This window comes from Streptomyces sp. NPDC001450, assembly GCF_053597295.1.
The window spans coordinates 1-55930 of sequence record NZ_JBSFHY010000049.1; the positions used below are offsets into that span (position 1 = coordinate 1).

The window sequence follows — 55930 nt, forward strand, 5'->3', positions numbered from 1 at the left end:
CATCAGGCAGTTCAGGAGAGCAGGAAGTCGGCCTCCCCCGCCTTGGCGCCCTCGATGAACGCGGTCATCTCGTCCGTGGTGTAGATCAGCGCCGCGGCTGACGGGACACCGGGTGAGGTGCGGGGTCAGTGCGCCGGAGCGTCGGTGACCACGACCTCCTCGATGCTGCGCTCGATCGCCTCGGGCTTCGACGCGGTGGCCTTGGCCCAGTAGTAGATGACCAGGGAGAACACCGCGACCACCGCGATGTCCCAGTACAGCGGGATGGTGCCGTTGCCGCCGAAGGTGCTCAGGTAGGAGATCACACCGAGGCCGGCCAGGTATCCGGGCAGCCACTGCGCGGCCTTGAAGTCCAGCCGGGGCGCGTCGGGCAGGTTCTTGCGGATCGCGTACCAGGCGTAGGAGCCGAGCAGCACGTAGCCGATCAGGATCGCAGCGCCGAGCCGCCACAGGGTGTCCCAGCCGGACCAGAAGATGATCAGGTTGGCGACCACGAAGGACAGCGGCGAGACGAACTTGCCGAAGGGCAGGCGGTACGGACGCTCGTGGTGCGGCAGGCGGTCGGCGAAGACGCCGTAGGCCAGCGGCGCGCCCGCGTACATCAGGACGCTCGCCGAGGTGATGAAGCTGACCAGCTCCTGCCAGCTGGGGAACGGCAGGAAGCAGATCACACCGGTGATGAACGAGACCACGAGGCCGAACCACGGCACGCCGCGCTTGTCCGTCTTGGCGAACACCTTCGGCGCGTAGCCGTTCTTGGCCAGGCCGTAGGAGATGCGGGAGGTGGCGGTGGTGTAGATCAGGCCGGTGCCGCCGGGGGAGATGATCGCGTCGGCGTACAGGACGAAGCTCAGCCAGCCGAGGCCCACCAGCGTGGCCAGACCCGCCCAGGGACCGCTGATGCCGGGGAAGTCGAGCTTCGCCCAGCCGTGCGCGAAGGAGCTGTGCGGCAGCGCGACGATGAACACGACCTGGAGCAGGATGTAGATCACCGAGCCGATCGCGACCGAACCGAGGGTCGCGCGGGGCAGGTCACGCTTCGGGTTGCGGCTCTCGCCCGCCAGCTGGATCGCCTGCTCGAAACCGAGCAGCGCGAAGATGATGCCGCTGGAGCTGATCGCACCGAGGACACCCTTGGCGCCGAACGGCGCGAAGCCCTCGGAGGTGAAGTTCGCCGGGTGGAAGTTGCCGATGGCGATGACGAAGATCGCGGCGAGCGGGACGGCGATCTTCCACCAGGTGGCGGCGCTGTTGGTGTGGGCGAGGACACGGACGCCCAGGAAGTTGACCGCGACGAAGACCGCCATGAGGACGACCGCGGTGACGATGCCGCTGGAGGTCAGCGTTCCGTCCGCGCGCTGCAGCCCCTCGGCCCAGCTCCAGTGCTTGGCGTAGCCGATCATGGCCTCGACCTCGATCGGCGCCACGGTGGCCGCCTGGAGCCAGGAGAACCAGCCGAACGACATGCCGGCCAGGCCGCCGAAGGCGTAGTGCGGGTAGCGGGCCGTGCCGCCGGCCACCGGGAACATGCCGCCGAGCTCGGCGTGCACCAGCGCCAGCAGCACGATGGCCACCGCGCCGATCACCCACGAGATGATCGCCGCGGGGCCGGCGACCACGACCGCCTTCTCGGCGCCGAACAGCCAGCCGGAGCCGATGATGGACCCCACGGAGGCCCACATCAGACCGATCAGGCCGACGTCACGGCGCAGACCGCCCTGGTCCTTCGTGGTTATGGGCGCTGCATGGTCGACTTTCACCATGTCAAGTGGCCTCTCAGATCGTTTAACGCATGCTTAACGAACAACAGCGCCACACAGTAGGGAGACTTTCTGCGTCGACAAAAGACTCTTGGTGAAGTCTTGACCTCGGATCTTGCCCCTCTTGGTCTCGGTATTCGCACAGGTCAGAGGGCGACTCGAATGTCAATATTCAGCCGTGAATTGTGAGAAGAAGGTGAGACAGGTCACCCCAGAAGGGGAATTTCGATCGCGGGGCAACGGTCCATGACCATGTCAAGTCCGGCCGCCCGGGCCCGCTCGTGGGCCGCCTCGTCCACGACGCCGAGCTGGAACCAGACCGCCTTCGCGCCCTTGGCGACGGCCTCGTCGGCGACCGCCCCGGCCAGCGCGCTGTTGACGAAGACGTCGACGACGTCGACCTCGAAGGGGATGTCCGCGAGGGAGGCGTAGCCCTGCTCGCCGTGCACCGTCTCCGCCTTCGGGTGCACCGGCACGATCCGCTTGCCGTAGCGCTGCAGCACCTGCGCCACGCCGTACGCGGCCCGCCGCCGGTTGGCGGACAGGCCGACCACCGCCCAGGTGTCGCCCAGCTCGGTCAGAATCCTGCGGATCGTCGCTTCGTCGCCGTACACGGCCGCCTCCTCGGGCTGCGGTAATTGTCGTCGGGGGAACAGCGCCCACCAGGTGCAGATTCCCCCCGGAACCCCGCCACGGTGACCGGAATCGGCGCAAGGTGCCTGCGTACGGCCCTCCGCACGCCTACGCTCGGGCCGTGCTGCGCATCCTCGACGCCCGAACCGGTGAGCCCGTCGCCGCCGCGCCCGCCCGGCGTGGCCTGACCCGCATCGAGGCCTACGCCTCCGGCCTCGACCTGACGGCCCTGCGGGTACTGCTCACCGCCGACGTCCTGGTCCGCGCCCTGGAACTCGGCGGCACCCCCGTCTGGACGATCCTCACCGCACCCCACCGGCACGCCGAACTCCGCACGGCCGCGACGGCCCTCGCCATCCGCCCCTTCGAGGACGGCCGCGACCTCGCGTCCGGGCTGGGAGAGGCACAGGTGATCCACGTGGTGGCCGAGGACACCGGGACCATGCCGAGCGAGGGCCCCCTGCTGACGGTCGCCCCCGCGGTGTGGACGGCGGCGGAACCGGGGGGCGAGGAGCGGCTCGGCGGGCCGGGGAGGGCGCAGCGCGGTGGTGCGGGTACGGGCGGCGACGGCTCGGACACGGCTTCGGAGGCGCCACCCCGCACCGCCCCGGCCACAGCCGCGACCCCGGCTCCGGGCCCCGGACCGCGCGACATCACCGCACCTGGCGCCCGCACGGCCGACATCCCCGCTGCCGGAGAGGCCCCCGCACCCCGCTCACCGGGCGAGCAGCCCCCTCTCGATCTTCCCGTCCTCCTCTCCGATCCCACCGCCCTGCGCCTCGCCCTTCTCTCCGTCCCCCGGAACACGGCGGTACGGCTGGATGCCGATGGGCTCGGAGAGGCGGCGCGGATCCTCGCCCGCTGGCGGCGGGCCGTCGCCGGGTGGGCGCGGCAGCCCTCGCGGCCGGTGCCCGACGCGGTGCGGGTACGGCTACGGGCGGCGTGGGAGGACGATCTCGACCTGCCCGGGGTGCTGGCTGTGCTGCGGGACGTGGCGAGCGAGCCGGGGCTGCCCGACGGGGCGCGGTTCGAGACGTACGTGTACGCGGACCGCCTGCTCGCCCTCGATCTCGCCCGTGACCTCGGGAGCCTCGCATGATCGAGCGCGCGGGCGCGGGCCCGCTGCGCCGGCTGGTCGTCCTGCGGCACGCCAAGTCCGCCTGGCCCGAGGGCGTCGCGGACCACCGGCGTCCGCTCGCCCCGCGCGGCCTGCGGGACGCCCCGGCCGCCGGGCGCGCCCTCGCCGAGGCCGACTGCCTGCCCGACCTCGCCCTGTGCTCCACCGCCGTACGCGCACGCCGCACCTGGGAGCTGGCCTCCGCCCAGTGGGGCACGCCGCCCCCGGTGCGCTACGACCGCAGGCTGTACGGCGCGGACGTACCGGAGCTGCTGGAGGTCGTGCGCGAGGCGCCGCGCGAGGTGGAGACGCTGCTGTTGGTCGGGCACAACCCCGGGTTGGAGGAGCTGGTCCTCGAGCTGGCCGGGGACGGTCTGGAGGACACGCTCGAGCAGGTGCGCGTGAAGTTCCCGACCTCCGCGATCGCGGTGCTGACCTGGCGCGCCACCGGCTGGCCGGCCCTGGCCCCGGGTGCCGCCCTGCTGACCTCGTTCATCGTGCCGCGGGGCAGGAAGGGGAAGGAGTAGCCCGGCCCGGCCGACGCGCACCGCGATCAAGGACGGCCCGGCGCTCGCATAGGCTGACGGGATGCAGGACGAGTACCGCACCGTAGCCCGCGCCGGCGTGCACGAGACCGAGATCAACCGTTCCCGTTTCCTGTGCGCCCTCGCCCCGGCGGCCACCGAGCAGGAGGCCCAGGAGTTCATCGCGGCCGTCCGCAAGGAGCACGCCGACGCCACGCACAACTGCTGGGCGTACGTCATCGGTGCCGACGCGTCCGTGCAGAAGGCCAGCGACGACGGCGAACCGGGCGGCACCGCCGGCGTCCCCATGCTGCAGATGCTGCTGCGCCGCGAGATGCGGTACGTCGTCGCGGTCGTCACCCGGTACTACGGCGGTGTGAAGCTCGGCGCGGGCGGGCTCATCCGGGCCTACGGCGGAGCGGTCGGCGAGGCCCTGGACGAGGTCGGCACGCTCACCCGGCGCCGCTTCCGGCTGGCCACGGTGACCGTCGACCACCAGCGCGCCGGCAAGATCCAGAACGACCTGCGGGCCACCGGGCGCGAGGTCCGGGACGTCCGCTACGGCGAGGCCGTCACCATCGAGATCGGCCTGCCGGACGCCGACGTGGACGCCTTCCGCGCGTGGCTCGCCGACGCGACGGCGGGCTCGGCCGGGTTCGAGCTGGGCGGAGAGGCCTACGGAGACGCGTGAGGCCCGGCGCCCGCACGGGGGCGGCCGGACCTCACGCGTCTCAGACGTCCACGCCTCCTCGGACGCCGTGCCCGGCGGGCGCGGAATGCGCAGGGCGCACAGGGCGCCGACGAGGACCACGGCGACGCCGACCCACACCGCGGGGTGCAGGCCGTCGACGAAGTCCTGGGGGCTGCGGGTGCTGCCGTGCGCCACGAACACCGTGCTGAGGACGGCGATGCCGAGCGCTTCGCCGGTCTCGCGGACCGTGGTGTTCGCGCCGGAGGCCTTGCCCGCGTGCTCCTCGGCGACCGAGGCGAGCACGACGCGGCCGTGGGCGCGAAGACGAAGCCCATGCCGATGCCCGCGACGATCATCGGGCCGACCATGGCCGAGTGCGCGGTGTCGGTGTCCGCGACCACGTTGATCCAGCCGAGGCCCACCCCCGCGGGAACAGTCCGAGCGCCATCAGACGGCCGCCGCCGACCTTGTTCGTGAGCACACCGGCGACGGGGGGCGACGAACATCGGCATCAGCGTCCAGGCCAGGGTGCGCTCACGTCGAGGCGATTTCCGGTCATATGGGGCGGAGTTGTCGGTCGCGCATCGAGGTCCGTGGCGGATCTGGTGCGCCGAGGCATTAGCGTGGTGGGTGCTGTGCGCGAGCCTGTCCAGGTTCGTGCGGGTCCTCGATGCGTGGATGGGGTAGTCGTGCGGGCCGGAGCGGTTTCTTGAGAGTGCTGCACACGTCCGACTGGCATCTCGGCCGGGCCTTCCACCGGGTGAGCATGCTCGGAGCCCAGGCCGACTTCATCGGTCACCTCGTCACGACCGTGCGCGAGCACGCGGTGGACGCGGTGGTCGTGTCCGGGGACGTGTACGACCGCGCGGTACCCCCGCTCGCCGCGGTCGAATTGTTCGACGACGCCCTGCACCGCCTCGCCGCCCTCGGCGTGCCCGCGGTGATGATCTCCGGCAACCACGACTCGGCCCGCCGCCTCGGCGTCGGCGCCGGACTCATCGACCGCGCCGGCATCCATCTGCGCACCGAGCCGTCCGCCGCGGGCACTCCGGTCGTGCTGACCGACGCCCACGGCGACGTGGCCTTCTACGGGCTGCCGTACCTCGAACCGGCGCTGGTGAAGGACGAGTTCGCGGTGGACCGGGCCGGCCACGAGGCCGTGCTCGGTGCCGCCATGGACCGTGTCCGCGCCGACCTCGCCACCCGCGCGCCGAGCACCCGTTCGGTCGTCCTCGCCCACGCCTTCGTCACGGGCGGCGAGGCCAGCGACAGCGAGCGGGACATCACCGTCGGCGGAGTGGCCGCCGTACCCGCCGGGGTCTTCGACGGCGTCGACTACGTGGCGCTCGGCCACCTGCACGGCTGCCAGACGATCACCGAGCGCGTGCGCTACTCCGGCTCCCCGCTCGCGTACTCCTTCTCCGAGGCCGGCCACCGCAAGAGCATGTGGCTCGTCGACCTGGACGCCGACGGCTCGGTCACCGCCGAGCGCGTCGACTGCCCGGTGCCGCGCCCGCTGGCCCGCATCCGGGGCACCCTGGACGACCTCCTCGCCGACCCCGCTCTCGCCCGCCACGAGGACGCCTGGACCGAGGCCACCCTCACCGACCCGGTCCGCCCCGCCGACCCCATGGCCCGGCTCACCGAGCGCTTCCCGCACACCCTCAGCCTGGTCTTCGACCCGGAACGGGCCCCGGACGACCCCGAGGTGTCGTACGCCCGGCGCCTGGCCGGCCGCAGCGACCGGCAGATCGCCCAGGACTTCGTGGCCCATGTGCGCGGCGCCGGGCCCGACGAGCAGGAGGCGGCCGTGCTCGGCGAGGCCTTCGACGCGGTGCGCGCCGACGACGCGGTCCGGGAGGTGGCCCGGTGAGGCTGCACCGGCTCGACATCACCGCCTTCGGACCCTTCGGCGGTTCCCAGTCCGTCGACTTCGACGCGCTGTCCGCCGCCGGGCTCTTCCTGCTGCACGGCCCCACCGGCGCGGGCAAGACCTCCGTCCTGGACGCCGTCTGCTACGCGCTCTACGGCTCCGTGCCCGGCGCCCGGCAGAGCGGCCAGGGCATGCACCTGCGCAGCGACCACGCCGAGCCGGGCAACCGCACCGAGATCCGCCTCGAACTCACCGCCGCCGGACGCCGGTTGGAGATCACCCGGCAGCCGCCGTGGGAGCGGAAGAAGCTGCGCGGCACCGGCACGACCGTCGACAAGGCCCAGACCTGGCTGCGCGAGTACGACGCCACAGCCCGCGCCTGGAAGGACCTCAGCCGTTCCCACCAGGAGATCGGCGAGGAGATCACCCAGCTGCTCGGGATGAGCCGCGAGCAGTTCTGCCAGGTCGTCCTGCTGCCCCAGGGCGACTTCGCCCGCTTCCTGCGCGCCGACGCCGAGGCCCGCGGCCGCCTCCTGGGCCGCCTCTTCGACACCCGGCGCTTCGCCGACGTCGAGAAGCGGCTGGCGGAGCGCCGGCGCACGACCGAGGCCCGGGTACGGGAGGGCGACGCCGCTCTCCTCGCCGACGCGCACCGCATGCAGCAGGAGGCGGGCGACGCGATGGAGCTGCCCGAGCTGAGCCCCGGCGAGCCCGGCCTGGCCGAGGCCGTCCTCGGCGCCGCGGCCGTGGCCCGCAGCACCGCGCGGGAGCGCCTCACCGTCGCCCACAGCCGCCTGGCCGCCGCCGAGTCCGGCCGGGCCGCGGCGCAGCGCACCCTGGACGACGTACGCGAACTCGCCCGGCTGCAGGGCCGGTTCGCCGAGGCCCGGCAGCGGGCCGAGCGCCTCCAGGAGCGGGCCGGCGCGCACCGGGAGGCTCAGGAGCGCATGGCACGCGCCCGCAAGGCGGAGGCGGTGGCGCCCGCGCTGGAGCTGCGGGAGGCTGCCGAGACCGAGCACCGCGGGGCCGCCGCGGCCGAGGCGCGAGCACGCCGTACGCTTCCCGACTCCTACGCCGACGCCGGCCCCGCGGGCCTCGCGGCCGCCGCCCGCCGCGCCGCCGAGGAGCTGGGCGGCCTCGAGTCGGCCCGGCGCGCCGAGCGACGGCTCGCCGAACTGGTCGACGAGCGGGCCGGGTTGGGTCGGCAGGAGCGTGCCGACGAGGACGTCCTGCGCGAGGCCGACGCATGGCTCGCCGAGTGGGACGCCACGCGCGCGGCCCTGCAGTCCCGCACCGAGTCCGCCCAGGAGGCGGCCACCCGCGCCGAACAGCTCGCCGTCCAGCGCGAACCCGCACGACGGCGCCTGCACGCGGCCCGCACCCGGGACGAGCTGGCCGCCGACCTGGAGGAGGTGCGGCGCCGGGCCCTCGCCTCCGGACAGCGCGCCCTGGGCGCCCGCGCCCACTGGCTGGACCTCAAGGAACAGCGCCTGAGCGGCATCGCCGCCGAGCTGGCCGCCCGCCTCACCGACGGCGAACCCTGCGCCGTCTGCGGAGCGACCGAACACCCCGCCCCGGCCCGCAAGGTCGCCGGACACGTCGACCGCGAGACCGAGGAGCGCGCCCAGGCCGCCCACCAGCGCGCCGAGGAACAGCACACCGAGGACGAACGGCGCCTCGGCGTCGTACGCGAGGCCCTGGCCGCCGCCACCGCCGAGGCCGGCGACACCCCCACCGCGCGGCTCGCCGCCGAGGCCGACCAACTGGAGCAGGACTACGCGCGCGCACGCCGCGACGCCTCCGCCCTGCACGCCGCCCAGGAGGAGCTGCGCAAGGCCGAGCGCGAGCGCGAGCAGCGCCTTCAGGCCCGCCAGGAGGCCGCCGTACGGGCCGCTTCCCGGCTCACCCGGCGCGAGACCCTGGAGCGTGAACAGGCCCTCCTGGAGCAGGAGTTGACGCAGGCACGCGGAGCCGCGGCCAGCGTGGCCGCCCGCGCCGCACAGCTGGAGCGGCAGGCGGCGCTGCTCACCGAGGCCGCCGACACCGCGCGCGCCGCACAGGACGCCGCGCAGCGGCTCAAGGACGCCGACGCCCGCCTCGCCGACGCCGCCTACCGCGCCGGCTTCGACACCCCGCAGGCCGCGGCCGCCGCCCTGCTGGACGACGCGGCCCACCGCGACCTCCAACACCGCCTGGACGCCTGGCAGTCGGAGGAGGCGGCCGTACGCACCGTGCTGGCCGAGGCCGACACCGCGGCCGCCGCGCAGCAGCCGCCCGCCGACCTCGCCGCGGCGGAGCGGGCGGCGGCCGAGGCGGAACGACGCCTCCGCGCGGCCGCCTCCGCACGCGACGCGGCCGCCCGCTGCCGCACCGAGCTGGACCGCCTCTCCACGCGTGCCACCGCAGGAGTACGCGCACTCGCGCCGCTGCGTGCCGAGTACGACCGGGTGGCCCGCCTGGCCGCGCTCACGGCGGGCACCTCCGCGGACAACGAACGCAAGATGCGCCTGGAGTCGTACGTCCTGGCGGCCCGCCTGGAGCAGGTCGCGGCCGCCGCGACCGTACGGCTGCAGCGCATGTCGTCGGGCCGCTACACCCTCGTCCACTCCGACGACCGCACCGGACGCGGCCGCAGCGGCCTCGGGCTGCATGTCGTGGACGCCTGGACCGGCCGCGAGCGGGACACCGCCACCCTGTCCGGCGGCGAGACCTTCTTCGCCTCCCTCGCCCTCGCCCTGGGCCTCGCCGACGTCGTCACCGACGAGGCCGGAGGCGTCCGGCTGGACACCCTCTTCATCGACGAGGGCTTCGGCAGCCTCGACGACCAGACCCTCGACGAGGTCCTGGACGTCCTCGACTCCCTGCGCGAACGCGACCGCAGCGTCGGCATCGTCAGCCATGTCGCCGACCTGCGCCGCCGGATCCACGCCCAGCTGGAGGTCGTCAAGGACAGGTCGGGGTCGTCGCTGCGGCAGCGGGGCGTGTGACGGTCAGCGGCCGAGCGGACGCCGGGGCAGAGGTGAGGAGTACACCACGCTCGTGGTCACCGATCCCAGCGCGCCGATCCGGCCGGAGATCTCCTCCAGATGCGGCATCGACCGCGCGGCGACCTTGATGACGAAGCAGTCGTCACCGGTCACGTGGTGGGCCTCGAGCATCTCCGGGGTCGCCGCCACCAGGTCGTGGAAGGGCTTGTAGTTGCCGTTCGGGTAGCGGAGCCGCACGAACGCGAGGATCGGGAGGCCGAGACGCTCGGGGTCCACGACCGCCGCGTACCCCTGGATGACACCGGCGTCCTCCAGCCGGCGCACCCGTTCGGTGACCGCGCTCGGCGACATGGAGACGGCGCGCGCCAGCTCGGCGTAGCTGGCCCGGCCCTCCCGCTGGAGGACCTCGAGGATGCGCCAGTCGGTGGCGTCCGGGGAATACACGGTCACCCCGGATGGATAGCAGGGAAATCCCCGCCCGATCAAGGGGGAGCCCGGGGATCCCCACTTCAGGGACCGGGCCGAGCGCCATAGATTTCTGGCCATGATCACCAACTCCGTGAACCCCGTCCTGCGGGTCGCCCCCGCCGTCCCCGCCGAGGCCGCCGCCTACTTCCGGGCCAGTCTCGCCTTCCACGCCGACGTCTCCGACGTGGCCGCCGCGCTCGCGGCCGACGGCGACCCCGGCTTCGTCGTGATCGACTCCCGCTCCACCGAGTCCTGGGACCAGGGGCACGTCCCCGGCGCGGTCCACCTGCCCACCGCGCTCATCCCCGAGCAGGCCGAGCAGCTCCTCGACAGGTCCGTGCCCGTGGTGACGTACTGCTGGGGCCCCGGCTGCAACGGCGCCACCCGCGCCGCCCTCGCCCTGGCCGAACTCGGCTACCAGGTCAAGGAGATGCTCGGCGGTTTCGAGTACTGGGCGCGGGAGGGCTTCGCCTACGAGACCTGGCAGGGGCCGGCACGCCGGGACGCCGACCCGCTGACGGCACCCGTGGACGGCGAGTGCGGCTGCTGACGCCCGCCGTGTAGGTTCTGCCCATGGCTCGATACGCGGATCCAGGCGCACTGGAGTGGGTGGAGTCGGGCGGGGGCCCGCTGATAGCCGTACCGGAGACGGTGCTGCCGTTCTGGGCGGGCGCCGACAGCGAGGAGCTCGACACGGACTACGACCGCGCGTGCGAGGTCGACGGCTACGTCGGCCTGCTCCCGGTCGGCGACAGCACCGCCCTCGTCTTCGGCGACGAACCCGCCTCCACCTCCTACCTGCCCGACCACGGCACCTTCGTGCGCTGGTCCGCCGCGAACTCCGAGAGCGAGCTGCTGGCCCAGATCCCCGGCGCGCTCGACGCGGCCGTGTGGGAACACGAGATCCGCTGGAACGTGCCCGGCCCGGTGGTGCTGTTCGACTCGGCCTGGCCGGGCGGCGCGGCGGAGGGCGAGGAGCACCTGCGCGTCCCGCTGGAACCGGGCCCGTACGCGGTGCGTGCCGCCTACGCCCAGCCCGGCCCCGAGACCTGGGTCGGCCTGGTCCAGCTCAGACGGCTCGCGGACTGAACCAGGCCGCGCCCGCCGTCAACGCAGGCCGTCGAACGTGATGTTCAGGTGGCGCGGGCCACGCAGCACCGCGTTCTGCCGGTACGGCGGCGGGTCCTCGACGAGACGGGGATTCACCAGCCGGCGGGCCAGCGCGGACAGGGCGAGCTGGGTCTCCACCCGGGCCAGCGGAGCGCCGAAGCAGCTGTGGATGCCGCTGCCGAAGCCGAGGTGCTGGAGGTCGCCGCGGTCCGGGTCGAACCGGTCGGGGTCCGCGAACCGCTCCGGGTCCCGGTTGCCCGCGGCGAGCACGAGCCAGATGCGGGAGCCCTTCGGGATGGTCACCCCGCGCAGCTCGATGTCGGCGATGCAGGTGCGCTGCGGCACGAGCTGCACCGGTGGCTCGTAGCGCAGCAACTCCTCCACGATCTTGACCGAGAGGCCCGGGTCGTTGCGCAGCCGTTCCAGGACCTCCGGGTGGCGCAGCAGCGTCAGCATGCCGTTCGTGATGAGGTTGACGGTCGTCTCGTGGCCCGCGATGAGCAGCAGCACCGAGGTGGAGAGCACTTCCATCATCGTCATGGCGCCGTCCGGGCCATGGCTGGTCACCAGGTCGGAGAGCATGTCGTCGCGGGGCTCCTTGGTGCGCTGCTCCACCAGACCGGCGAGGTACATGCCGAGCTGCATGCGCGCCTCCTTCGCGGTCCTGACGAACTCGGCGTCCGCGCTCTGGCGCGTGTCCGGGTCCAGGGTGGCGACGATCGGGTCCACCCAGGTGCGGAACTGCGGCTCGTCCTCGCGCGGCACCCCGAGCACCCGGCAGATCGCGGTGACCGGGAAGGGGTAGGCGAACTGGTCGACCAGGTCGACCTCCCGCGCGTCCCCGAAGCCGTCGATCAGACCCTCGACGATCTGGCCCAGGTCGCCGCGCATGGAATCGATGCGGCGGGGCCGGCACGGCGGCCCGAAGGAGCTGTTGGCGATCCGGCGCAGCCGGTCGTGCTCGGGCGGGTCGAGTCGGATGAAGCTGGGCGGCAGCCCCGTCTCCTCGGCCTGGCCCAGCTCGTCGTCACCCGCGGCCGCCAGGTTGGCGGCGTCGGAGCTGATCCGCGGATCGTGGAGCAGCGCCTCGATGTCCCAGTACGAGCTGATGACGTAGGGACCGCCGTCCTCCTCGTGCAGCACCGGCGTCTTGCGGAGCTCCGCGTACAGCGGATACGGGTCGGCGCGGTTGGCGAAGTCGGTGATCCGGCGAAACAGCGAGGCTTGCGTCATGACACGTCCTAGGAGCGTCGGGGCCGCGGCGGCGTTCAGTGGCGGCCCGGGGTGAATACCAGCTGCTGGTCGGCCGGTGAGTAGCCGCTCAGGGTCACGGTGGGGCCGTGGGTCGGCAGGGAGGGGTCGGGGAAGTCGGCCGCGACGGGCTGCCGGCCCTCGGGACGCCGGTCCACCGTCGGGAACTCCACCGGGAACGGCGCGCCCCGTTCGATCTGCCGCTGGTAGAACTCCAGCCACCGGGCGCTGTCGAAGGTGACCGCGGCGATCACCCGGCCCTGGTAGCCGTAGACACCGACGAAGCGGCGCTCGGCCAGGGACCCTTGCGTGATCATGATCTGGTCGCCCATGGGCGGCACACCGACCGACTTGATGTTCACCCCGAACTGCGAGGACCAGAACGCGGGCATCCACAGGTGCGGGCGGCGGTCGGCACCCGGGCAGATCATGTTGTGCGCGGCGGTCTCCGCCTGGGCGATCGCGTTGCCCCAGTGCTCCAGCGAGAGGAACTGGTAGCCGAACAGCGCGTGCGGGGAGCGCGCCACGTCGCCCGCGACGAAGACGTCGTCGGTGACGATGCCCCGGAAGTCGAAGGCGCGGCAGCCCGCGTCGCAGGCGATGCCTCGGGGACCCGCGCCGAGCCCCGACCCCGTCAGCCACTCGGTGTTGCGCTGCGAACCGAGCGAGACGACCACGACGTTCGCCTCGACGACGCTCTCGTCGGACAGATGGACGGCCCGCACCCTGCCGACCGAGTCGCCCTCCAGCGCGGTCACCGTGACCCGTGTGCGCAGATCCACACCGTTCTCGGCCTGCAGGTCGGCCGCGACCGCTCCGACGACCCCGCCGAGGGCGCCCACCAGCGGCGCGCCGGCGCGTTCCGCGATGGTGACCGGGAGGCCCATCTCCCGGCAGGCCGAGGCGACCTCGCACCCGGCGAAGCCGGCGCCGATGACGAACACCCGGCGGGGCCCCGCCTTCAGCTTATGGAGGAGCGCGGCGGCGTCGTCGCGGGTGCGCAGCAGGAAGACGCCGTCCAGCCGGGCCTCCGCCTCCTTCGGCCAGGGCCGGGCGCGCACGCCGGTCGCGATGAGCAGCCGGTCGTACGGCACCTCGTCGCCGTCGGCGAGGCGCACCCGCTTGGCCGTCAGGTCGAGCCCGGTCGCGGCGACGCCGAGGCGCCACTTCGCGTCGATCTCCCGGCGGTGGGGCAGCTCGGTGCGGTGTGGTGACGCCTTGCCCAGCAGAACGGCCTTGGACAGCGGCGGCCGGTCGTAGGGTTCGTACGGTTCGTCGCCGATCAGGGTGAGTTCACCGGTGAAGCCCTCGGCGCGCAGGGTCTCGGCGGCCCGCAGGCCGGCCAGCGACGCGCCCACGATCACGATCCGGCCCTCGCGCCTGAGCCAGTCCAGATAGTCAGCGGGCATCGGACGCCTCCGGCGCGGATCCGGCCGCCGATCCGTCCGCGCCGTCCAGACCGTCGGTCGTGATCGCCTGCACCGGGCAGGCGGCGACGGCACGCGCGAGCCGCTCCCGCTGCTCCTCGTCCGGCTGGGGGTTGTAGACCAGCGACTCCTCGCCGTGCATGGCGAAGACGTCGGGCGCGAGGAACGCGCACTGCGCGTATCCCTGACACTTGTTGAGATCGACGACGAGCCGCATCGACGCTCCGCCCTTCCGGTGGCCAGGTCCGGTGCGCACCACCACGTTCCGCGCGGGCGGCTCCGGACGGCGGTCATGTCCCGCTCGCCAGCATGCGAGCGGCGAAGGGGGCCTCGCGCGCTCAGGCATGCCGTTCGAGTGAACGGCCCGGCGGGGTCACGTAGACGCCGTGCGACGCGCCCCGGCGCGGCCGCTCGCCACGATGATGTAGACGCTGAGCACCAGCGACCAGGCGGGGAAGACCAGCTCCGCCCAGGGGACGTTCGACGAGACGAAGAGCAGGGTCAGGGCGGTGAGGAAGCCCAGTACCGAGAGCCAGCGCGGGAGCACGCCGAGGCGGTGCCCGATCACCGACATGGAGCACACGAACACGGCCGCCATCCGCATCGCGTAGCCCGTCATCAGCGTGTACGCGAAGTGCCGTCCGAAGTCCCAGGCGGCCAGCCCGGGACTGGCACCGGGGGGGTGCGCGACAGCCAGTACGGCGCCGGCCGCCGCGGCGGCGCCGTACATCGTGGCGGTGAAGACCACTCCGCTGCCGAGGAGGACGGTCGCGAGGAACCTGTCCTCGACGGCTCCGACGTGGGCCCGGACGGCGCCGACGAACCACAGGAAGAAGATGCCGGCGAACGGTACGAGCGCGAGTGCGGTCCGCACCGCGTTGCGCCGCGCGGAGTCCGTGAACCCCTGCGCGTGGACCGTGTCGGCCCCTTCGGGAATGCCCAGCCGGATCAGCACGATCGCCGCCGACAGCAGCAGCGCGAACACCACTCCGGCCAGCCCGGCGGCCCGCGGGGTCTCCATCGCCTCCTGACCCGGCCCCTTTCCCTGCATACCCGGCCCGCCTCCTCCGATTCGCCCGTTGCCACCAGCAAGCCGCCTCACCACCGGCTCCGCCACCGGGGGGCGGCCGTACGGCCGAACGGGGGTGGCCCCGCGACGGCCCCGCCTGAGCGTCTCTTATTCCCTCGCGCCCGGCCCGGCCGACTCCGTACCGTGCTCGTCCATGCCCACTTCGCCGCGCCCGACCCCCGAGGAACTCCGCCGGGACCCCCTGCCCCTGCGCGGCCGCACCGCGCTCGTCACCGGGGCCAGCAGGCGCGCCGGTATCGGGCACGCGGTGGCCCGGCGGCTGGCCGCGTACGGTGCGAGCATCTTTCTGCATCACCATGTGCCGCACGACACCGCGATGCCCTGGGGCGCCGACAGCCCCGAATCCGTCGCCGACTCCGTGCGCGAGGCGCTCGGCGACCCCGGGGCCCGCGTCGCCTCGGGACCCGGCGACCTGTCCGACCCGGCGGCACCGGCCCGGTTGGTCGACGCCGTCGTCGCGGAGTTCGGGCGGCTCGACATCCTCGTCGCCAACCACGCGCTGAGCGGGGCCGACGGCACCCTGGACGAGATCGACGCCGCGATGCTGGACGCCCACTGGGCGGTGGACACCCGCTCGGTACTGCTGCTCGTCCAGGCGTACGCCCGCTCGCGCGCCCGACTGCCGAAGGGCACCCCTGGTGGACGCGTCGTGATGATGACCTCCGGACAGGACATCGCGGGCGGGATGCCCGGCGAGCTCGCCTACGCCCTGCAGAAGGGCGCCCTCGCCTCGATCACCCGCTCCCTGTCCACCACACTCGTCGAGCACGGCATCACCGTGAACACGGTCAACCCCGGTCCCGTGGACACCGGTTACGCCACCGGCGCGGACCACGCCGCCGTGGCCGCGATGTTCCCCGCCGGGCGCTGGGGCGTGCCCGACGACCCCGCCCGGCTCATCGCGTGGCTGGCCACGGACGAGGCGGGCTGGGTCACCGGCGAGGTGGTCAACTCCGAGGGCGGCTTCCGGCGTTGAGACCCGAGCGAGGTCAGAGCTGGGACAGCTCGTCCAGCAGGTCGTCCAGGCCCAGCGAACCCTGTGACAGGGCCGCCATGTGCCAGGCCTTCAGGTCGAAGGCGTCGCCGTGCCGCTCACGGGCCTTCTCGCGGCCCAGCAGCCACGCCCGCTCGCCGAGCTTGTAGCCGATCGCCTGGCCCGGGATCGTCAGGTACCGGGTCAGCTCGCTCTCCACGAAGTCCGCGGGCCGGCTGCTGTGCGCGCCGAAGAACTCCTGGGCCAGCTCCGGCGTCCAGCGCTCACCGGGGTGGAACGGGGAGTCCGCCGGGATCTCCAGCTCCAGGTGCATGCCGATGTCGACGATCACCCGGGACGCCCGCATCATCTGCGCGTCCAGGTAGCCGAGCCGCTGCTCCGGGTCGGTCAGGTAGCCCAGCTCGTCCATCAGCCGCTCCGCGTACAGCGCCCAGCCCTCCGCGTTGGCGCTGACCCCGCCGACCGTGGCCTGGTAGCGGGAGAGGTCCTTGGCGACGTGCGCCCACTGCGCGAGCTGGAGGTGATGCCCGGGCACGCCCTCGTGGTACCAGGTCGACACCAGGTCGTACACCGGGAACCGGGTCTGCCCCATGGTCGGCAGCCAGGTCCGGCCGGGACGCGAGAAGTCCTCCGTCGGGGGCGTGTAGTACGGGGCCGCGGCGCCGCCGGGCGGGGCGATGCACGACTCCACCTTCCGCACCCGCTCGGCGAGGTCGAAGTGCGTCCCGTCCAGATCCTCGATGGCCTTGTCCATCAGGTTCTGCAGCCACTCCCGGACCTCGTCGACACCCTCGATGTGCCGGCCGTGCTCGTCCAGGTGCGCGAGCGCCACCCACGGGGTCGTTGCGCCGGGCAGGATCTTCTCCGCCTCCTGCCGCATCTCGCCGAGGATGCGGTGGAACTCCGACCAGCCGTAGGCGTACGCCTCGTCCAGATCCAGGTCGGTGCCATTGAAGTAGCGGGACCAGCGTGCGTAGCGCTCGCGGCCCACCGTGTTCGGGGCGCCCTCGATGGCCGGCGCGTACACGTCCCGCATCCAGTCCCGCAGTTCCACCACGGCGGCGCTCGCCGCGCGGGCCGCCTCGTCCAGCTCCGCGCGCAGCGCGTCCGGACCGGCGGCGGCGAAGTCCTCGAACCAGCCCAGACCCTTGCCGTCGGTGTCCGACCACTCGGTGAGCTGCTCGACGAAGGTCGCGGTCGGCCGCGGCGCCGCGTACAGCTTGCGCTCCAGACCGAGCGCCAGGGACTCCCGGTAGCCCGCGAGCGCTCCCGGCACGGCACGCAGCCGCTCGGCGATCGCCGCCCAGTCCTCCTCCGTCTGCGTCGGCATGACGGTGAAGACCTCACGCACCGAGTGGCCGGGCGTGCTCAGGTTGCCGACCGCGCGCAGGTGTTCGTCGGCCTCGTGCACGGCCAGCTCGGCGGTCAGCCGCTCCCGCAGGAGCCGCCCGCAGCGACGCTCGACGTCACTGTCCGCACCGGGTTGCCGCTCCGCCTCGTCGAGCCGGGCGAGGGTGGTCCGCGCCAGCTCCGCGAGGGCCTCCTGGCCGCGCGGCGAGTAGTCGGGCAGCCTGCTCGAACTCTCCCTCACACCGAGGTAGGTACCGGTGACCGGGTCGAGGGCGATGAGGTCGTCCACGTAGGTGTCGGCGACCTGGCGGGGCAGCGGGCTCTGGATCTCAGACATGCGCCCATCCTCGTACGGGGACTATGCCTGCGTCACCCAGGTATTCGTGATTCCGCTCTGGGCGTGGCCGGAGGCAGCAGCGGCCCGCAGTCCCACTGCTGGAAGATCAACCGGGTCTCCACCCGGGCCACTTCCCGGTGCGCCGTGAACTCGTCCAGCACCAGCCGCTGCAGATCGGCCATGTCCGCCACGGCCACATGCACCAGATAGTCGTCGGGCCCGGTCAGATGGAACACGGTCCGCGACTCCGGCAGCGCCCGGATCCGCTCCACGAACGGTCCGACCAGCTCCCGCCGATGGGGCCGGACCTGCACCGACAGCAGAGCCTCCAGACCGCGCCCCAGCTTCGCCGGGTCCAGCCGCAGCTGGTGGCCGAGGATCACGCCCGCGCGGCGCAGCCGGGTCACCCGGTCCAGACAGGTCGACGGCGCCACGCCCACCTGCGCGGCGAGATCGCGGTAGGTGGTCCGGGCGTCGTTCTGCAGCAGCCGCAGCAGGTGGAGATCCACCGGATCCAGTACGACGGATTCAGCCATTGGCCGAACGTAGCACGGTGTTCGATTCCTGTGGCCCGTCCTGTGTTCAACCTTCCGCCCATGGACACAGCGAGCACGGGTGCCTACGACGCCGTACGCACCGCATCGAGAGCACTGGCCACCGAGGCCGTGCACGCCGGCCGCGACGACCTCGCCCGGCAGGGCCTGCACGCCCCGCCCATCGACCTGTCCACCACCTACCCCTCCTACGACAGCCGCGGCGAGGCCGCCCGCATCGACGCCTTCGCCACCGACGGCGCCGACCCGGTCGGCCCGCCGATCTACGGCCGTCTCGGCAACCCGACCGTCGCCCGCTTCGAGACCGCCCTGGCCAGGCTGGAGGGCACCGAGTCGGCCGTCGCCTTCGCCAGCGGCATGGCGGCGCTCAGCGCGGTCCTGCTCGCCCGCTCCGCCATGGGCCTGCGCCATGTGGTCGCGGTACGCCCCCTGTACGGCTGCAGCGACCATCTGCTGACCGCCGGGCTCCTCGGTACGGAGGTGACCTGGACCGACCCGGCCGGCATCACCGACGCGCTGCGCCCCGAGACCGGTCTCGTGATGGTGGAGTCCCCGGCCAACCCCACGCTCGCCGAACTCGATCTGCGGGCGATCGCCCACGCCTGCGGCTCGGTCCCGCTGCTCGCCGACAACACCTTCGCCACGCCCGTCCTGCAGCGCCCCGTCGAACAGGGCGCGCGGCTGGTGCTGCACAGCGCCACCAAGTACCTCGGTGGCCACGGCGACGTGCTGGCCGGTGTGGTGGCCTGCGACGAGGAGTTCGCGGGTCAGCTTCGGCAGATACGTTTCGCCACGGGCGGTGTCCTGCATCCGCTGGCCGGCTATCTGCTGCTCAGGGGCCTGTCCACGCTGCCGGTGCGGGTCCGGGCGGCCTCCGCCAGCGCCGCCGAGCTGGCCCGTCGGCTCGCCGCCGACCCGCGGGTGGCCCGCGTCCGCTATCCGCGCCTGGGCGGCGCGATGGTCGCCTTCGAGGTCCACGGCGACCCGCACGAGGTGATCTCCCGGGTCGGGCTGATCACCCCGGCGGTCAGCCTGGGCAGCGTGGACACCCTCATCCAGCACCCCGCCTCCATCAGCCACCGCATCGTCGACGCCGACGACCGGCGCGGCGCCGGGGTGAGCGACCGGCTGCTGCGGATGTCGGTGGGCCTGGAGGACGTCGACGACCTGTGGGCGGACCTGGACCACGCCCTGGGGGAGCGGACCGCGATGCCGGTACCGCTGCAGGAAGCCGTGCGCTGACGGGGGTGCGCACGATCACGGCCCGGCGGGAAACCGTCGGGCCGTCCGTCCGCCGCGCCGGGCTCAGCCGCGCCGGGCCGCCTCGCCGAGCCGCTCCTCACCACTGCCGTACGGCGTGCGCGCGGCGACCGGGGCGGTGTCCAGGCGGGCCGTGATGACCAGGGTGCCCTCCTCGATCTGGTAGTCCAGGGGCAGCCCGAGACCGCGCATCGCGGCGACCATCCCGGTGTTGGAGGCCTGCGTCACCGCGTAGACGCTCTCGCAGCCCGCCTCCACCGCCATCGCCACCAGGCGGCCGAGCAGTTCGGCGCCGACGCCGCGCCGCTGCCAGGCATCCTCGATCAGCAGCGCGACCTCGGTCTCGTCGCCGTCCCACAGCAGATGCCCGAGGCCGACGATCCGGCCCGCGGGGGTCTGCGCGGCCAGCGTCCGCCCGAACCGGGGGCTGAGCAGGTGGTTCAGATAGCGTTCGGCGTCCCCGACGGGCCCGTGGTACCGCATGCCGAGGGTGCGCTTCGAGCACCGCTCGTGCATCGCCCGGGCCGCCGTCAGGTCGCCGGTGTCCGCCCGGCGCACGGCGATGTCGTTGCCCTCGGGCAGCGTCAGCACGTCCTGGCCGCGCGGGATCCGCGGACCGAGCCGGCTGTCCAGCTCCACCAGAGCCCTGGCCCGCGCGAACTCGGTCGGCGTGAACGGCAGATACGGCCGCTCCACGGTGAGCACACCGCCCTCCGGCGCCCGCAGCCGCATCACGGTGTCCTCCAGGACCCCCTCGGCCGGCACCGGCTCAGGGCCGTGACCCCCGCCGACCGGCTTGGCGGGCAGCGAACGGATCGTGCACCGGCCCAGCAGCTGCCGCAGCGCCAGCGGTAGTTCCGCCGCGTCCAGCGCGGTGCGCGCCGCGAGACCGAGGACCCGGGTGGGGGCGTCCACCAGGTCGTGGGCGTCGGCCCGCTCGATCCAGGTGGACACACCGCCGGCCTGCGAGACCACCCGGGTGATCTCGGCCCCCGTCAGCGGCTCGGGCGCCCGCAGCAGGAACTCGTCGACCGTGCCGTCGGCCAGCGGATGCGTCTGCAGGCTCAGGATGTCGACCCGCCGCTCGGCCAGCGCCGTGCACAGCGCGGCCAGCGAACCGGGCTCGTCCTTCACCGTCGTCCGCATCCGCCACAGCACACCGGCCCCGGCCACGTCCTGCGCGTCCGCCTCCCGCACGGGCCCGGCCGACCGCGTGTCGGCGGCCGACCGGGCACCGGTATCCCCGGCCGGCGGTGCGTGCCCGTGGCGCCGAGCCCACCACGTGTGGAAGCCCGCCGTCGCGGCCAGCACGATCGCCGAGATCACCAGCAGCGCCGGACCGTCGGGCCCGTGCCCGATCAGGTTCGCCACCCCGTCGGCCACGGCAACGGCCGTGAACAGGGCGGCGAGTTCGACGAGGTCCCGCCGCCAGTGGTGCACGGGCCGTCCGTGCTTCGTCCGGGTCACTTGAGACATGTCTGCAGTCATGCACTCACTGTGAAGGAACGGTGTTGCGTGATCACGAACGGTTTGTGACCGATGGGTAAAGCATGCTTACGCCCTTTTTGTTGGATTTTCTATTGTTGCGGTGGGCGGGCAACCGGGTCCGGCTCAGGCGGCCATCTCCTCCGCCAGCGCGTCTTGCAGCCGCCGCGCCTGGACGACCACACGGGAGGAGCCGCCCCGGGCGGCGGTCTCCGCCAGGTGCGGCACCTCTCCCCGCGCCCCGGACCGCTCGGCGCACTCCGCCGCCACGGCCATCAGGTCCCCGAGGCCCCGGGCCGCCACGGCCGCCGCCTCCGGGCGGGCGGTCGCCAGACCGGCCAGCGGAACGGGCAGGGCGTGCCGGAGCAGCTCCCATATCGTCGCATTGGCTCCCGTGGCCGCCGCCGTCCGCACCGACTCGGCCAGCCGCTGCGGCTTCACCGCACCGCCCCCCACCAGCTCGCCCAGATCCGCGCCCAGCCGCGCCGCGTCGAGCTGCCCCCGCGCGGCGAGCACCAGCAGGGCGTCCACGGCCGCGAGCCGGTCCTCCTGGTGCCGCGCACCGAGCCCGTACGCCACGCACAGGTGCACGGCCTCGCCCGCCACGCCGCCGGATTCGGCGAGCAGTGGAAGGACGCCGGTACCGCGCTCGTCGTCCACGGCCGTGTCGGCCAGATCCTGCAGCATCCGGGCCGCGACCAGCTCCCGCCGCTCCGGGAGCACGGCGAGCCAGTGCCGGCGCGTGGCGTGGTCCCAGTGCCTGCACTGCCAGCCGCAGGAGATGACGGACAGCGGCCGGCCGAGCCGGTGGAACTCCTGCGGGAAACCGTCCTGCAACTCGGGGAGTTCGGCCAGCTCCAGCAGGATCCGCTCGCCGTCGGTATGCCGCGTGGCCGCGGGGAGGGCGGCGTTGGTGCCGCCCAGCCAGCGGGCCAGCCGCGCCCCCTCCGGAGTGCCGAGCGCCCTGGCCCGCCCCGCCGCCTCCTCGGCCGTCGCACGGTCGTCCCTGCGCACCCGCAGCAGGGCCTGGGCGAAGTCGGTCGCGCAGACCCGGGCGTCCAGACGCCGGTACTCCGCCAGGCGGGCCACCAGCTCCGCCGGCTCCAGCAGGCCCGTGCTCCAGGTGGGCGTGGCGAGCAGCAGCGGCATCGGTTCCGTGCGCAGGCGGTACGCCACCTCGCGCAGCCGCGCGTCGAAGACCCGGGCCAGGCCGCTGTGCGGGCACTCGTGTTCCTTCGGCCCCTTCCGTACCGCGGCGTGGAGCGTCGCCGTGCTCACCTTGCCGTGCAGGGCCGCGAGGAGCAGTTCGAGTCCTTGCTGGGCGCTGAAGAGGCCGTAGCGGGAGTTGCTGAACATGTCGTCCGTACGCGGCCACTGCCGGTCCTCGTCCGTGGCCCACCAGCTGTTCGCGACCACCGGCACGAGCGCCCGGCGCAGTGCCTCCGGATCCTGGTACGCGTGCCGCACCAGACCGTCCAGCGCCCGCTCGAACGCGGCCACGTCACCCTCGGAGGCCAGCAGCGCCCCCATCTCTTCGGCCACCTCCTCGGCCGTCAGCGGCGCGGGTTCCAGTCGCAACGGCTCCGGGGCGGGCGGCAGCACCTCCTCGTACACCTCCTCGAACTCGCCCGCCGCGACGCCCAGCGCGGCGGCCGCTCGCACACGCAGTGTCGGGGACAACTGCTGTGCCGCACAGGCGAGTTCATGGCGTACCTCGTCGTAGTCGAGCCTCTTCAGATGCCGTTCGACGAGCTTGAGCGCCCGCTCCTGCACCTGGGTGTCCTCGTGCCCGAACGCCTGGGCCACGACCGGCAGCAGCTCCGTCGCCGTGCCGGGGTCTCGGGAGAGCACCTTGCCGAGCAGGACGAGCTGGGCCCGCACGAGCTTCTTCTCGCTGCGGAACAGCAGCCCTTCGGAGGCCTCGGCCAACTGCCCGGAGGACAGATCACCTTCCAGCGTCAGACCGGTGAGCACCGTCTGGGCGTGCGAGGCCACGGGGGAGGCCGCGTCGCGGGACAGCGCCGTCCAGTCCGGGATCCGCGCCCGCTCTTCCTCCCGGGTGAGCGCGAGTTCCGTCAGCATCGGCAGGAAGATCCGGTGGTCGGTGGGGCCGCCGCCGCCGCGCAGCAGCCGGGCGACACAGGCGTCGACCACGAACTCGCGGTCCAGGGAGCCCTCCTGGGCGAGGGCCGCGAGGGCGCTCTGCCAGGAGCCCGGTCCTTCGCCGAGCAGCCAGCGGACCTCGGCGAGATCCGAGAGCGTGAACAGCCCGCCGACCAGCGTGGCGAGGTTCGGCTCGCGGCGCAGCACGTCGGCGACGCCCTCGCGGCGCCATCTGCCGTCGCCGACGCCGACGTGCCGGATCCAGCCGACCACATAGGCGTCCGTCACCGGGACCTCGCAGCCCGACCGGCTCACCAGCCCCGCCATCAGGGCGTACGGCACCTGCGCGGACACCGGTCGCTGGGCCAGCCGGTGCGCCACATCGGCCAGCCAGCCCGTGTCCCGGTCCTCCAGCACCCGCAGGAGCGACTCCGCGGACGCCTGCCGCCACCGCAGGTCGCTCGCCGCGAGCCAGGCCGCGGCCGCCGCCGCTCCCGTGTGGCAGGCGGCTCCGGACAGGTGCAGCGCCGGGCGGATCTCCTCCGACCTGCCCTCCCACGGCGGGACGGCCCGCAACTCCTTGCGCAGCTCCTTCAACTCCGGCAGTGACGCCCGTCGTTCGGCCGCCGTCATGCCCTTCACCAGCCGCAGCGTCTCCGCCGTACGCCCGGCCCGCACCGACTCCATCAGCTCACTCATCGCACGCCCCCGTCGATCGCCGCCATGTCCTGCCCCACCACGGCGCCCCGCCGCACCATCCGCACCGCCAGCGCGTGCTTGCACGGCCCGCGTCCGCCCCGGTACTTCGCCCACCACAGACAGCTGCAGGTGAGCACCCCCGCCTCGTCCCGTACCCGGTGCACATGTCCGTCCTCGGCGGTCACCGTGGCCAGGGCGGCGTCGAGGGTCACCGCGCCCGCCGCCACCAGGGCTCTGGCCGAGCGCAGCCGCGGGTTGTGCTTCTCGACGCGCTCGGCGTCGTAGGGCAGCTCCCGGTGGAAGTAGGCCGCCTCCGCCGTGTCGTATCCGACGCGGCCCGAGGTGCCGAGGCGGACCAGGGCGGCGCGCACCCGCTCGGGTGTGAGACCCGAGGCGGCCGCGAGGTCGGCCACGTCGATGCGGGGTTCCCACGCCAGCAGCACGGCGATCAGCTCGGCGTCCCCCGCGGCCTCGTCGGTCGCGAGCGCGTCCAGGACGCCGCCCTCGCCGGAGAAGCCGCGCGAGGCGTCCGGCGACAGCGTGAGCGTGAGGCGCATGCCGGGCAGGACGACCTCCCAGGCGGCGGCCGTACCCGCCGCACCGCCCACCGCGGGGCCGTACACCCGCAGGGCCGTCGCATGCCGCAGCACCCGCTGCAGCGCGGCCAGCCGCTCCGGCCCCGGCAGGCACACCGCGCCCGGCACCGGCCGCGTCGTCGGCCGCAGTCCGCGGCCCACCGGGACCACCCAGCGCGGTCCGCCCGAGGCCCGCCGTGCACCGCCCGCCCTCGGCAGCCCGCGCAGGAACCGCACCGCCTCGTCCGCCGGCAGCTCGGCCCGCAGGTCGAAGCCGGCCGCGATCACCTGGGCCTCGGCGAAGCCGCGCAGCCACCGGTCGGGCAGCGGGACCTTCTTCTCCACCACCGGGCCGTCCAGCATCGTGACCGCCAACTCGTCGGGGCCGACCCGCAGATGGAGCGGATCGTCCATGCCGATCCGGGACAGGGCCTCGCGCAGTGGGTTGTTGACGTCGACGTTCGTCGTGCCGTGCCCCACCTCGCCGCCGTCGAGACCCGGGGTGAGGACGTCCAGCCGGGCGTACACCCCGCCGCAGCCGGAGAAGGACTCGAAGCGCAGCCGGTCGCCGTTGCCGGTCACCACCGGGTCGAGCGAGGCGCGCAGCTGCGGCTGGTAGTAGCGCGCGGCCGCCACGTCGGCCACCGCGAGCAGCGCCGCGGCAGCGATCCGAGGCGAGGTCAGAAAGCCTGCGAAGAACTGCGGATGGTCCTCCACACCCGTGGGCGTCGCGCCCCGGGACGTTTCCAGCCCGAGGCGGCGCCCGTCCGCCGCGGACTCGAGCGCGGAGGGTCGGCGATAGGCCACGGCCTGCAGTGATCGCGTCATGGGAAAAACCGTAGAGGCGACCACTGACAATCGATCTGACCTGCGAAAACACCTGTCCGGCGGAGCAGTTGGCGGACGGCTGACCGTGCCGCACTCCGGGGGATGACGCCGGTGCGCGGCACGGCTTCGAGCGTACGGGACCAGGCGGCCCCGCGACGCCCTACTGGCCCACCCGGCCCGGCTGCAGCGTCTGCGTGAACAGCACCGTGCCGTCCTGCTCGCGCAGCCGTACCGTCAGTTCGCCGCTGTCGCCGTCGATGTCGACCTCGCCGAAGAACTGGTAGCCGCCGGCGGGCGAGACGTTCGACGTGGTCGGCGCCTTCACGAACACCCGCTCCGGACCGAACGTGCCGTCCAGCGCGTTGGCCGGGAACGCACCGGCGTTCAGCGGCCCGGAGACGAACTCCCAGAACGGCTCGAAGTCCGTGAACGCGGCCCGCGCCGGCTGGTAGTGCTGGGCCGAGGTGTAGTGCACGTCGGCCGTCAGCCACAGCGTGCCGGTGATCCGCCGGTGCTTGATGAAGCGCAGCAGCTCGGCGATCTGCAGCTCACGGCCCAGCGGGGCGCCCGGGTCGCCCTGCGCCACCGCCTCGAAGTCCGGCTTGCCCTCCATCGGGTCGGGCACCACGAGGCCGAGGGGCATGTCTGCGGCGATCACCTTCCACACCGCACGCGAGCGGGACAGCTCCCGCTTGAGCCACTCCAGCTGCTCCCGGCCGAGGATGCCCTGCGGGTCCACGGTCTGGTCGTCGGGCGAGTTGGCGTTGCGGTAGGTACGCATGTCCAGCACGAACACGTCAAGCAGCGGGCCCTGGCGCAGCACGCGGTGGACGCGGCCCTCCTGCGCGCCCGGGCGCAGCGTGGAGACCGGGAAGTACTCGCTGAACGCCCGCCGGGCGCGCGCCGCCAGCACGTCGACGCTCTTCTCGGTGTACCGGGTGTCGGTGGAGGCGATCACCTCGCCCGGGTACCAGTTGTTGCGCACCTCGTGGTCGTCCCACTGGATGACGGACGGCACCTGGGCGTTGAACCGCTTCAGGTTCTCGTCGAGCAGGTTGTAGCGGAAGTTGCCCCGGTACTCGGCGAGGGTCTCGGCGACCTTCGCCTTCTCCTCGGTGGTGACGTTCCGCCAGGTGGAGCCGTCCGGCAGGGCCTGGGTGGCGTTGATCGGGCCGTCGGCGTAGATGTTGTCGCCGCTGCACAGGAAGAAGTCCGGGTCCAGCGCGGCCATCGCGTCGTAGATCCGGTAGCCGCCGAGGTCGGGGTTGATGCCCCAGCCCTGCCCGGCCAGGTCGCCCGACCACAGGAAGCGCACACCGTCGCGGCGGTGCCGGGAGACGGTGCGGAAGGTGCCGGTCACAGGCTCGCCGGTGCGGCGCGGGTCGTCCGGGTCGGCGAGCAGCACGCGGTAGTGGATCTGCTCGCCGGAGGGCAGGCCGTGCAGCCGGGTGGTGCCGGTGAAGTCCGTGTCGGCGCCCAGCAGCGGGCCGTGCCATCTGCTCGGGTTGCGGAACGACTCGGTGGCCGAGGTCTCCACGATCATCCGGGCGGGCCGGTCCGAACGCACCCACACCAGGCCCGAGTCGTTGGTCACGTCACCCGTCTGCACGCCCCAGCCCGCACTGGGGCGGCCGGACAGGGCGAACGCCGGTGCCGCGCCGAGGCCCGCGGGCAGGGTCAGGGCCGCCGACGCGGCGAGGGAGCCGCGCAGAACGCTGCGGCGGCCGGGGAAGGGACGGTGGGACATGGCTGCGCCTCCAGGAACGGGATCCGGCCAGTGTGCAGAGCCACACCTACTGGGGCGCTGCGGCGTGCACGCGAACCGCAGGTGAACAACCGGACGCCCGGCCGGGGGTCACCCGCCCAGCGCCTCGGCCAGCAGGCGTACGCCCGCCCGGATCCGGGCCGGCGGCAGATGCGCGTACCCGAGCACCAGGCGCACTTCGCCGTCGCCGGTACGCGCGTGCGTGCAGGCGCTGAGCGGCCGTACGGCGATGCCGGCGTCGGCGACCCGCTTCAGGAAGTCCTCCTCCGGGCCGTACCGTTCGGGAAGCTCGGCGATGGCGTGCAGGCCCGCGGCGATCCCGGACACCCGCGCCTCGGGGAAGTGCCCGGCCAGCGCGGCGACCAGGGCGTCGCGTCGCTCCCGGTAGGCACGCTGGCAGCGGCGCAGCTGCCGGTCGTAGTCGCCGCGCTCCAGGAAGTGCGCGAACAGCGCCTGGTCGAGCGAGGGATGGCCGAGGTCCATGGTCCGTTTGCGCTCGACGATCTCCTCGGTCAGAGCCGCGGGTACCAGCAGCCAGCCAAGTCGCAGCCCCGGGGCGAGGGACTTGCTGACCGAGCCCATGTAGGCGACGCGTTCCGGATCGAGGCCCTGGAGGGCGCCCACGGGTGCGCGGTCGTAGCGGAAGTCCCCGTCGTAGTCGTCCTCCAGCACCAGGCCGTCCACCGACCGCGCCCAGTCGAGCAGTTCGGCACGCCGCCGCGCCGAGTACGCGATTCCGGTGGGGTACTGGTGGGCGGGCGTGGTCACCAGGGCACGTACACCGGACGCGTGCAGCGGGCCGAGGGCCAGGCCGTCCTCGTCCAGGGGCAGCGCGACGGTGCCCAGGCCGGCCGCCGCGTACAGGCCGTCGTGCTGCGGACTGCCCGGGTCCTCGACCCCGATCGTGCGCAGCCCGCGCGCGTGGAGCACGGATCCGACCAGGGTGCTCGCCTGGGCGACCCCGGAGACCACCACGATCCGCTCCGGGTCGGCCACCACGCCCCGGCGGCGGGCCAGCAGTCCGGCGAGCGCGGTGCGCAGCCGGGGCAGGCCGCGCGGGTCCGGATAGCCGAGGTCGTGGTGCGGCAGCTCGGCCAGCACGGCACGCTGTACGGCGGCCCAGGCGGCCCGCGGGAACAGCGACAGGTCCGGCGTGCCCGGGACGAAGTCGGCGCGGGTGCCGCTGGAGCGGGGCGCGAGGTCCCGCGCGCGGGGCCGGGCCGCCCGTACCGCGTCACCCACCCACGTCCCCGCGCCGCGGCCGCTGCGCAGATACCCCTCGGCCGCCAGCTGCTCGTACGCCTCCGTGACCAGCCCCCGTGACACGCCGAGGTCGGCGGCGAGGTCCCGGCTGGACGGCAGACGTGTGCCGGGCGCGAGCCGGCCCGAGCGGATCGCCTCGCGCAGCGCCGCCTGGAGGGCACGGCCACGCGCGCGTGCCGGTGCCGAGGCCGCGGGCAGCAGCAGCTCCCACGCCGCCGAGCCCGTGAGACCGGCCGCATTGGTCCCCGATGACGTCATGGAAATGGACCTTAAACCGGACCGCGCCGCTTCCTAGCGTCACGGTCATGAAAGCCACCACAACCCGCGGGGCCATCCTCGCCGCCGTCGCCTGTGTGCTCGTCGGCGGGTCCTTCACCGCCAACAGCGTCCTCGGCCACTACCCGTACGCCGGCGGCCAGTTCCTGCGCTACGCGCTCGCCTGCCTGCTGCTCGCCCCGCTCGCCGGACGGGACGCCGGCCTGCGGCTGCGCGCGCTCGGCGCTCGCCAGTGGCTCCGCCTCTGGCTGCTGGCGGCCGTCGGCATGGTCGGCTTCAACCTGGCCGTCATCGCCGCCGAACACGGCGCGGAACCCGCGGTACCGGGTGTCTTCGTCGGGTGCGCGCCGGTCGTGGTGGCCGTCGTCGTCCCGCTCCTCGACGGGCGCCGCCCGCGGCGCGCGGTGCTCCACGGCGCGCTGCTCGTCGCCGCCGGCGCGTTCACCGTGCAGGGCTGGGGCCGTACGGACTGGCCGGGGATCGCGTTCTCGGCGTGTGCGCTGGGCGGTGAGGTGGGGTTCGCGGTCCTCGCCGTGCCGGTGCTGCGGCTGCTCGGGCCGCGGCTGCTGTCCGCGACGGTGTGTGCCGTCGCCGCCGTCGAGGCCGCGCTCGCCGGTGCGGTCCTGGACGGCGGCGCGTGGCTGCGCCGTCCCGACGCCCCGGAGGCCGCGGCGCTGCTGTGGCAGGCGGCGGTCGTCACCGTCATCGGCTTCGTGTGCTGGTACATGGGCATGCAGCGGCTCGGCGCGGAGCGCGCCACGCTCTTCTGCGGGCTCATCCCGGTGGCCGCCGCCTGCACCGCCCCGCTGGTCGGCACCGGCTCCTACGGCCCCGCGCAGGCCGCGGGCAGCGCCCTGGTCGGCGCCGGGGTCGCCCTCGGCTCCGGCGCGCTGGGGCCCCTCGGCGAACGTCCGCCTGCCGCGCGGCGCCCAGCGCGCCCGCGCCGGTCAGCGGCTGCCGTCGAGGATCACGCGGGCGACCAGCGCCGGGTCGTCGTTCATCGGGCAGTGCCCGCAGCCGGGCAGCCGCACCAGCCGGGCGTGCGGGATGATCGTCTTGGCACGGACGCCCTGGCGGCGCACGAGGAGCCGGTCCCGGGTGCCCCAGGCCACGGTGACGGGCAGACCCGGCAGGTCGTCGGTGAACTGGACGGCGGCGCCCGCCCGCAGGGTCGCGTCGAAACCGGTGGCCCCCACGAGCGCGAGCGTCTCGGCGACCACGGCCTCGGGTGAACGGCGGGCGGGCCGGCCGTAGATGGTGCTCGTCAGCGCGGTGCGTCCGGCCGCCGTGCGCGACAGCCGCTCCACCAGGGGCAGCGGGAGCCGCTGGGCTATGCCCCGCATCGTGAGCAGCAGCGCGAAGGCGTAGCGCCGCTCGGGCTGCGTCCAGAAACCGGCCGGGGAGAGCGCCGTGACGGACCGTACGAGCTTCTCGCGGCCCAGCTCCAGGGCCAGCAGGCCGCCCAGCGAGTTGCCGGCCACGTGCGGGCGGTCCAGCTCCAGCGCCTCGAACAGGGCGCCGAGCACGGAGTTGGTCGTGGGCAGGTCGTAGTCCAGGCCGGCCGGCAGGCCGGGGGACGCGCCGAAGCCCGGCAGGTCCACGGCGATCACGTCGCGCTCGGTGGCGAGGATGTCCACCACCGGGTCCCAGGCCTGCCGGTGGTGCCCGATGCCGTGCAGCAGGACAAGCGGTGCACCGCGTCCCACGCGCGCGTAGGAGACGGTCACGTCCTTCGGGCCGTGCGGAGTGGGGACCGTGAAGGAGACGGTGGCGGACATGGGGGTGCTCCTCGTCTGGGCTGCTGACGGACGCCGTAGACAGCTTGTCAGCAATTACTACCGACGGGTAGCCCCCTGGTGCGGTGCTGCCGCGCTCGTGCCGTTGTCAATGCCCCCGGCGTACCTCGAAGTTGAAGTCCGCGTGCCCGAACTTCTGGAAGAGGTTGAACCACAGGGGCAGCAGCATCTCCACGGCCCGCGCCGACCGGATACCGCCCAGGTCCAGCACCCGGTCGGCCGGCCAGCCGAACTCCCCGAGCAGTTCCGTCGCCTCCTGCTTGGCGCCGGCGTCGTCACCGCACACGAACAGGTTGTGCTCGCCCGGCACCCGCGCCGGAGCCACCATCACCTGGCAGTTGACCGTGTTCAGCGTCTTCACCACGCGCGCGTGCGGGAAGGCCCGCTGGATCTGCTCGGCCACGCTGTCCGACTCCACCGGGTCGAGCCGCAGCTGGCCGTCCTCGAACGACAGGGGATTGCAGACGTCCACCACGACCTTGCCGTGCAGGTGCTCCGCCCCCGCCGCCCGAAGCGCGTCGAGCGCCACCCGGCCGCCCACCGCGTTGATGACCACGTCGGCCGCCGCGGCCGCGTCCGCGAACGAGCCCGCGCGCGCCCGGCCACCCGCGGCCGTGGCCCACTCGGCCGCGACCGGATTGTCCTTCGTCCGCGACCCGAGGGTCACCTCGTACCCCAGCTCCACCAGCCGGCCGGCCAGCGTGCGGCCCACCTCGCCCGTGCCCAGCACCGCGTAGCGCATCGGTCACCTCCCGGACCCCGGCCGCCGGCCACCGGCGGTCCGCGGACATTGTGGTCCGTACCGGTGCGAAACCGGTCGATTCCATCTGGACACCGACGGGCGTGTCGGATGGGGCCGGACGGTGGGCGCCGACACCGCGACCGACGTCTTCGAAGAGCACCGGCCCTTCCTCATGGGAGTCGCCTACCGCATGCTCGGCCGCGTCGCCGACGCCGAGGGCGTGGTCCAGGACGCCCGGCTGCGCCGGTCCCGCGCCGACCGCGAGGAGGTCCGCGGACCGCGCGCCCACCTCGTGCGCGTCATCACTGACACCGCGGACCCGCGCCCTGCTCGCCGACACCGTATCCCTCGCCGGCAGCCCGCCGGGCGGCCCCGCCGGCACGTCGAGGAGCGGCGGCCGCGGCAAGGGTGTGCCCGGCCCGTCCAGCCACCTCGCCGAGGCCAACGGCGCGCACGCGACGCTCACCCTTTCGGGGGACAAGCCCGACACCGTCTTCCAGGTGGACGTCGTCGACGTCGCATCACCACCGTGTACGTCGTCCGCAACCCCGACAAGCTGCGGTCCCTGGCCTGCCACTGAGCCGTGCCGCCCCGAAAGCGCTGGTCGTACGACCGGGGCTTTGCCGCGATGTCACACATGCGGCCGCGTGCGAACGCCTCATGAACGCTCCACGGCGCCGCCCCTGTGCGTTGCCTCAGGGATCGAGGATTGGTCTTGACCAAGGGTTACGGCCGCCCTATGGTCGCAGATAAGTGCAACAACCTTTAATAAACAAGGGCGCTAAAAACCGCCGGACCACGGCTCTTGCGGAGGACAGGGTGGGGACCCAGCAGCTGGAATCGGTGCCGGAACCGAAGTACTGGCATCTCAAGACCGTGCTCAGTGAGGCACTGGACTCCGAGTTCTCGGTCGGTGAGATCCTGCCCAACGAGCGCGACCTCGCCGCCCGCTTCGGCGTGGCCCGCGCCACGCTCCGCCAGGCCCTGGAACAGCTGGAGCTGGAGGGCCGGCTGCAGCGCCGCCGCGGTGTCGGCACGACCGTCGCGCCACCGCGCGTGGGTGTGGCCGTCGGCAGCGAGCAGCACGCCTGGCCGGGGGCCGACGACGCCTGGCAGCCGGTCGACTGCGTCCACTCCGCGCCGCCCGCGGCCGTCGCCGCAGCCCTGGAGACCGACTCCGGCGAGCCCGTGCACATCGTGCGCCGCTCCCGGATGTCCCACGGCCAGCTCGTCGCCACCGAGCTGCTCTACGTCCCGGCCGCCTCGGTGCCCGACCTCACCGCGATCGACGCCCCATCCGGCCCGGCACGCGCGCGTGCGGTGCTGCGCGAGCTGCAGCGCCAGGAGCTGGAGGGTCAGGACCGCGCCGTCGAGCTGGGCTCGGCCCGCGCGGACGACGCCAAGGACCTCGACCGGCTGCCCGGGGCGCCCGTCCTGGTCGTCACCACCCGCTTCTTCGCAGGCGGCAGCACCGCGGCCCTCTCCGTGGCGACCTACCGCGCCGACACCTGCCGGCTCACCTTCGGCGACTCGCCCGACGTGGAGATACACCACGACTCCGAGCAGCGCGCCTCCTGAGCCCCGGCTGACCCCACCGCGCCCCGGAACTCCTCCGGGGCGCGCGGTGTCTCGCCCGTCCACCTTGCGGCTTCACGCACCAGGCCCCGCTCAGCCGTGCTGATCAGACAGCGCCGCCTCTCCCCGACGTGATCGGCCGTTCAGGCCCTATCGCCGTGCCGTGACCGTGCCCTCCACCGCGAACAGCTGCTCCTCGACGTGGTCGAGGGCCAGCCGCAGCGCGCCCGTGGCCACGGCTGCCTCGCCCAGTAGGGACAGGGCCACCCGGGGCGGGCGCAGGCAGTAGCGGGCGAGTTCGTGGCGCAGGGGTTCGAGTACGCCGTCCAGACCGGCCGCCCAGCCGCCGATCACGACCAGCTCCGGGTCGAAGGCCAGCACCAGCGCCGCCACGTCGTGGACGAGGCGCTGGATGAACCGCTCGACGGCCGCTCCCGCCCGCTGGTCGCCCTGGCGGGCGAGTGCGAACACCTCGGCGACCGCCTGTTCGTCCAGTGGGTGCAGCGGCTCGTCGGTGGTGGACAGCAGGGTCTCGGGAGTCGCCTCCCGCCCCAGCAGATGCAGCGCGCCGATCTCCCCGGCCGCCCCGCCGTACCCCCGGTGCAACCGTCCGCCGATCAGTGAGCCCGCGCCCGGGCTGAGCCCGGCCAGCACGAAGACCACGTCGTCCGTCTCCGTCGCCGCACCCTTCCAGTGCTCGGCGACGGCCGCCGCGTTGGCGTCGTTCTCCACCAGCACCGGGCACTTGAAGGAGCGGCTGAGCCGCTCGCCGAGGTTCAGGCCCGTCCACTGCGGCAGGGCCGTGCCCAGCCGTACCGTGCCGTCGGCCTCCACGATGCCCGGTGTGCCCACACCCACCGCCCGCAGCGAACTGCGCGCGACTCCGGCCCGGCGCAGCAGCTCCGCGACCGCGCCGCGCAGCCGCTCCAGGCGTTCGTCGGCGGGAGCCGTCTCGTCCACCTCTTTGGCCTGGGCGCCCAGCACCCGTCCGTCCAGGTCCGAGAGGAGCGCGGCGACGCGGTGGGCGCCGATCTCCAGGCCCAGCAGATGCCCTGCCTCGGCCCTGAACCGGTACCTGCGGGCGGGGCGCCCCTGGCGGCGTGCGGTGCCCTCCTCGGCCGCCTTCTCGACGACCATCCCCGCCTCGACGAGCCCTTCCACGACTCCCTCGACGGTCGGCCGGGACAGTCCCGTGACCCGGGTGATCTCGGTGAGCGTCGCGCAGTCCGTGGCACGCAGCGCGTGCAGCACCACCGCGGAATTGATCCTTCGCAGCAGCGAGGGATCGCCGCCGGTCAGCTGCCCCACCGTCCGTCCTCCCAGCTCGCGGGCGTGTTGGGCGGATCGTACTCGGCCGGGCCCACCCCGGCGAGTGCCGGGCTCCGGCGGCCCGGCGCGGGGATGCCTGACGGCTCGGCACTGCCTGCCTGACGGCCCGCCAATTGTCAGTGGTGCCCGCTTTACTGGATCACATGGACATCGCGAAGTGTCTGGCCCTCATCGACCTGCTGTGCGCCCGGGAGTTCCCCATGGCACACGGCAGGACGGAGCACGGCGAGAGCGGCCCCGGGTATCACATAGTCGCCTTACAGACCAGCGGCGAGTTCTGGGAGGACGACGGCACGGAACGGGAGGAGACGGCGGCGCAGTACGAGGCCGACCGGGACGGCCTCGCGGAGCGGCTCACCGACCGGTGGGGTCCACCGCAGCGCTTCAGCCTGCGCAGCGTCTTCGGCCGGACGACGGACGGCGAGGACGTGGCCGAGCCGTGGGCCGAACTCAGCGGACACGTACCGGACGTCCACCTGTGGGAGGCGGCCGGGACGGGGCGGTGGGTCGCCCTCGGCGTCTCCCAGTGGGACGAGGAGCTGCCCTTTCAACTCCTCGGCGTCGTGACCCAAACGGATCCCCCCTGATCCGACGCGCCACCCGCGGCCTCCCGCAACAGCGCGAACTCCTCCGCCATCGTCGCCGCCGTCCAATGCGCGTTCAGCCCGCTGGGATTGGGCAGCACCCACACCCGCGTGTCCCCGATCGTCCGCTCCTGCGGCCCCACTTGAGCCTTGCGGTCCCCGAAGGCCGCCCGGTACGCGGTCACCCCGACCACCGCCAGCCACCTCGGCCGCCGTCGCGTCACCCTGGCCGTCAGCAGCCGCCCGCCCTCGACGTACTCCTCGGCGCTCAGCTCGTCGGCCCGCGCGGTCGCCCGGGCCACCACGTTCGTGATGCCGAGCCCGTACGACAGCAGCTCCTGCTGCTCCGCGGGCTTCAGCAGCCTCGGGGTGAACCCGGACAGGTGCAGCACCGGCCAGAAGCGGTTGCCCGGGCGGGCGAAGTGATGGCCCGTGGCCGCCGTCATCAGCCCCGGGTTGATGCCGCAGAACAGCACCTGGAGACCGTCCGCGACCACGTCAGGGACGAGACGGTCGCGGGCGGCCTCCAGTTCCGCCTGGGTAAGGGGGCACCTCCCTGCTCGAGCGGAGCCGAGAGCTTGGGGGAGGGTCAGAGGATCGCTCCGGGCGTGTAGCCGGCGGCCTCCGGGCGCTGCTTGACGATCTCCTCGATCCGGCCGACGACCACGCCGACCTGGGCGGCGGCCGCACCGGTGAAGGACAGCTTGTCGGCCATCAGCGCCGCCAGCTGCTCCCGGTCGAGCGGCAGCCGCTCATCGGCGGCGAGCTTGTCCAGCAGGTCGTTGCGCTCGGCGCCCTGCTCACGCATCGCGAGTGCGGTGGCGACGGCGTTCTCCTTGATCGCCTCGTGCGCGACCTCGCGGCCGACCCCGGAGCGCACGGCGCCCATGAGCACCTTGGTGGTGGCGAGGAACGGCAGGTAGCGGTCCAGCTCACGGGCGACCACGGCGGGGAAGGCGCCGAACTCGTCGAGCACCGTCAGGAAGGTCTCCAGCAGGCCGTCCAGCGCGAAGAACGCGTCCGGCAGCGCGACGCGGCGCACCACCGAGCAGGAGACGTCGCCCTCGTTCCACTGGTCGCCCGCCAGCTCACCGGTCATCGAGGCGTAGCCGCGCAGGATCACCATCAGGCCGTTGACCCGCTCGCAGGAGCGGGTGTTCATCTTGTGCGGCATCGCCGAGGAGCCGACCTGGCCCGGCTTGAAGCCCTCGGTGACCAGCTCGTGCCCGGCCATCAGCCGGATCGTCTTGGCCAGCGAGGACGGCGCCGCCGCCAGCTGCACCAGCGCGGTCACGACCTCGTAGTCCAGCGAGCGCGGGTAGACCTGGCCGACCGAGGTGAACGCCTGCGAGAAGCCCAGGTGCCGCGCGATCCGGTCCTCCAGCTCGGCGAGCTTCGAGGCGTCCCCGCCCAGCAGGTCCAGCATGTCCTGCGCGGTGCCGACCGGGCCCTTGATGCCACGCAGCGGGTAGCGGCCCAGCAGCTCCTCGACCCGGCCGTAGGCGACGAGCAGCTCGTCGGCGGCGGTGGCGAAACGCTTGCCGAGGGTCGTGGCCTGCGCGGCCACGTTGTGCGAGCGGCCGGCCATGACCAGCTCGGCGTACTCGCCGGCCAGCTTGCCCAGCCGCGCCAGCACGGCCACCGTGCGGTCGCGCATCAGCTCCAGCGACAGCCGGATCTGCAGCTGCTCGACGTTCTCCGTCAGGTCACGGGAGGTCATGCCCTTGTGCACGTGCTCGTGCCCGGCGAGGTCGTTGAACTCCTCGATCCGCGCCTTCACGTCGTGCCGGGTGACCTTCTCGCGCTCGGCGATCGAGGCCAGGTCGACGGTGTCGAGGACACGCTCGTAGTCGGCGATCGCCTCGTCCGGCACCTCGATGCCGAGGTCCTTCTGGGCCCGGAGCACGGCGAGCCAGAGCTGCCGCTCCAGCTTCACCTTCTGCTCGGGCGACCAGAGCGTGGCGAGCTCGGTGGAGGCGTAGCGTCCGGCGAGGACGTTCGGGATGCGGGGCTTGGCGGGCGCTGAAGTCACGTACACGGATTCTACTGGCGATTTGTGCAGGCCAGCGCCATGGGGTTGTTCGGTGGATGCTACGAGACCTGCGCCACTTCGTCCGTGTCGGCCAGTTCCGCCAGTACGTCGGCATGGCACAGCTCGGGCGCGCACCAGCAGGCCAGCGTCTTTCCGCGCAGGTCCGGGACCAGGTCCAGCAGTTCCGGGCGCTCCAGCAGATGGGCCCGGTACATCGCCATGACCTCGGCCCGGGTGCCGTCCCGTCTCTTCTTCGGTGTGTCGTAGGCGAACGGGTTGTACAGCGGGTGCCGGGGGAGATCCCAGCCGCCCATCGTCCAGCGGCGGCCCACGTAGACGACGTCCGCGGGGGCGTGCTCCAGCCTGGGGCCGAACTCGTGGATCCGGCCCCTGAGGTTGATCACCCGGGTGGTCATGGCAGGGACGCTACGCCGGTCCCTCGTACGGCAGCAGCTCCGGCCGCTTCGCCGGACGGCCGTCGCCGGAGGAGCGGCCGGTCAGGCGGCGGCCGATCCACGGCAGCAGGTGCTGCTTGGCGAACCGGGCGTCCGCGACCCGCCGCGTGACCCACCCGGGCGGTGCGGTGGCCGGCATCGGCGTGCGCCACTCGGCGTCCTCGGGCTCGTAGCCGAGCGTCTGCCACACCGCCTCCGCGACCCGGCGGTGCCCCTCGGCCGTCAGATGCAGCCGGTCCACGTCCCACAGTCGCGGGTCGGCCAGCGACGGGGCCCCGTACAGGTCGACCACCAGGGCGCCGTGCCGCTCGGCCAACTCGTCGACGCAGGCGAACAGCTCCTCCATGCGTGGCCGGAACCGCTCCAGCACCGGGCCCTGCCGGCCGGGGCTGCGCATCAGCACGAGCTGCCGGCAGCCGGGGGCCAGCCGCTCGACGGCCTCCGTCAGCAGGCCCCGCACCCGGCCCATGTCGCACTTGGGCCGCAGCGTGTCGTTGAGCCCGCCGACGAGCGTGATCACGTCGGGGTTCATGGCGGCCGCCACGTCGACCTGCTCGTCCACGATCTGCCCGATGAGCTTGCCGCGTATCGCGAGGTTGGCGTACCGGAACCCGGGGGTGCGGGCGGCCATCCGCGAGGCGAGCAGGTCGGCCCAGCCCCGGTAGGAGCCGTTGGGCAGCAGGTCCGACATGCCCTCGGTGAAGGAGTCGCCGACCGCGACCAGGCTGGAGTACGTGGGAGGTGTGGGATTCGTCTGCATGGCGACAGCGATGGTATCCCGGCTCCATACCCAGCGGTCGGTCACCCCGGGCGATCCCAGGACGCCTCACGCGGGCTGCGCGAACAGCTCCCGCAGTACGTCCTCCATGGTCACCAGACCGGCCAGCCGCCCGTCGTCGCCGAGCACGCCCGCGACGTGTGTGCGGCTGCCCCGCATCGCGGTGAGGACGTCGTCCAGCGGGGTGGTCTCGCGCACCCGCGCGATGGGCCGCATGTCGCGCAGCCGGAACGGTGTGTCCCGAGGCAGGGCGTCCAGCGCGTCCTTGACGTGCAGGTATCCCACGATCCGGCGGCCCTCGTCGACCACGGGGAACCGGGAGAAGCCTGATTCGGCCGACAGCCGCTCCAGCTGTTCCGCCGTGACGCCCACGCGGGTGTACACCACCCGCTCCAGGGGCACGACCACGTCCCGCACCGGCCGTCTGCCCAGCTCCAGAGCGTCGTGCAGCCGCTCCTGCGCCCGGTCGTCGATCAGTCCCGCCGCGCTGGCGTCCTTGACGATCTCGGCGAGTTCGGTGTCCGTGAAGGTCGCCGTGACCTCACCCTTGGCCTCCACCCTGAGCAGCTTCAGCAGCCCGTTGGCGAAGGCGTTGACCGTGAAGATCACCGGGCGCAGTGCCCGGGACAGCGCGACCAGGGGAGGGCCGAGCAGCAGCGCGCTGCGCACGGGCTCGGCGAGCGCGATGTTCTTGGGCACCATCTCGCCCAGCAGCATGTGCAGATAGGTGGCCAGGGTCAGCGCGATCACGAAGGACACCGCGTGGCCCGCGCTCTTGGACACGCCGACCGCGTGGAACACCGGCTCCAGCAGATGCGCGATCGCCGGCTCGGCGACCACACCCAGGACCAGCGTGCACAGCGTGATGCCGAGCTGGGCGGCGGCCAGCAGCGCGGAGACGTGCTCCAGGCCCCACAGCACGCTCTTCGCGCGCCGGTTGCCCTCCTGGGCGAGCGGTTCGATCTGGGAGCGGCGCACGGAGATCAGCGCGAACTCGGCGCCCACGAAGAAGGCGTTGACGACCAGCGTCGCCAGACCGATCAGCAGCTGTACGGCGGTCATCGCGCCCCCTCCGTCTTCCCGTCGCTCCGCTCGGTGCCCTTCGCGTCGTCCAGCGGCGCGTGCAGCAGCACGCGGGCCGACCGGCGCCCCGAGGCGTCCACCACGTCCAGCCGCCAGCCGGCCACCTCGACGCGGTCCCCGACCTCGGGTATGCGGCCCAGCTCGGTGGCGACCAGGCCGGCCAGGGTCTCGTACGGCCCCTCGGGCACGCGCAGACCCACGCGCGCGAGCTGGTCGGTGCGGGCGGCGCCGTCCGCGGAGTACAGGGCCCGGCCCTCCTCGTCGGCGCCGGCGGGAGCGAGGTCGGGCGTCTCGTGCGGGTCGTGTTCGTCCCGTACCTCGCCGACGACCTCCTCGACGATGTCCTCCAGCGTCGCCACGCCCGCCGTGCCGCCGTACTCGTCGATGACGACGGCCATGGTGCGCTTGCCGGAGAGCCGGTCCAGCAGCCGGTCGACGGTGAGGGACTCGGGCACCAGCAGGGGCTCGCGCACCACCTGGGTGACAGAGCGGCGGGGCCGCTCCTCGGCGGGCAGGGCCAGGACGTCCTTGATGTGGGCGACGCCGACGACCGAGTCGAGGCTGCCGCGGTAGACCGGGAACCGGGACAGGCCCGTCGCCCGGGTCGCGTTCGCCACGTCCTCGCAGGTCGCCAGGGTGTCGAGGGCGACGACCTGGACGCGCGGGGTCATCACGTTCTCCGCGGTGAGGTCGGCCAGGTTCAGCGTCCGGACGAACAGCTCGGCGGTGTCCGCCTCCAGCGCGCCCGCCTTGGCGGAGTGCCGGGCGAGGGCCGCCAGCTCCTGGGGTCCGCGCGCGGAGGCCAGTTCCTCGGCGGGCTCGATGCCGATCCTGCGCACCGCACGGTTGGCCGTGTTGTTGAGGTGCGTGATGAAGGGGCGGAAGGCGGCGCTGAACCAGCGCTGCGGGTTGCCCACCCGCTTGGCCACGGCCAGCGGGGAGGAGATCGCCCAGTTCTTCGGCACCAGCTCGCCCACGACCATCAGGAACACCGTCGACAGGGCCGTGCCCAGCACCAGCGCGACCGAACTCGCCGTGGTGGACGAGAGCCCCATCGCCTCGAACGGCCCGGCGAGCAGCTTGGCGACCGATGGCTCGGCGAGCATGCCGACCACCAGGTTGGTGACCGTGATGCCGAGTTGCGCGCCGGAGAGCTGGAAGGTCAGGTTCCGTACGGCCTTCAGGGCGCCGGCCGCGCCGCGCTCGCCGCGGTCGACGGCCCGCTCCAGCTCGCTGCGCTCGACCGTGGTCAGCGAGAATTCGGCGGCCACGAAGGCGCCGCAGGCGAGCGAGAGCAGGATCGCCACCAGAAGGAGCAGTACTTCGGTCATCGGGTCACCCCTGTCCCATGATCGGACAGGGCGGTGCGGAACGCGCGGTGTCGCGGACCGGGAGGATCGCTCATGGGCGGACGCTCACAACCTTTCGTCGAGGGCCGAAGTACTCCTTCAACGGTAAAGGGTGGGCAAAGTCGCCTGGAAGGTCCCGTCTAGTCGGCGAGCGGCTTCACCCAGCGCCGCCACTTCTCTTCCGGCGCGTACCCGGCCGCCCGCCAGGCGTGGTGCGCGGTCTCGTTGCGGACCAGCACCATCGCGTCCCCGCGCCGCCCGCCCAGCCGTACGAACCGCTCCTCGGCGGCGGCCAGCAGCGCCGAGCCGATGCCCTGGCGCCGCCGCTCGGGATGCACCGCGAGCCGGTACAGATGGCAGCGCCAGCCGTCGAAGCCCGCGATCACCGTGCCGACCAGCTCACCCGCCTGCTCGGCCAGGATCAGCGCCTCGGGATCGCGGGCGACCAGCCGCTCCACTCCCGCGCGGTCGTCGCTGATGCTGGTGCCCTCGGCGGCGGTCTTCCAGAAGGCGAGGACGGCGTCCACGTCTGCGGACCGGGCGGAACGCATGCGCAATTCGATCATGGAATCAGCCCATCACACGGGGCTGCTCCCGCCCGGGGAATTCCATCATGCGGACTCCTCCCGCAGCCGGGCCATCACCGGCGCGAACGCCTCCATGTACGGCTCCAGGACGGTCAGGTACGAGAACCCGAACCGCTCGCGCTGCGCCCGCACCCGCTCCACGACCTCCTCCAGCGGGCCGGCCAGCACGATGGGCAGCGCCAGCGCCTGGTCCAGGGTCAGCCCGGACTGTCGCTCCAGCAGTGGCTTGAGCACGGGCTCCGGGTCGTCGGTGACGGCCACGAGCTGGAGGAGCAGGTTCAGCTCGGCGGGCTCCGCCCGGCCCGCCGCCAGCTCGCGGTAGCGGGCCACCCGCTCGTCCACCGCCTCCGCGTCGACGGGCGCCAGCTTCCCCGTCGTAGTGCCCGGCACCAGCCGTGCCCCGGTGAAGCCGACGACGTCCGCGTGCTCCGCGGCCAGGCGCAGCATCCTCTCGCCGTCGCCGCCGAGCAGCAGCGGCACCCGGCTCTGAGCCGGGCGGGGCTGCTGATCCGAGGCACCGAGCAGCCGGTCCAGCTCCTCGACCGTGCGCCGCAGGTGGTCCACCCGCTCGCGCGGGGAGCCGTAGGGCAGCCCGGCCGCCTCGTGCTCGGACTGGACGTAGCCGGTCCCCAGGCCGAGTTCGAGACGGCCGCCGGTCAGCGCGTCCGTGGTCGCGACCTCGCGGGCCAGCAGGGCCGGGTTCCAGAAGCCGGCGTTCAGCACGAACGTGCCGAGCCGGGGCCGCCGGGTCGCCTCGGCGGCCGCGACCAGCGCGGGGAACGGCGCGACCATGCCGAGGTGGTCGGGGACCAGGATCACGTCGTACCCCAGCTCCTCGGCGCGGCGGCATTTGGCCCGCCACTCGGCGGCGGGCGACGGCGTGAGCAGGCTGACCCCGAAACGGAACGGGCGCGGCATGAACTCTCCTCAACGGCAGATGACTTGAGTCGGTGCCCGTGATTCCATCACGCCCGCGACACGCTCAGAAGAAGTCCCACGTCACTCAGAAGAAGGCCCTGTCACTCGGGAGCAGGCGCCTCGCTCAGCAGAAGGCGCCGTCACTCGTGCGCGATCGCCGCCAGCACGTTCATCCGGGACGCCCGCAGCGCGGGCAGCAGGGCCGCCACGATGCCCACCACGGCCGAGCCGATCACCACCCCGACGATCGTGCCCCAGGGGATCGCGAGCGCGGTCATGCCCTGCAGGGCCAGCACCTGCTGGGTGCACACGCCCCACACGAGCCCGAGCCCCAGCCCCAGGACCGCGCCGAACACGGCGATCACCACCGACTCCAGCCGGATCATCCGCCTGAGCTGCCGCCGGCCGAGACCGATCGCGCGCAGCAGCCCGATCTCCCGGGTGCGCTCCACCACCGACAGGGCGAGGGTGTTGACCACGCCGAGCACGGCGATGACGATCGCGAGTCCGAGCAGCGCGTACACGAGGTAGAGCAGCACGGCTATCTGGTCGTGGACGAGTTTCTTGTAGTCGGCCTGGTCGCGCACCTGGACCTGCGGGTAGGGCTTCAGCGTCCGCTCCAGCCGGGAGCGCAGCTGGTCCGCGCCGGTGCCGGCGGCCTTGTCGACGTAGAGCGCGGCGTCCTGGCCGCCGGGCACGTACTTCTCCACGGTGGCGATGCCGAAGAACAGCCCGCCCTGCATGCCGAATCCGCCGCTGCCGCCCTGGTCGGTGAGGGCGCCGACCTTCATCTCGGTCGTGCGGCCGCCGGGGAACTCGACGGGAAGCGTGCTGCCCAGGCGCACGTGGTGATCCCTGGCGAAGGTGACGTCCATGCCGAGACCGCCGTCCGCGAGGGCCGCCGAGCTGTCCCCGGCCGCGTAGGTGACGTGGGCGACCTCGTCCACCTGGGGGTCGTAACCGGCGGCGGTCGTCTCCACCCGTTTGCCGTCGGGCAGCCGTACGGCCACGGGCGCGAACCGCTGCCGTACGACGAGCCGTACGCCCTCGGTGCTCCGGACCTTGTCGGTGATCTCCTGGGTGAACGGCAGGAAGTTGGTGTTCTGGACGGTGAAGTCGGCGCCCAGCGTCTTGTCGATCTGCCGGTCGAACGACGCGGACATGGAGGCGCTCGCCACCGACATTCCGCCGACCAGCGCGAGGCCCACCATCAGCGCCGCCGCGGTGGCGCCGGTACGACGCGGATTGCGCAGGGCGTTGCGCTGGCTCATCCGGCCGACCGACCCGAACAGCGCGGGGAACGCGCCGCCCAGGACCCGGATCACCGGTCGCACCAGCAGCGGCCCCGCGATCACGGTCGCGATCAGTGTGAGCACCACGCCGAGGCCCAGCAGGGAGGCCGACGAGGCGGTCTTCGTGGCCGCCGCGCATCCGGCCAGCGCTGCCGCACCGGCCGCCCCGACCACGGATCCGACGATCGCCCGCGCCTTCAACGGCTTGCCCACACCGGCGACTTCCGCGTCCGTGAGGGCCGCCATCGGCGAGACGGCCGCGGCGCGCCGCGCGGGCAGGTAGGCGGCGACGAAGGTGACGCCGACGCCGACGGCGTACGCCGCGACGGGCGTCGCCCAGCCGATCACCATCTCCGTGGCCTTCAGGTTCATCCCGAAGGCGCTCATCAGCCGGATCAGCCCGAACGCCAGGCCGATCCCGGCGGCGAGGCCCAGCGTGGAGCCGACGGCACCGAGCAGCACCGCCTCGGTGAGCACCGATCGCCGCACCTGTCGCCGGTCGGCGCCCAAGGCCCGCAGCAGGCCCAGTTCTCGGGTGCGCTGGGCGATCAGCATGGAGAAGGTGTTGACGATCAGGAAGATGCCCACGAGCACGGCGATGCCGGCGAATCCCAGCATCACGTACTTGATGACGTCCAGGAATCCGCCGAGGTCGGCCGCGGCCGACTTGGCCTGCTCGTCGGCGGTCTTCAGGTCGTAGGTGCCGGTACCGATGGCCTCGCCGACGCGGCGCTTGAGCTCCGGGTCGGTCACGCCCTTGGCCGCGTCCACCGAGATGCTGGTGGCCCGGTCGGCGGAGCCGAGCAGCTCGCGGGCGGCCACCGCGGGGTCCAGGAAGACCAGCGCCGCGCCCGGGTTGGTGGTGGTGAACGTGGCGATGCCGACGACCCGGACCCGGTAGGTGCCCGGCTGCGCCTGAATGGTCAGTGTGTCGCCGATCCGTACGTGCTTCTTGTCGGCGGTGTCCGCGTCGAGCAGGGCCTCGCCCGCACCGTTCGGCGCATGTCCGGAGGTCAGCTTCAACGGGCTGCGGTGGGTGACGTACCAGGAGGTGGCGATCGTCGGGGCGCCGGTGGTCGGACCGACGGACTTGTTGTCGCTGTCGACCACCACCACGTTCTGCACCGACACGTCCGTGTGCGCCGCCGCGACCCCGTCGACCTTCGCCACCCGCTCCTTCAGGGCCGCGGGCACGGTCTGCACCGCGCCGCTGGGCACCGGGGACTTCAGGTCCTGCTTCGGCTCGACCGTCACATCGGCGGAGGTCGAGGCGAACAGTCGGTCGAAGGTACGGGTGACGGTGTCGGAGAAGATCAGGCTGCCCGCGACGAACGCCACGGACAGGACGACCGCCAGCGCGGACAGCGCCAGCCGGCCCTTGTGCGCGAGGAAGCTCCTCAGGGTCGCCTTGAGCACCGGGTCAGTCCTCCAGGGCGGTGCTGTCGTCGCCGAGCCGTCCGCGCACCACGTCGAACGCCTTCATCCGTTCCAGTACGGCATCCGCGGTCGGCCGCTCCATCCGGTCCACGATCCGCCCGTCGGCGAGAAAGAGCACCAGGTCGGAGTGGGCGGCGGCGCCCGGGTCGTGGGTGACCATCACGACGGTCTGCCCCAGGTCGTCCACGGCGCTGCGCAGGAAGCCCAGCACCTCCAGCCCCGCCCGCGAGTCCAGGTTGCCGGTCGGCTCGTCGGCGAAGACCAGCTCCGGCCGGGAGGCCAGCGCCCGCGCGCAGGCGACCCGTTGCTGCTGACCGCCCGAGAGCTGCGCCGGGCGATGGGTCAGCCGCCCGCGCAGCCCGAGGGTGTCGATGACCTGGTCCAGCCACTTCTCGTCGGGTTTCCGGCCCGCGATGTCCATGGGCAGCGTGATGTTCTCGGCCGCGTTCAGCGTCGGGATGAGGTTGAACGACTGGAACATGAACCCGATCCGGTCCCGTCGCAGCCGGGTCAGCTCGCGGTCCCTCAGGCCCGTGACCTTCGTGTCGCCGATCCAGACCTGACCGGCCGACACATCGTCCAGTCCGGCCAGGCAGTGCATCAGCGTGGACTTCCCCGAGCCCGAGGGACCCATCACGGCGGTGAACCGGCCGCGCGCGATGTCCACGTCGACCGAGTCCAGGGCGAGCACGGCCGTCTCGCCCGATCCGTACGCCTTGGTCAGCCCGCGGGCGCGGGCAGCGGTCCCGCCGTCCGGCGCCTGGCCCGGCGCGTACTCCGCAGCAGGTGTGGACAAGACCGCCTCCCGGTCGCCTGGACGTCCCGACTCCTGGTCGGGGGCGAGCCTAGTGTTGCCCCTCGCACAGCCGGAATCCCCCCTGGGGCCGAGGCCTCGGAGACCGTGTAAGGGGCACCTTCCGCCCGGCGGCTCTTGCCGTTGCTAGCACCTCGGCGCTAGCGTCGAAGCATGGCGAAGACCCAGCTGAACGTGCGCGTGGACGAGGACACCGCCCGCGCGGCCCGCGAGCGCGCCCTGGCCCGCGGCATGAGCGTCAACCGCTACATCGAAGAGCTGGTCAGACAGGACGCCGGGGAGGCCGGCCGCACCTTCGTGGACGCCGCGGCCGACTTCATGAAGCAGTACGAGTCCGTGTTCGCCGAGGAGTTCACCGAGACGCGCGGCATCGACTCCGGCGCGGGTCGCAGCTGATCCCTTGAACGATCTCAGCATCGACCTCGCCTGGCTGCTCATGCTCGCCGAACAGAAGACGCCCGGGGATCCGCAGGTCACCGACTGGGGCGCGCTGGTCGCCGCCGTCGCCCGGCACCGGGCCGAGATATTCGGCGTGCCCGTCTACGACACTCCGCACGCCCGCGCCGCGGCGCTGCTCCAGCTGCTGATCCACGTGCCCGCGCTGGAGCGTTCCAACGCGCTGTTCGCCTCGGCCGTCGCCTACGCCTATCTGGTCGCCGGCGGCCTGAAGGTCGTCACCACACCCGAGCAGGTCCGCGACCTCGCACGGCTGGTCAAGGACGGCGAGGCGAGTGTCGACGACATCGCCCGGGAACTGCGCCGCTGGAGCCTGTGATCAGCGCCGGTCCGGCTCGTCGGGCCGCCAGGCGGTCCCCAGCACACAGAACGAGGTGGGCAGCGTCGGGCCCTTCTCCGGCACCAGTATCCGGCGCAACGGGCCGAGTTCGAACCCGGCCTCGCGCAGCGCGGCAACCGGATCCCGGGACAGATGGCAGCCGCCGTTCAGCGCCGGCCACAGCCTCCGGTCCAGGGTGCGCTGGGTCAGCGTCATCACCCGGCCGCCGCCCCGCCCGTGCTCGAAGAACCGCACCTCGCCGCCGGGCCTGAGCACCCGCCGTGCCTCGCCCAGCGCCCGGGGCACGTCCCGCACGCTGCACAGCACCAGCGACAGCACGACCGCGTCGAAGGCCTCGCTCTTGACGGGCAGCGCCTCCGCCGCCCCGGGCACCACGTCGACCGGCACCTGGGCGTGCCGTGCGGACTGCAGCGCCAACTGTCTCAGCAGCGGTTCCGGTTCGATCGCCACGACCTCCGCGACCGCTGCCGGATAGTGCGCGAAGTTCAGCCCGTTGCCCGCGCCGATCTCGATCACCCGCCCGGACACCCCCGCGAGCAGCCGCTCACGCACCCCGGCCATCCCGAGCCGGGACTCCGCGGCCACACTGAGCCGGGCGTAGTAACGGGCGAACAGCGGGTGGTGGACGGGACTCTGCGCCACCTGGCCGGAACCGGCCGACGACAGCCGCATGGCAACCTCCCGGAGGACGGGCCTACGGAGATTGTCCCCCGTACGCCCCCGTCGCACCCCCGCCGAACGCGTCACGCTCACGAGAGGAAGTCGCGCACCTGTTCGTAGACGCCGTGGTCGTTGTTCATGTCGGTGTGCGAGATGCAGCCGACGTCGACGTTGGTCGCCCCGCTCAGCTCCGCCGAGGTGTCGGGGTTGATCGCCTCGTCGCAGTCCGACCAGTAGGCGGCGTACGCCACGCTGCCCGGCGTCTCGTCACCTGAGTTCAGCGCGGTCAGGAACGCGCTGACGGTCTGCATCTCCTTGCACGAGGTGTAAAGCCACCCGCACAGGGAGGCGACGGAGGTGCCGTGGTTCACCCCGGCGACCGACACGAAGTGGTCGACGTACGGCGTCCCGCCGAGGTTCTTCAGGTAGTAGCGGCCGCCCAGCGCGCCCATGGAGTGGACGACGATGTCGACCTTCGAGGCGCCGGTCTGCGCCAGCACGCTCCTGACCTCGGTGGCCAACTGCTGGGCGCTGGTGGCGTTGGACTGCGTCCAGTCGTACGACCAGGCGAACAGCTCCGAGGAGCTGTAGCCGTCGGCCTCGAAGTCCGCGACCCAGTCGTCCCAGCTGCTCGCCGAGCTGCTGATGCCGTGCACGAACACGATCGGATCGTGGCTCGCCGCGTGCGCGGGGGCGGCGGTGAGGGGGAGTGCCAGAAGGAGCGATGCGGTCATCGCCGACAGTGCTGTGACGATGCGACGCTTGTGGCGCTGCATGATGCCTCCTGAAACGGGTGGGGATGCCAGGAGTGTCGGGACGGGTCTACGCGCGCCGCATCGGTGAAGTCGCCAGTCTTTACCAATCAACTAACCCGCCAGTAACGTCGATCGTGTGGTGACTCCGGTCAACCCCCCACCCCAGCACCGCACTTCGCCACCGCAGCCCTCGGTGGCCGTCCACACCCGGCTCCTGCGCCTCGTGCACGACGATCCGCGCGCCGCCGCCGAGGCCGTGCCGCGTCTGACCGCGCGTCAGCGGGCGGGCCTGGATCCACTGCCCACCGAACCAGCCTTCCTGGCACCTGAGTTGCTGCGCGTGCTGCGCCGGGAGATCCGCGCCCTGCCGGACGACACCCGGCGTCTGCTCCTCCTCGCCGCGGCGGACCAGCATCCGGTGGCCGCCCACGCCTACCTGCGCGCGGTGGCGGCGGCCCGCCTGGACACCCGCCCGCTGGAAGCCGCCGAGGCGGCGGGCGTCGCCCAGGCCACTGCCGCAGGCGTCGTGTTCCGCGACGAGTGGACGAGGACCGCCGTCTACGAGGCCGCCTCCCCGGCCGACCGGCGCGAGGCCCACCGGCTGCTCGCCCGGGTGCTCGGCGGCGGCGAGACCGCCCGCCGGGCCTGGCACCGGGCGGCGGGCGCCCTGGGCCCCAGCAGACGGCTCGCGGCCGAACTCCGGACCGCGGCGGACCGCGCCCGCGCGACCGGCCAGCCGGCCTTGGCCGGTGCCCTCGCCGAACGCGCCGCCACCCTCTGCCCCGACCCGCGCGAACAGGCCCGCCTCCTGGCCCGCGCGGCCACCGACGCCTGGCACGCGGGCCGGCCCGACCGGGCCCACCGCCTGGCCTCCCGCACCGACACCCCCGCCCTCGACGGCATCCTCGCCCTGCGGGCGGGCAACGCGGCGGAGGCCTTCGACACCCTGCTCGCGGCGGCAGCCGGCAGCAGACGCCCCGCCGAATCCGCCGAGTCACTGATCCTGGCAGCCGAAGCCGCCATCTACACCGGCGACTTGAGGCGCACCCACGAGGCCGCCACGCTCGCCCACCGCCTGGCCGTCCCACCCCCCGGCATCCTGCCCGGCCTCACAGCGGCGGCCGAGGGCGACTACGAGACCGCCCGCGACCTGCTCAGGGAAACGGCGGGGCGCAGCGGGCCCGGGGGCGATCCGGCCGCCGGCAGCACCCCCACCCTCCTCATCCACGCCGGCATCGCCGCCCTCATGCTCGGTGATCACACCCGTGCCGCCACCGCCACCCTGCGTGCCGCCGCCGCGGCACGGGCTCGGGGCATGCCCGTGATCGAGGCTCAGGCCATGGAGTTCCGTGCGTACGCCGACTTCTGGACCGGGCGCACTCGTGCCGCCGAGGTCGCAGCGCGGGAGGCCCTGCGGCAGGCGTACGCCACCGGGCACGACAACGGGGCCTGTCATCTGCGGGCCGCCCTCGCCATGTTCGCGGCGGTCACCGGGGACGAGGAAGGCTGCCGGGCGCACGCGGCGGCCGCGCGCTCGCACGCCCTCGCCCGTGGTCTCGGTCTGCCCGCCGCGCTCGCCCAGTGGGCGCTGGCCTTCCTCGACCTCACCACCGGCCGTTTCCCCGCCGCGGCGGCCCGGCTGCGCGCCCTCGCCGGATCCGGCCCCGGACACGGCCACCGCGCCATCCGGCACCTGGCCACCCCGCACTACGTGGAGGCCGCCGTCCGCACCGGCGACACCCGGGTGGCCCGTGCCGCCCATGCCGACCACGAGCGCTGGGCAAGGGCCGTGGACAGCCCCGACGACCTCGCCCTCAGCGCCCGCTGCCGGGCCCTGCTCGCACCCGGCACCGAGGCCGTCGAGCACTACCGGACCGCCCTCGACCTGCACGCCCGGGGCACCCGCGACCTCGAACGCGCCCGCACCGAGCTGCTGTGCGCGAGCGTCCTGCGCAGGCTGCGCCGCCGCGCCGAGGCCCGCGACCGGCTGCACAGCGCCCTTGAGGCCTTCGAGTCCTTCGGCGTCCCGCACTGCGCGGCCCAGGCCCGGGCCGAACTCCGCGCCCTCGGCACACCCGTGCCCGCGCCCACCGCGACGGACCCGGCCGCCCTGCTCACCGCCCAGCAGCTGACGGTGGCCCGCATGGCCGCGGAGGGCGCCACCAACCGCGAGATCGCCGACCGGCTCGCCCTCAGCCCCCGCACCATCGACCACCACCTGCGCGGAGTCTTCGCCCGCCTGGGCATCCGCTCACGGATCGAACTGGTACGCCTGCTGGACGCCTCCACGGGCACCGACTAGGGCGCCTCCCGGATTTGGAACGCCTCCGCGTCCCATGCCCCGTACAGGCGCGGGGCCAGCCACTCCGGTGCCGCCGTGCGGAAGTCGGCGGGCGGGAGTGCCCCGGCCCCTGCGGGCAGTGCGCCGAGCAGCGGGGCGGCGGCCACCTCCGGCAGGTCCATGACGTTGCAGCGGGAGGCGAGGTCGGGGGCGTCGGGCCAGCTGCCGATCACCACGCCGGCCAGCTCCAGCTCGCGCGAGCTCAGTTCACGGGCCGTCAGTTCCGTGGTGTTCAGCGTGCCGAGCCCGGCGGAGGCCACGACCAGCACGGGCGCGTTCAGCAGCCGGGCCGCGTCCGCCAGCGTCCCGCCCGCCGCGTCGAACCGTACGAGAAGCCCTCCCGCCCCCTCGACGAGCACCAGGTCGTGCTCGGTGGCCAGTTTGGCCGCGGCCTCGGCCACCTCGTGCGGATGCACCGGGGCCATCCCGGCCCGCCGGGCCGCCGTACCCGGAGCCAACGGCTCGGGGTACCGGGCCAGTTCGGCGGCCGTGACGGGACCGGCGAGCCGGGCGACCTCGTCCGCGTCGCCGCGCTCGTCCGGCCGTACCCCCGTCTGCGCGGCCTTCAGCACGGCCACCGACTGCCCGGACGCGAGCGCCGCGGCGGCGACGGCCGCGGTCGTGACCGTCTTGCCGACCTCCGTGCCCGTCCCCGTGATCACCAGTACCGGCATCTCATCCCTCCCGCGCCGCGGCGCACACCGCGCGCGCGATCCGTGCCACGTCAGCGTCGTCCGTGACGTACGGCGGCATCGTGTAGACCAGATCGCGGAACGGGCGCAGCCACACGCCCTCCCGCACCGCGGCCCGGGTGGCCGCGGCCATGTCCACCTCGTGGTCGAGCTGGACCACGCCGATGGCGCCGAGGACGCGGACGTCCTTGACGCCGGGAAGGTCCGCAGCCGGAGCGAGCCCCTCGCGCAGGCCCGCCTCGATCCGCCGGACCGCCGACCGCCAGTCCTGCCCGAGCAGCAGCTCGATGGAGGCGCAGGCCACGGCCGCCGCCAGCGGATTGCCCATGAAGGTCGGCCCGTGGGCGAGCACCGGCACCTCGCCCCGCGCGATGCCGTCCGCGATCCGGGCCGTGCACAGCGTCGCCGCCATCGTCAGATAGCCGCCGGTCAGCGCCTTGCCCACGCACATCACGTCCGGGGTGACGCCCGCGTGCTCCGCCGCGAACAGCGCACCCGTGCGCCCGAACCCGGTGGCGATCTCGTCGAACACCAGCAGCACGTCGTGCGCGTCGCACGCCTCGCGCAGCACCCGCAGATAGGCGGGGGAGTGGAACCGCATCCCACCCGCACCCTGCACCACCGGCTCCACGATCACCGCGGCCAGCTCGTCGGCGTGCCGCTCGATCGTCGCGCGCAACTGCTCCGCGTACGACTCCTCGTACTCGGCCGGAGGCGGGCCCACGAACACCTGGCGCTGGAGCACGCCGGTCCACAGCTCGTGCATCCCGCCCTCGGGGTCGCACACCGACATCGGCTGCCAGGTGTCGCCGTGGTAGCCGCCCCGCCAGGTCAGCAGCCGTCGCTTGCCGGGGCGGCCGAGCGAGCGCCAGTACTGCAGGCACATCTTCACGGCGACCTCGACCGACACCGACCCGGAGTCGGCCAGGAACACATGTTCCAGGCCGTCGGGAGACATGTCGACAAGGAGCTTCGCCAGCCGTACGGCGGGCTCGTGCGTGAGCCCGCCGAACATCACATGGCTCATCCGCCCCAGTTGCTCGCGCACCGCCTCGTTGAGGACCGGGTGGTTGTAGCCGTGGATCGCCGACCACCACGAGGACATGCCGTCGACGAGTTCGCCCGAGCCGTCCGACAGCCGCAGCCGGACCCCGCTCGCCGACTCCACGACGAGCGGTTCGGCACGCCCGGGCATCGGACCGTACGGATGCCACACGTGCCGGCGGTCCAGCTCCAGCAGCTCGGGCACGCTCAGACCGGACGGGTCAGGCATTGGGCGCGAGGTCCGTTCCGGCACCCCGGCGGCGGACGGAGACCAGGTCGGTGCGCGGCTCGTTCGTGGCCGGCACGGACGCCGTACCGCACACGTCCGCTCCTTCGTGCGAACCGCAGACGGATCCGCACCCGGCCTCGCCGTGCGACCCGCAGCCCGCGTCGGCGTGCGACCCGCACCCGCCCCCGACCGCCGTGGCCCGGTGCTCCGGCAGCGTCACCTCGCCGGCGCCCTCCACCTCGAACCCGGCGTCCGCGATCATCTCCAGGTCGGCCCTGCCGGCCTGGCCCTCGCTGGTCAGGTAGTCGCCGAGGAAGATGGAGTTGGCCAGGTTCAGCGCGAGCGGCTGCATCGTGCGCAGGTGGACCTCGCGGCCGCCCGCGATGCGCACCTCGACGTCGGGGCAGACGAAGCGGACCATCGCGAGGATGCGCAGGCAGCGCTGCGGGGTGAGGTTCCACTCCGCCGAGAGCGGGGTGCCCTCCATCGGGATGAGGAAGTTCACCGGAACGGAGTCGGGGTCCAGCTCGCGCAGCGACAGGACCACGTCCACCAGGTCCTCGTCGGTCTCGCCCATACCGGCGATGAGACCCGAGCAGGCGGACAGTCCGGCGGCGTGCGCCTTCTGCACGGTGTCCACCCGGTCGGCGTACGTGTGGGTGGTGGTGATGTCCCCGTACGTGGCCTCGGAGGTGTTCAGGTTGTGGTTGTAGGCGTCCGCGCCCGCCTCGCGCAGCCGTTCGGCCTGGCCGTCGGAGAGCAGGCCGAGGCAGGCGCACACCTCGACGTCCTCGTTCTGGCCCTTGATGGCCTTGATGGTCTCGGAGACCCGGTCCACGTCCCGGTCCGTCGGGCCGCGGCCGCTGGCCACCAGGCAGACGCGCTTGGCGCCCCCGGCCAGGCCCGCCGCGGCGGCCTGGGTGGCCTGGTCGGGCTTGAGCCAGGTGTACTTGAGGATGTCGGCCTTGGAGCCGAGTCGCTGGGAGCAGTAGGAGCAGTCCTCCGGGCACAGCCCGGACTTCAGGTTGACCAGGTAGTTGAGTTTCACGCGCCGGCCGAACCAGTGCCGGCGCACCTTGCCGGCCGCGGCCACCACATCGAGCAGGTCGTCGTCGGAGGTGGCGAGCACGGCGAGTGCTTCCTCACGGGTCGGCAGCTCGCGCCGCAGCCCCTTGTCCACCAGCGTGTTCAGCAGGTCCATGAGGCCCGATCCTGTCCTACGGGACCGCTTCGGGCCAAGGAGAGTTTGCACAACGAAGACGGATCACCGTGTGGGTATTGCCACACCCTGGGTGGTCGGCCGTGCCGCTAGGGTCTGTCCGCTACCTACAAAAGCCCCGGAGGACCCATGGCGTTCGGCTGGATCGACGAGCAGGCCGAGGCGCGCCGCCGCGCCGGACTCGTACGGACCCTGCGCCCGCGCCCCGCCGCCTCGCCGCTGCTGGACCTGGCGAGCAACGACTATCTGGGCCTCGCCCACCACCCCGAGGTCGTCGAAGGGGCGGCGCGGGCCGCCCGGACCTGGGGCGGCGGCTCCACGGGCTCCCGGCTGGTCACCGGCACCACGGAGCTGCACACCGAGCTGGAGCGCGAACTGGCCGACTTCTGCGGGTTCGAGGCTGCTCTCGTGTTTTCGTCCGGTTATGCCGCGAACCTGGCCGCGGTCACCGTGCTGGGCCCGCACGGCTCCCTGATCGTGTCCGACGCGGGCAACCACGCCTCGCTCATCGACGGCTGCCGGCTCGCCCGCGGCGCCACGCAGGTCGTCGGGCACGCCGACCCGGAGGCCGTGGACAAGGCGCTCGGCACGCACGGGGGAGAGGCGATCGTCGTCTCCGACACCGTGTTCTCCGTCGACGGGGACGCGGCCCCGCTGGCCGCGCTGGCCGAGGCGTGCCGGGAGCACGGCGCGGGGCTGGTCGTGGACGACGCCCACGGTCTCGGTGTGCTGGGCGACGGCGGCCGGGGCGCCTCGTACGCGGCGGGTCTCGCGGGTGCCGGGGACGTGGTCGTCACGGCCACGCTGTCCAAGTCGCTGGGCAGCCAGGGCGGGGTGGTGCTGGGTCCGGCCCGGGTGATCGACCATCTGGTCAACGCGGCCCGGACGTTCATCTTCGACACGGGTCTGGCCCCCGCGGCCGTGGGGGCGGCGCTGGCGGCGCTGCGGCTGCTGCGGCGCGAACCGGCGCGGGCGGCACAGGCCCGCGCGGTCGCCGCCGAACTGCACGCACGCCTGACCGCCGCGGGTCTGGAAGCGGTACGTCCGGACGCCGCGGTGGTCTCGGTGCGGGCTCCGTCCCCGGAGCAGGCCGTGCGCTGGGCGGCCGACTGCCGTACGGCAGGCCTGGCCGTGGGCTGCTTCCGTCCTCCTTCCGTGCCCGACGGCATCTCACGGCTGAGGCTGACCGCCCGCGCGGACCTCTCCGGGGCCGAGATCGAACGCGCTGTACGTGTGATCGGCGAGACGCGACCATGAGTCGGCGTGACACGGCCGGGCATCGCACGAAAGTGATCGGATCTGATCAGTAGGGGTCGGTCGGGTCGGGTGGGAACGGGATCATCGGAGCGCGGTCACGAAGCCCGCCCAGCTCCCGGGGGAGAAGAGCAGCGCGGGTCCGGCCGGCTTCTTGGAGTCGCGCACGGCGAGCAGCCCGGCCCAGCGGCCGGAGTGCGGCCGGGCCGTCTCCACGCAGTTGTTGGCTCCCGTGCTGTAGCTGCTGCGCAGCCAGCGCACGTCGTGCAGATCGGTACTGGCAGGGACGTTCCGAGGCAGTGCTGGCATGGTGCCTCCTTACGCGCCGTCACCTATCCCGGCGATGTAATCCAACGAGTCCTCGGGTGAAAGGGCGTGGATCTGAAGGGTGTTGAAGGCCTCCAGGTAGGCCTTGAGGTCTTCTTTCCGTTCCAGGTAGAGGCTACTCGTCAACTGGTCAAGAACAACCACATCCAGATCAGAAGTGCTCTGGAATGAGAAAATAACGAAAGGCCCGGTGAGGCCGACATGCGCACCGGCGGCGAACGGGAGCACCTGGAGGCGCACTTGGGGCAGGCAGGCGCACTCGACCAGCCGGGCCAGCTGCCGTGCCATCACCTCCGGCCCGCCGATCTCGCGCCTGAGCACCGCCTCGTCCAGTACGGCGCTCAGCTCCAGCGGGGGATCGGCGCGCAGCACGTCCTGCCTGGCCAGCCGCACCTCCACCAGCGCGTCCAGGCGCTCCTCGTCCACCCCGTCCAGAGCCGCCCGGGTGACTGCGCGGGCGTATTCGGGCGTCTGCAGAAGGCCGGGAACCACCGTGGTCTCCAGGGTGCGCATCCCGGTCGCCTGTGACTCCAGACTGATGAAATCGCGGTACGTGGGCGGCAGGATGCCACGGTAGGCGTGCCACCAGCGGCTGCGGCCGCCCGCCTCCTCCGACCCCGCCAACATCAGCAGCAACTCACGCAGCTGGCCGTCCCGTTCCCCGTAGGCGTCGAGGAGTATCCGCACATCGGCCGGTTTCACCCCGCTGGCACCGGTCTCGATGCGGCTCACCTTCGACTGGTGCCAGCCCACGAGACGGGCCGCCTCACCGCTGGTGAGCCCCGCCCCGGTGCGCAGTGCACGCAGTTCGGCGCCCAGTTTGCGGCGGCGCACCGCGGGACCGTTCTGCATGGGTTACTCCTTACTCCTTCCGGGCCGCCCAAATACGGTCTCGCGTCGCAGAGTTCACCGCTTTGAGCGACAGATATATGCATATCCCGGTGGATCGCTCCCCTGACCGGCCCGGTGATGGCAGTCTGGCGAACAAGCACCAGTCCGGGACCGTACTCGAACCATCCGCTCCTCGTCGGACTGCGGTCCCGTGGGAAAGGGACGACGCCGCCATGGCAGACCATCTGGAAGCATCCGTCACTCTGCCGAGCGATCCCGCCTCGGTCTCCGCGGCCCGCTCCTACGTGGTGGGAACCCTCGAGGAGTGGGGCCTGCCGTCGGACACCGAAGTGGCCGACACCGTGCGGCTCATCGTCTCCGAGCTGGCCACCAACGCCGTACAGCACACCTTCGGACAGTCACCCACCTTCACGGTCGACCTCGCGCTGGACTGTGACGAACACCTGCGCATCGGCGTCACGGACAGTCATCCGCGCTTTCCGAAGAGACTGCCCGCCGCCGTCCAGCAGGACAACGGGCGCGGCATGGTCATCATCCGCTGGCTCACCGCCGAGTGCGGCGGCAAACTCC

Annotated in this window: 51 protein-coding genes and 2 pseudogenes (1 of these 53 cut by a window edge); 18 read left to right on the top strand and 35 right to left on the bottom strand. The window is 73.1% G+C overall.

Annotated features, from left to right (window positions below):
• Positions 1 to 11: 11 nt before the first annotated feature.
• The 3 genes and pseudogenes from ACWC5O_RS38410 to ACWC5O_RS38420 all read right to left on the bottom strand — a co-directional run.
• Positions 12 to 104: pseudogene (locus tag ACWC5O_RS38410) on the bottom strand (DUF397 domain-containing protein); the annotation flags it as partial.
• Between the two features lie 21 nt (positions 105 to 125).
• Positions 126 to 1763: an APC family permease gene (locus ACWC5O_RS38415; RefSeq protein ID WP_450583384.1), complete on the bottom strand. Its 1638-nt coding sequence runs from the start codon at positions 1761 to 1763 to the stop codon at positions 126 to 128.
• Positions 1764 to 1966: 203 nt separating this feature from the next.
• The gene (locus ACWC5O_RS38420; RefSeq protein WP_450583386.1) at positions 1967 to 2374 is read right to left on the bottom strand and encodes a CoA-binding protein; all 408 of its coding nucleotides are present in this window, start codon (positions 2372 to 2374) and stop codon (positions 1967 to 1969) included.
• A 140-nt stretch (positions 2375 to 2514) separates the two neighbouring features.
• On the opposite strand from ACWC5O_RS38420, the gene ACWC5O_RS38425 reads away from it, so the two are divergent.
• The 5 genes from ACWC5O_RS38425 (at position 2515) to ACWC5O_RS38445 (ending at position 9585) form a co-directional block, all read left to right on the top strand.
• A complete protein-coding gene (locus ACWC5O_RS38425; protein ID WP_450583388.1) occupies positions 2515 to 3492 on the top strand; it encodes a hypothetical protein in 978 nt (325 codons plus the stop codon).
• Positions 3489 to 4037: a SixA phosphatase family protein gene (locus ACWC5O_RS38430; protein WP_450583390.1), complete on the top strand. Its 549-nt coding sequence runs from the start codon at positions 3489 to 3491 to the stop codon at positions 4035 to 4037. Before ACWC5O_RS38425 ends, ACWC5O_RS38430 begins: the two co-directional genes overlap by 4 nt.
• Before the next feature lie 61 nt (positions 4038 to 4098).
• Positions 4099 to 4725, top strand: coding sequence for a YigZ family protein (locus ACWC5O_RS38435; protein ID WP_450583392.1), 627 nt, complete (start codon positions 4099 to 4101; stop codon positions 4723 to 4725).
• Positions 4726 to 5434: 709 nt separating this feature from the next.
• Entirely contained in the window at positions 5435 to 6598 is a 1164-nt protein-coding gene (locus tag ACWC5O_RS38440) for an exonuclease SbcCD subunit D (RefSeq protein ID WP_450583394.1), read from the top strand.
• The gene (locus ACWC5O_RS38445) at positions 6595 to 9585 is read left to right on the top strand and encodes an AAA family ATPase (protein WP_450583395.1); all 2991 of its coding nucleotides are present in this window, start codon (positions 6595 to 6597) and stop codon (positions 9583 to 9585) included. The genes ACWC5O_RS38440 and ACWC5O_RS38445 overlap by 4 nt, the downstream gene beginning before the upstream one ends.
• Before the next feature lie 3 nt (positions 9586 to 9588).
• Here the strand turns inward: ACWC5O_RS38445 and ACWC5O_RS38450 are convergent, their stop codons facing one another.
• Complete coding sequence (locus tag ACWC5O_RS38450; RefSeq protein ID WP_450583397.1) at positions 9589 to 10035, bottom strand: Lrp/AsnC family transcriptional regulator; 447 nt, start codon at positions 10033 to 10035, stop codon at positions 9589 to 9591.
• Between the two features lie 94 nt (positions 10036 to 10129).
• On the opposite strand from ACWC5O_RS38450, the gene ACWC5O_RS38455 reads away from it, so the two are divergent.
• The gene (locus ACWC5O_RS38455) at positions 10130 to 10603 is read left to right on the top strand and encodes a rhodanese-like domain-containing protein (protein ID WP_450583399.1); all 474 of its coding nucleotides are present in this window, start codon (positions 10130 to 10132) and stop codon (positions 10601 to 10603) included.
• A 23-nt stretch (positions 10604 to 10626) separates the two neighbouring features.
• The gene (locus tag ACWC5O_RS38460; RefSeq protein WP_450583401.1) at positions 10627 to 11142 is read left to right on the top strand and encodes an immunity 21 family protein; all 516 of its coding nucleotides are present in this window, start codon (positions 10627 to 10629) and stop codon (positions 11140 to 11142) included.
• Positions 11143 to 11160: 18 nt separating this feature from the next.
• Here ACWC5O_RS38460 and ACWC5O_RS38465 read toward each other — a convergent pair whose 3' ends face one another.
• The 4 genes from ACWC5O_RS38465 to ACWC5O_RS38480 all read right to left on the bottom strand — a co-directional run bounded on the left by ACWC5O_RS38465 (position 11161) and on the right by ACWC5O_RS38480 (position 14892).
• Positions 11161 to 12396: a cytochrome P450 gene (locus ACWC5O_RS38465; RefSeq protein ID WP_450583402.1), complete on the bottom strand. Its 1236-nt coding sequence runs from the start codon at positions 12394 to 12396 to the stop codon at positions 11161 to 11163.
• 35 nt (positions 12397 to 12431) lie between these two features.
• Positions 12432 to 13823 (bottom strand): NAD(P)/FAD-dependent oxidoreductase, encoded by a 1392-nt coding sequence (locus ACWC5O_RS38470; protein ID WP_450583404.1) that lies wholly within the window; start codon positions 13821 to 13823, stop codon positions 12432 to 12434.
• Positions 13813 to 14058: a ferredoxin gene (locus ACWC5O_RS38475; RefSeq protein ID WP_450583406.1), complete on the bottom strand. Its 246-nt coding sequence runs from the start codon at positions 14056 to 14058 to the stop codon at positions 13813 to 13815. The genes ACWC5O_RS38470 and ACWC5O_RS38475 overlap by 11 nt, the downstream gene beginning before the upstream one ends.
• A gap of 156 nt (positions 14059 to 14214) precedes the next feature.
• Complete coding sequence (locus tag ACWC5O_RS38480; RefSeq protein WP_450583407.1) at positions 14215 to 14892, bottom strand: hypothetical protein; 678 nt, start codon at positions 14890 to 14892, stop codon at positions 14215 to 14217.
• Positions 14893 to 15064: 172 nt separating this feature from the next.
• Here ACWC5O_RS38480 and ACWC5O_RS38485 point away from each other — a divergent pair, with 172 nt between their 5' ends.
• Positions 15065 to 15907, top strand: a complete 843-nt coding sequence (locus tag ACWC5O_RS38485) for an SDR family oxidoreductase (RefSeq protein WP_450583409.1) — start codon at positions 15065 to 15067, stop codon at positions 15905 to 15907.
• A gap of 13 nt (positions 15908 to 15920) precedes the next feature.
• On the opposite strand, the gene ACWC5O_RS38490 is transcribed toward ACWC5O_RS38485, so the two are convergent.
• Together ACWC5O_RS38490 and ACWC5O_RS38495 are read right to left on the bottom strand one after the other, a co-directional pair.
• The gene (locus ACWC5O_RS38490) at positions 15921 to 17612 is read right to left on the bottom strand and encodes a DUF885 domain-containing protein (protein WP_450583411.1); all 1692 of its coding nucleotides are present in this window, start codon (positions 17610 to 17612) and stop codon (positions 15921 to 15923) included.
• A 32-nt stretch (positions 17613 to 17644) separates the two neighbouring features.
• Positions 17645 to 18148 (bottom strand): Lrp/AsnC family transcriptional regulator, encoded by a 504-nt coding sequence (locus ACWC5O_RS38495; RefSeq protein ID WP_094219622.1) that lies wholly within the window; start codon positions 18146 to 18148, stop codon positions 17645 to 17647.
• Positions 18149 to 18208: 60 nt separating this feature from the next.
• Between ACWC5O_RS38495 and ACWC5O_RS38500 the strand changes: the two genes are divergently transcribed.
• The gene (locus ACWC5O_RS38500; protein WP_450583412.1) at positions 18209 to 19408 is read left to right on the top strand and encodes a trans-sulfuration enzyme family protein; all 1200 of its coding nucleotides are present in this window, start codon (positions 18209 to 18211) and stop codon (positions 19406 to 19408) included.
• 63 nt (positions 19409 to 19471) lie between these two features.
• Here ACWC5O_RS38500 and ACWC5O_RS38505 read toward each other — a convergent pair whose 3' ends face one another.
• The 5 genes from ACWC5O_RS38505 to pdxR all read right to left on the bottom strand — a co-directional run bounded on the left by ACWC5O_RS38505 (position 19472) and on the right by pdxR (position 28402).
• Positions 19472 to 20914 carry a GNAT family N-acetyltransferase gene (locus tag ACWC5O_RS38505; protein WP_450583414.1) on the bottom strand — a complete coding sequence of 481 codons (1443 nt, stop codon included), beginning with the start codon at positions 20912 to 20914 and terminating at the stop codon, positions 19472 to 19474.
• A 123-nt stretch (positions 20915 to 21037) separates the two neighbouring features.
• Complete coding sequence (locus ACWC5O_RS38510; protein WP_450583416.1) at positions 21038 to 23713, bottom strand: DUF7824 domain-containing protein; 2676 nt, start codon at positions 23711 to 23713, stop codon at positions 21038 to 21040.
• Positions 23710 to 25116, bottom strand: coding sequence for an SWIM zinc finger family protein (locus ACWC5O_RS38515; RefSeq protein WP_450583418.1), 1407 nt, complete (start codon positions 25114 to 25116; stop codon positions 23710 to 23712). The genes ACWC5O_RS38510 and ACWC5O_RS38515 overlap by 4 nt, the downstream gene beginning before the upstream one ends.
• A gap of 160 nt (positions 25117 to 25276) precedes the next feature.
• Positions 25277 to 26863: an alkaline phosphatase D family protein gene (locus tag ACWC5O_RS38520; protein ID WP_450583420.1), complete on the bottom strand. Its 1587-nt coding sequence runs from the start codon at positions 26861 to 26863 to the stop codon at positions 25277 to 25279.
• A gap of 108 nt (positions 26864 to 26971) precedes the next feature.
• Positions 26972 to 28402 (bottom strand): MocR-like pyridoxine biosynthesis transcription factor PdxR, encoded by a 1431-nt coding sequence (pdxR, locus tag ACWC5O_RS38525; protein ID WP_450583422.1) that lies wholly within the window; start codon positions 28400 to 28402, stop codon positions 26972 to 26974.
• 47 nt (positions 28403 to 28449) lie between these two features.
• Between pdxR and ACWC5O_RS38530 the strand changes: the two are divergent.
• A pseudogene (locus ACWC5O_RS38530) lies at positions 28450 to 29238 on the top strand (EamA family transporter); the annotation flags it as partial.
• 129 nt (positions 29239 to 29367) lie between these two features.
• Here the strand turns inward: ACWC5O_RS38530 and ACWC5O_RS38535 are convergent.
• On the bottom strand, positions 29368 to 30198 hold the full coding sequence (locus ACWC5O_RS38535; protein WP_450583424.1) for an alpha/beta fold hydrolase: 831 nt from the start codon (positions 30196 to 30198) through the stop codon (positions 29368 to 29370).
• Between the two features lie 106 nt (positions 30199 to 30304).
• Positions 30305 to 30958, bottom strand: coding sequence for an NADPH-dependent F420 reductase (locus ACWC5O_RS38540; RefSeq protein ID WP_450583426.1), 654 nt, complete (start codon positions 30956 to 30958; stop codon positions 30305 to 30307).
• Between the two features lie 121 nt (positions 30959 to 31079).
• Here ACWC5O_RS38540 and ACWC5O_RS38545 point away from each other — a divergent pair, with 121 nt between their 5' ends.
• The gene (locus ACWC5O_RS38545; protein WP_450583427.1) at positions 31080 to 31538 is read left to right on the top strand and encodes a sigma factor; all 459 of its coding nucleotides are present in this window, start codon (positions 31080 to 31082) and stop codon (positions 31536 to 31538) included.
• A gap of 239 nt (positions 31539 to 31777) precedes the next feature.
• Positions 31778 to 32536 (top strand): GntR family transcriptional regulator, encoded by a 759-nt coding sequence (locus tag ACWC5O_RS38550; RefSeq protein WP_450583429.1) that lies wholly within the window; start codon positions 31778 to 31780, stop codon positions 32534 to 32536.
• A gap of 147 nt (positions 32537 to 32683) precedes the next feature.
• Here ACWC5O_RS38550 and ACWC5O_RS38555 read toward each other — a convergent pair whose 3' ends face one another.
• The gene (locus ACWC5O_RS38555) at positions 32684 to 33841 is read right to left on the bottom strand and encodes an ROK family transcriptional regulator (protein WP_450583430.1); all 1158 of its coding nucleotides are present in this window, start codon (positions 33839 to 33841) and stop codon (positions 32684 to 32686) included.
• Positions 33842 to 34005: 164 nt separating this feature from the next.
• On the opposite strand from ACWC5O_RS38555, the gene ACWC5O_RS38560 reads away from it, so the two are divergent.
• Positions 34006 to 34449, top strand: a complete 444-nt coding sequence (locus tag ACWC5O_RS38560; RefSeq protein WP_450583431.1) for a hypothetical protein — start codon at positions 34006 to 34008, stop codon at positions 34447 to 34449.
• Here the strand turns inward: ACWC5O_RS38560 and mug are convergent.
• From mug to ACWC5O_RS38610, 10 genes are all read right to left on the bottom strand, one after another.
• Entirely contained in the window at positions 34410 to 34943 is a 534-nt protein-coding gene (gene mug, locus ACWC5O_RS38565) for a G/U mismatch-specific DNA glycosylase (protein WP_450583433.1), read from the bottom strand. The two genes, ACWC5O_RS38560 and mug, sit on opposite strands and share 40 nt — an antisense overlap.
• A 92-nt stretch (positions 34944 to 35035) precedes the next feature.
• Complete coding sequence (gene purB, locus ACWC5O_RS38570) at positions 35036 to 36478, bottom strand: adenylosuccinate lyase (protein ID WP_450583435.1); 1443 nt, start codon at positions 36476 to 36478, stop codon at positions 35036 to 35038.
• Positions 36479 to 36537: 59 nt separating this feature from the next.
• Positions 36538 to 36894 carry a DUF4326 domain-containing protein gene (locus ACWC5O_RS38575; RefSeq protein WP_450583437.1) on the bottom strand — a complete coding sequence of 119 codons (357 nt, stop codon included), beginning with the start codon at positions 36892 to 36894 and terminating at the stop codon, positions 36538 to 36540.
• Between the two features lie 10 nt (positions 36895 to 36904).
• Positions 36905 to 37693 (bottom strand): SGNH/GDSL hydrolase family protein, encoded by a 789-nt coding sequence (locus tag ACWC5O_RS38580; RefSeq protein ID WP_450583439.1) that lies wholly within the window; start codon positions 37691 to 37693, stop codon positions 36905 to 36907.
• A gap of 66 nt (positions 37694 to 37759) precedes the next feature.
• Positions 37760 to 38773 carry a hemolysin family protein gene (locus tag ACWC5O_RS38585; RefSeq protein WP_450583440.1) on the bottom strand — a complete coding sequence of 338 codons (1014 nt, stop codon included), beginning with the start codon at positions 38771 to 38773 and terminating at the stop codon, positions 37760 to 37762.
• Positions 38770 to 40125: a hemolysin family protein gene (locus ACWC5O_RS38590; RefSeq protein ID WP_450583441.1), complete on the bottom strand. Its 1356-nt coding sequence runs from the start codon at positions 40123 to 40125 to the stop codon at positions 38770 to 38772. Before ACWC5O_RS38590 ends, ACWC5O_RS38585 begins: the two co-directional genes overlap by 4 nt.
• Before the next feature lie 158 nt (positions 40126 to 40283).
• Positions 40284 to 40709, bottom strand: coding sequence for a GNAT family N-acetyltransferase (locus tag ACWC5O_RS38595; protein WP_450583443.1), 426 nt, complete (start codon positions 40707 to 40709; stop codon positions 40284 to 40286).
• Positions 40710 to 40754: 45 nt separating this feature from the next.
• Positions 40755 to 41648: an LLM class F420-dependent oxidoreductase gene (locus ACWC5O_RS38600; protein ID WP_450583445.1), complete on the bottom strand. Its 894-nt coding sequence runs from the start codon at positions 41646 to 41648 to the stop codon at positions 40755 to 40757.
• A 140-nt stretch (positions 41649 to 41788) separates the two neighbouring features.
• Complete coding sequence (locus tag ACWC5O_RS38605) at positions 41789 to 44356, bottom strand: ABC transporter permease (protein ID WP_450583447.1); 2568 nt, start codon at positions 44354 to 44356, stop codon at positions 41789 to 41791.
• A gap of 4 nt (positions 44357 to 44360) precedes the next feature.
• Positions 44361 to 45173, bottom strand: a complete 813-nt coding sequence (locus ACWC5O_RS38610; RefSeq protein ID WP_450583449.1) for an ABC transporter ATP-binding protein — start codon at positions 45171 to 45173, stop codon at positions 44361 to 44363.
• A 171-nt stretch (positions 45174 to 45344) separates the two neighbouring features.
• Between ACWC5O_RS38610 and ACWC5O_RS38615 the strand changes: the two genes are divergently transcribed.
• Entirely contained in the window at positions 45345 to 45587 is a 243-nt protein-coding gene (locus ACWC5O_RS38615) for a toxin-antitoxin system HicB family antitoxin (RefSeq protein WP_450583450.1), read from the top strand.
• 4 nt (positions 45588 to 45591) lie between these two features.
• On the top strand, positions 45592 to 45966 hold the full coding sequence (locus ACWC5O_RS38620; RefSeq protein WP_450583451.1) for a fic family toxin-antitoxin system, toxin component: 375 nt from the start codon (positions 45592 to 45594) through the stop codon (positions 45964 to 45966).
• On the opposite strand, the gene ACWC5O_RS38625 is transcribed toward ACWC5O_RS38620, so the two are convergent.
• Together ACWC5O_RS38625 and ACWC5O_RS38630 are read right to left on the bottom strand one after the other, a co-directional pair.
• Positions 45967 to 46659 carry a class I SAM-dependent methyltransferase gene (locus ACWC5O_RS38625; protein WP_450583453.1) on the bottom strand — a complete coding sequence of 231 codons (693 nt, stop codon included), beginning with the start codon at positions 46657 to 46659 and terminating at the stop codon, positions 45967 to 45969.
• A 77-nt stretch (positions 46660 to 46736) separates the two neighbouring features.
• Complete coding sequence (locus ACWC5O_RS38630) at positions 46737 to 47423, bottom strand: esterase/lipase family protein (protein WP_450583454.1); 687 nt, start codon at positions 47421 to 47423, stop codon at positions 46737 to 46739.
• A gap of 118 nt (positions 47424 to 47541) precedes the next feature.
• Between ACWC5O_RS38630 and ACWC5O_RS38635 the strand changes: the two genes are divergently transcribed.
• Positions 47542 to 49704, top strand: coding sequence for a LuxR C-terminal-related transcriptional regulator (locus ACWC5O_RS38635; protein WP_450583705.1), 2163 nt, complete (start codon positions 47542 to 47544; stop codon positions 49702 to 49704).
• Here the strand turns inward: ACWC5O_RS38635 and bioD are convergent.
• The 3 genes from bioD to bioB are packed head-to-tail and all read right to left on the bottom strand — an operon-like array spanning position 49701 to position 52909.
• The gene (gene bioD / locus ACWC5O_RS38640) at positions 49701 to 50417 is read right to left on the bottom strand and encodes a dethiobiotin synthase (protein WP_450583455.1); all 717 of its coding nucleotides are present in this window, start codon (positions 50415 to 50417) and stop codon (positions 49701 to 49703) included. The genes ACWC5O_RS38635 and bioD overlap by 4 nt on opposite strands.
• A 1-nt stretch (position 50418) precedes the next feature.
• Positions 50419 to 51708 (bottom strand): adenosylmethionine--8-amino-7-oxononanoate transaminase, encoded by a 1290-nt coding sequence (locus ACWC5O_RS38645; RefSeq protein WP_450583457.1) that lies wholly within the window; start codon positions 51706 to 51708, stop codon positions 50419 to 50421.
• Complete coding sequence (bioB, locus tag ACWC5O_RS38650) at positions 51701 to 52909, bottom strand: biotin synthase BioB (RefSeq protein WP_450583458.1); 1209 nt, start codon at positions 52907 to 52909, stop codon at positions 51701 to 51703. Before bioB ends, ACWC5O_RS38645 begins: the two co-directional genes overlap by 8 nt.
• A 147-nt stretch (positions 52910 to 53056) precedes the next feature.
• Here bioB and ACWC5O_RS38655 point away from each other — a divergent pair, with 147 nt between their 5' ends.
• Entirely contained in the window at positions 53057 to 54184 is a 1128-nt protein-coding gene (locus tag ACWC5O_RS38655; RefSeq protein ID WP_450583460.1) for an 8-amino-7-oxononanoate synthase, read from the top strand.
• A gap of 81 nt (positions 54185 to 54265) precedes the next feature.
• Here the strand turns inward: ACWC5O_RS38655 and ACWC5O_RS38660 are convergent, their stop codons facing one another.
• Together ACWC5O_RS38660 and ACWC5O_RS38665 are read right to left on the bottom strand one after the other, a co-directional pair.
• A complete protein-coding gene (locus ACWC5O_RS38660; protein WP_386580538.1) occupies positions 54266 to 54490 on the bottom strand; it encodes a DUF397 domain-containing protein in 225 nt (74 codons plus the stop codon).
• 9 nt (positions 54491 to 54499) lie between these two features.
• Positions 54500 to 55360 (bottom strand): helix-turn-helix domain-containing protein, encoded by an 861-nt coding sequence (locus ACWC5O_RS38665; protein ID WP_450583462.1) that lies wholly within the window; start codon positions 55358 to 55360, stop codon positions 54500 to 54502.
• Between the two features lie 212 nt (positions 55361 to 55572).
• On the opposite strand from ACWC5O_RS38665, the gene ACWC5O_RS38670 reads away from it, so the two are divergent.
• On the top strand, positions 55573 to 55930 hold the 5' portion of the coding sequence (locus ACWC5O_RS38670; protein ID WP_450583464.1) for an ATP-binding protein. Its footprint extends 98 nt past the window's final position; 358 of the gene's 456 nt are visible here — the first part of the coding sequence; the start codon lies at positions 55573 to 55575; its stop codon lies beyond the right edge, outside the window.

Bases quoted from the DNA above. Each gene is read 5' to 3' on its own strand.
- ACWC5O_RS38590 (WP_450583441.1), bottom strand. From the start codon at position 40,125: ATGACCGAAGTACTGCTCCTTCTGGTGGCGATCCTGCTCTCGCTCGCC.
- ACWC5O_RS38575 (WP_450583437.1), bottom strand. From the start codon at position 36,894: ATGACCACCCGGGTGATCAACCTCAGGGGCCGGATCCACGAGTTCGGC.
- ACWC5O_RS38500 (WP_450583412.1), top strand. From the start codon at position 18,209: ATGGACACAGCGAGCACGGGTGCCTACGACGCCGTACGCACCGCATCG.
- ACWC5O_RS38615 (WP_450583450.1), top strand. From the start codon at position 45,345: ATGGCGAAGACCCAGCTGAACGTGCGCGTGGACGAGGACACCGCCCGC.
- ACWC5O_RS38415 (WP_450583384.1), bottom strand. From the start codon at position 1,763: ATGGTGAAAGTCGACCATGCAGCGCCCATAACCACGAAGGACCAGGGC.
- ACWC5O_RS38655 (WP_450583460.1), top strand. From the start codon at position 53,057: ATGGCGTTCGGCTGGATCGACGAGCAGGCCGAGGCGCGCCGCCGCGCC.
- ACWC5O_RS38485 (WP_450583409.1), top strand. From the start codon at position 15,065: ATGCCCACTTCGCCGCGCCCGACCCCCGAGGAACTCCGCCGGGACCCC.
- ACWC5O_RS38520 (WP_450583420.1), bottom strand. From the start codon at position 26,863: ATGTCCCACCGTCCCTTCCCCGGCCGCCGCAGCGTTCTGCGCGGCTCC.
- ACWC5O_RS38490 (WP_450583411.1), bottom strand. From the start codon at position 17,612: ATGTCTGAGATCCAGAGCCCGCTGCCCCGCCAGGTCGCCGACACCTAC.
- ACWC5O_RS38660 (WP_386580538.1), bottom strand. From the start codon at position 54,490: ATGCCAGCACTGCCTCGGAACGTCCCTGCCAGTACCGATCTGCACGAC.
- ACWC5O_RS38600 (WP_450583445.1), bottom strand. From the start codon at position 41,648: ATGCCGCGCCCGTTCCGTTTCGGGGTCAGCCTGCTCACGCCGTCGCCC.
- ACWC5O_RS38625 (WP_450583453.1), bottom strand. From the start codon at position 46,659: ATGCGGCTGTCGTCGGCCGGTTCCGGCCAGGTGGCGCAGAGTCCCGTC.
- ACWC5O_RS38665 (WP_450583462.1), bottom strand. From the start codon at position 55,360: ATGCAGAACGGTCCCGCGGTGCGCCGCCGCAAACTGGGCGCCGAACTG.
- ACWC5O_RS38540 (WP_450583426.1), bottom strand. From the start codon at position 30,958: ATGCGCTACGCGGTGCTGGGCACGGGCGAGGTGGGCCGCACGCTGGCC.
- bioD (WP_450583455.1), bottom strand. From the start codon at position 50,417: ATGCCGGTACTGGTGATCACGGGGACGGGCACGGAGGTCGGCAAGACG.
- ACWC5O_RS38510 (WP_450583416.1), bottom strand. From the start codon at position 23,713: ATGAGTGAGCTGATGGAGTCGGTGCGGGCCGGGCGTACGGCGGAGACG.
- pdxR (WP_450583422.1), bottom strand. From the start codon at position 28,402: ATGACGTCATCGGGGACCAATGCGGCCGGTCTCACGGGCTCGGCGGCG.
- ACWC5O_RS38595 (WP_450583443.1), bottom strand. From the start codon at position 40,709: ATGATCGAATTGCGCATGCGTTCCGCCCGGTCCGCAGACGTGGACGCC.
- ACWC5O_RS38645 (WP_450583457.1), bottom strand. From the start codon at position 51,708: ATGCCTGACCCGTCCGGTCTGAGCGTGCCCGAGCTGCTGGAGCTGGAC.
- ACWC5O_RS38460 (WP_450583401.1), top strand. From the start codon at position 10,627: ATGGCTCGATACGCGGATCCAGGCGCACTGGAGTGGGTGGAGTCGGGC.
- ACWC5O_RS38560 (WP_450583431.1), top strand. From the start codon at position 34,006: ATGGACATCGCGAAGTGTCTGGCCCTCATCGACCTGCTGTGCGCCCGG.
- ACWC5O_RS38470 (WP_450583404.1), bottom strand. From the start codon at position 13,823: ATGCCCGCTGACTATCTGGACTGGCTCAGGCGCGAGGGCCGGATCGTG.
- ACWC5O_RS38580 (WP_450583439.1), bottom strand. From the start codon at position 37,693: ATGCAGACGAATCCCACACCTCCCACGTACTCCAGCCTGGTCGCGGTC.
- ACWC5O_RS38630 (WP_450583454.1), bottom strand. From the start codon at position 47,423: ATGCAGCGCCACAAGCGTCGCATCGTCACAGCACTGTCGGCGATGACC.
- ACWC5O_RS38585 (WP_450583440.1), bottom strand. From the start codon at position 38,773: ATGACCGCCGTACAGCTGCTGATCGGTCTGGCGACGCTGGTCGTCAAC.
- ACWC5O_RS38475 (WP_450583406.1), bottom strand. From the start codon at position 14,058: ATGCGGCTCGTCGTCGATCTCAACAAGTGTCAGGGATACGCGCAGTGC.
- ACWC5O_RS38505 (WP_450583414.1), bottom strand. From the start codon at position 20,914: ATGACTGCAGACATGTCTCAAGTGACCCGGACGAAGCACGGACGGCCC.
- ACWC5O_RS38495 (WP_094219622.1), bottom strand. From the start codon at position 18,148: ATGGCTGAATCCGTCGTACTGGATCCGGTGGATCTCCACCTGCTGCGG.
- ACWC5O_RS38465 (WP_450583402.1), bottom strand. From the start codon at position 12,396: ATGACGCAAGCCTCGCTGTTTCGCCGGATCACCGACTTCGCCAACCGC.
- ACWC5O_RS38430 (WP_450583390.1), top strand. From the start codon at position 3,489: ATGATCGAGCGCGCGGGCGCGGGCCCGCTGCGCCGGCTGGTCGTCCTG.
- ACWC5O_RS38535 (WP_450583424.1), bottom strand. From the start codon at position 30,198: ATGTCCGCCACCGTCTCCTTCACGGTCCCCACTCCGCACGGCCCGAAG.
- ACWC5O_RS38455 (WP_450583399.1), top strand. From the start codon at position 10,130: ATGATCACCAACTCCGTGAACCCCGTCCTGCGGGTCGCCCCCGCCGTC.
- ACWC5O_RS38435 (WP_450583392.1), top strand. From the start codon at position 4,099: ATGCAGGACGAGTACCGCACCGTAGCCCGCGCCGGCGTGCACGAGACC.
- bioB (WP_450583458.1), bottom strand. From the start codon at position 52,909: ATGGACCTGCTGAACACGCTGGTGGACAAGGGGCTGCGGCGCGAGCTG.
- ACWC5O_RS38515 (WP_450583418.1), bottom strand. From the start codon at position 25,116: ATGACGCGATCACTGCAGGCCGTGGCCTATCGCCGACCCTCCGCGCTC.
- ACWC5O_RS38480 (WP_450583407.1), bottom strand. From the start codon at position 14,892: ATGCAGGGAAAGGGGCCGGGTCAGGAGGCGATGGAGACCCCGCGGGCC.